The sequence below is a fragment of the Methylobacterium aerolatum genome (assembly GCF_022179085.1).
Classification (GTDB): Bacteria; Pseudomonadota; Alphaproteobacteria; order Rhizobiales; family Beijerinckiaceae; genus Methylobacterium; species Methylobacterium aerolatum.
Genome location: NZ_BPQE01000021.1, coordinates 1 through 57,671, shown reverse-complemented (window position 1 = coordinate 57,671; position 57,671 = coordinate 1). Strand labels below are relative to the sequence as shown.

Here is a 57,671-nt window from a genome sequence, read left to right as displayed (position 1 = left end):
ACCTCTTCGTCATCGACGTGGCGGGCGAGGGCGTGAAGGGCAAGGGCGAGGACGCGAAGCTGCGCCCCGAGGTCTCCGCCAGCAAGGGTAAGGTCACCAACCTGTCGGCGATCCCGAACCCCGAGACGGGCGGCTGGCGCATCAGCTTCCACCTGATCCACGGCAACGAGAAGCTCGTCGAGCTGCGCGCCATCCTCCTCGGCGAGGCGGGGCCGGTCTCGGAGACGTGGCTCTACCGCTGGACCGCGTGATGGAAGCCACCCAGGCCAAGGCTCACGCCGACGCGCCCGCCGGTGCGCCTGTCCCGGCCTCCGCCCTCGCCCCGGCCCTTCCGCCGCCCTCGCCGCTGGCGATGCCGGTCCAGTCCCTGCGGGAGGGGCCGCCGCGGGTGGAGGGCGCCCCCGTGGCGCCCCGCTCCCTCGTGTTGACGCGGATCCTCGTCATCGGCGGCGCCGCGCTGATGACGGCCATCGGCGGGCGGCAGATGTTCCTCGTCCTGAACGGGTCGGGGGAGAGCACGCTGGGCTGGATCGTCCTCGTGCTGTTCGTGGTCCTGTTCGCCTGGATCGCACTGGCCTTCACCAGCGCGCTGGCCGGCCTCGTCGACATGCTCGGCCGGCGTCGGCGCCAGCCCGCCGGCACGGGCCCGCTGCCGACGCTGACCGGCCGCACCGCGCTGCTCATGCCCTGCTACAACGAGCATCCGGCCCGGGTCACAGCGGGGCTCCAGGCCATCTCCGAATCCCTCGCCGCCACGGGGCGGCTCGACCATTTCGACATCTTCCTCCTCAGCGACACCACCGACCCCGACGTGTGGCTCGCGGAGGAGGCGGCCTTCCTCGCCCTCAGGGAGCGGACCGGCGGGCACGGGCGGATCTTCTACCGGCGGCGCGCGAAGAACACCGAGCGCAAGGCGGGCAACATCGCCGACTGGGTGCGCCGCTTCGGCGGCGCCTACCCGCTGATGCTCATCCTCGACGCGGACAGCGTGATGGAGGGCGACACCATCGTGCGCCTGTCCGCGATGATGGAGGCGGAGCCCGGCACCGGGCTGATCCAGACCCTGCCGGTCATCGTCAACGGCACCACGCTCTTCGCGCGGATGCAGCAATTCGCCGGGCGGGTCTACGGCCCGCTCATCGCCCACGGCATCGCCCTCTGGCACGGCACGGAGGGCAATTACTGGGGCCACAACGCCATCATCCGCACCCGCGCCTTCGCCGAGCAGGCGGGGCTGCCCCTCCTGCCCGGCCGAACCCCCTTCGGCGGCCACGTCCTGAGCCACGATTTCGTGGAGGCGGCGCTGATCCGCCGGGGCGGCTGGGCCGTGCGGATGGTGCCGGACCTCGGGGGCAGCTTCGAGGAGGGGCCGCCCTCCCTGACCGACGTCGCCGTCCGGGACCGGCGCTGGTGCCAGGGCAACCTCCAGCACGCCGCCATCCTGCCGACCAAGGGGCTGCACTGGGTCAGCCGCCTTCACCTCATGATGGGGATCGGCAGCTACGTCACCTCGCCCCTCTGGCTGGTCTTCCTGCTGGCGGGCGTGCTGATCTCGCTCCAGGCGCGCTTCGTCCGGCCGGAATATTTCGGCGACGAGCGGTCCCTGTTCCCGAACTGGCCGAAGGTCGATCCGGTGCTGGCCGGCCAACTCTTCGGGGCGACCATGGCGGTGCTGCTGGCGCCGAAGCTGATGGCCTACATCGCCCTGCTGTTCGATCCGGCGGCCCGGCGGGCGAGCGGCGGCGGCCTGCGTGCCTTCCTCGGGATGCTGATCGAGACGCTCGTCGGCGGCCTGATCGCCCCCATCGCCATGCTGATCCAGACCTCGGCGGTGGCGGGCGTGCTGCTCGGCCGGGATTCCGGCTGGAACGCCCAGCGCCGGGACGACGGCCGGGTTCCCCTGCGCACCGTCGTGGCGGGCTACTGGCAATACACGGTGTTCGGGCTGCTCCTGGCCGGGGCGGCCTACGCGGTCTCGACGCCGCTGTTCCTCTGGATGACCCCGGTGCTGATCGGCCTCGGCCTGGCCGTTCCGCTGGTCCTGCTCACGTCGAGCCGCAGCGCGGGCCGGGCTTTGCGGCGTCTCGGCCTGCTGCGCACCGTGGAGGAGGCCGCGCCGCCCCCCTCCCTCGTCCGGGCCGGGGAGCTCTACCGGGATCTCGTCCGCCAGCCTGAGGAGGAGGCCCTGTCCCGCCTCCTGCGGGATGACGCACTGCGGGCGCACCATCTCGATGCCCTGCCGCCGCCGCGCCAGCGGGGCGAGGGACCGCTCGACACCGCCCTCGTGGTCGGCCTCGCCAAACTCGCCGACGCCGACACCCTGGAGCCCGCCTGGGCCTCCCTGACGCGGGCGGAGAAGGCGGCGGTGCTGGGCTCGCGGGAGGGCGTGGAGCGGGCGGTGGCGATGGCGGCCTGACACCCTCATCGTCATTGCGAGCGGCAGCGAAGCAATCCAGGGACGCGCCAAGATCGGGCAGCGGCCCTCCGCCCCCTGGATTGCTTCGCTGCGCTCGCAATGACGGCAGGGGCGCGGTGAGGGCCGCGACCCTACCGATAGTCCGTCGGCGTCAGCCCGTACCGGGCGATCTTGTCGTAGAGCGTCTTGCGCGGCGTCCCGAGGGCCTCCGCCGCCAGCCGCACGTCGCCGCCGGCGATGATCAGCTCCTCCCGGATGAGATCCCGCTCGAACCGCTCCACGTGCTCGGCGAGGGTCCGGGCGGGGCCGCCGTCGGTCGCCTTGTCCTCGGGGGCGAAGCCCAGGGCGCAGCGTTCGGCGAAATGGCCGAGTTCGCGGACGTTGCCCGGCCAGTCGTGGCGCTGGAGATGGTCCCGCACGGCCCGCGTCATGGCGGGCGGCTCGCGGCCGAACTTCGCGGCGGCGCGGGCGAGGAAGTGCTGGAACAGCAGCATCACGTCCTCCCGCCGGTCCCGCAGGGGCGGGATCGCGATCGTGATCACGTTGAGGCGGTGGTAGAGGTCGTCGCGGAAGGTGCCCTGGGCCGCCGCCTGGCCCAGATCGACCTTGGTGGCCGCCACCACGCGCATGTCCACGGGGCGGACCTCGTTGGTCCCGAGCGGCTCCACCGCCCGCTCCTGCAGCACCCGCAGCAGCTTCACCTGGAGCGGCAGGGGCATGCTCTCGATCTCGTCGAGGAACAGGGTGCCCCCTTGCGCGTGCTCGATCCGCCCGATCCGCCGCTTCAGGGCGCCGGTGAAGGCCCCGGCCTCATGGCCGAAGAGTTCGCTCTCCACCACGCTGTCGGGCAGGGCGCCGCAATTCATGGCGACGAAGTGGCGCTCGGCCCGGCGGCTCCAGCGGTGCAGGGCGCTCGCCACCACCTCCTTGCCCGAGCCGGTCTCGCCCAGCACCATCACGTCGACGTCCGCCGCCGCCACGTCGCGGACGAGGCGCCGGAGCTTCACGATCTCCGGCGAGAGCCCGAGGAAGGCGGGGTCCTCGTCGAGGGCGGCATCGAGGCGGGCCCGGAGGCGCCGGTTCTCCACCACGAGGCGCCGCCGCTCCAGCGCCCGGCGCACCGAGGCGACGAGGGCATCGGCCGGATAGGGCTTGGCCAGGAAGTCGACGGCGCCGCCGCGCAGTGCCGCCACCGCCATGGAGATGTCCCCGTGGCCGGTGATGAGGATCACCGGCAGGTCGGGATCGGCCCGGTGCAGGCGCTCCAGCAGGGTCCGCCCGTCGGCCCCCGGCAGGCGCACGTCGCTCACGACCACACCCGGCGCCTCCGCCAGGATGGCGGCCAGGGCCGACTCGGCGTCGCCGAAGGTCTCGACCCTGAGGCCCTCGAGCTCCAGGCTCTGCCGGTTGGCCCGGCGCACATCCTCCTCGTCGTCGATGAAGACGACGCGCTCGGCCGCGTCCCCGCTCATGCGCCTGCCTCCTCCCCTGGGTGGGCCTCTTCGAGCGCCGCGCGCACCAAGTCCACGCGGAACACCGTGCCGCCCCCCTCCGCGTCTCGCACGCCGAGCGTGCCGCCGCACTCCTCGATGATGCCACGGCTGATGGCGAGGCCGAGGCCGAGGCCGTCCGCCTTCGTGGTGAAGAACGGCTCGAAGATCTGCCCGCGCGCCGCCTCGGGAATGCCCGGCCCGTTGTCGCGGACCTCGATCACGACTCGCGCCGCCTCGGCCGTCACGGCCACGCCGACCCGGCGGGTCTGCCGTCCGGCCACGGCGTCGAGGGCGTTCTGCACGAGGTTGACGAGCACCTGCTCCAGGCGCGGCCCGTCGCCGATCACCGCGAGGCCGGGGGCCGCCTCGACGGCGAGGGGCGTGCCCTCCGCCTCGGCCCGCGACGCGGCGACCTCCAGGGCCCCGCGCAGGAGCGCCTCCACCGGCACCGGCTCCCGGCGCCCCGAGGCCCGGCGGGCGAAGCCCTTGAGCTGGCGGGTGAGGGCGCCGATCCGGTCGGTCAGGCGCCCGATGGCGGCGGCGTTCTCCGCCGCGTCCTGCGTCCGGCCCCGGTCGATCAGCTTGGCCGTGTTGTCGGCGTAGGTGCGGATCGCGGCCAGCGGCTGGTTGATCTCGTGGGCAATGCTGGCGGCGAACTGGCCCAACGCCGCGAGCCGCCCGGCCTGGGCCAGCTCCCGCCCCAGACGTTCCCGCTCGGCCTCCGAGCGGCCGCGCTCGGCGATCTCCTCGTGCAGCCGGTCGTTGGCCGCGCTCAGCTCTTGGGTGCGCTCCGCCACCCGCGCCTCCAGCTCCGCGCGTCGGGCCGTCGCCTCGGCCAGCCTCTGCCGGGTGCGGGCCCGGCGGCTCACCCAGACGGCGAGGCCGGATCCGGCGAGCCCCATGGCCAGCACCGCGATCAGCCGCGCCTGGTCGCGCTCCCGTGCCACGGCGCCGGTGATCGGCGTGAGGCTGTAGATCCGCCAGTCCGCCTCGCCGACGGGGGCGTCGCGCAGCATCGCCGGCCGCGCCGGCTCGGCGCCCCGGCCGACCCGCACCAGCCCGTCCGCGGCGGGGAACAGCGGCATCCCGGACAGGGGCGCGTCGCCGAAATCGAGGGAGGCCCGGGCCTGCGCCTGGGTCGCGGCGTCGAGGGGCGTGAGGGTGCGGAAGCGCCACGCCGGATCGCTCGCCACCAGCACGATCCCCCGGGCGTCGGTGACGAAGACGGATTCGTGGGCCGTCCGCCACGCCGCCTCCACACCGTCGAACTCGATCTTCACGACGACGACCCCGGCCCCGTCGCCGATCCGGCGGGAGAGGTAGAAGCCGGGGCGGCCGCTCACCGTGCCGAGGGCGAATTGCGCGCCGGAGCCCGTCGCCGTGGCGTCCCGGAAATACGGGCGGAAGCCGTAGTTGCGCCCGACGAAGCTGCCCTCGCCGCCGGCATTGCTCGCCGCCACGGTCACGCCGTCCCGGCCGATGACGTAGATCACCGCCGCGCCCGTCGCCTCCGCGATCTCGGCCAGCCGGGCGCTGACCCGGTCGGCGAGGCCCGGCTCGGCGCCGGGCCGCACCACGGCGGCGATCTCGGGATCGGAGGCCAGCGCCAGGGGCAGGGCGCTCTGGCGCTGCATCTCGGCCCGGAGCGCGCCGGACTGGATGAGCAGCGTCGCGCGGGCCTGCCGGTCAAGGTCGGCGAGGGCCGAGCGTTCGGCCGCCCGCCCGGCGAGCCACGCCGCGAGGAGGGTCAGCGCCAGGGCCGCGACGACGACGGCGGGGCGGCCGGGGCGCCAGCGTCCGGGACCGCGCAGGGATGCGCTCACGGCCCGCGCCCCGATGCGGTTCCCCGGACAGCTTCGCGGGCGGCGTTGCGGATTTCCGGAACGGCGTCGTCGGGCGCCTCGGGCCGGAGTGGAAAAAGATGTTCTCTCACAATGGTTTAAAAAATCCCATGCCGGTGTTCCGGGCTGGCACACCGGTTGCCATTCCCAAAGCGTATCGCAGTCCTGCCGGTAACGCATGACTGCCATCGGGAACAACAACAGCGGTGGAAGGCCCGGCCGTTCGGCCGGCGGCAACCGTCGCACCACGATCCCTGCCTTGGAGGAACCGCCACGATGGCCGCCGTACCGTCCCCCCTCACCGCGCCGCATCCGCCGGCCAAGCCGAAGCCGTTCTACCGCACCTTGTACTTCCAAGTGCTGGTCGCCGTGGCGATCGGCATCCTGCTCGGCCATCTCTACCCGCAGCTCGGCGCCGAGATGAAGCCGCTGGGCGACGCCTTCATCAAGCTCGTCAAGATGATCATCGCCCCGGTGATCTTCCTGACGGTGGTCTCCGGCATCGCCGGCATGACGAACCTGGAGAAGGTCGGCCGGGTCGGCGGCAAGGCGCTCCTGTACTTCCTCACCTTCTCGACGCTGGCCCTGATCGTCGGCCTCATCGTCGCGAACGTGCTCCAGCCGGGCAACGGCCTGCACATCGACCCGAAGTCCCTCGACCCGAAGGCGATCGCCACCTACGCCGGCAAGGCGAAGGAACAGAGCATCGTCGAGTTCCTGATGAACATCATTCCCTCGACGGCGGTCGGCGCCTTCGCGGGCGGCGAGATCCTTCAGGTGCTGTTCTTCTCGGTGCTGTTCGGCTTCGGGCTGGCCTTCCTCGGCGAGCGCGGCAAGCCGGTCCTCGACATCATCAAGGTGCTGTCGGAAGCCATCTTCGGCGTCGTCAACATCATCATGAAGGTCGCCCCCATCGGCGCCTTCGGCGCCATGGCCTTCACCATCGGCAAGTACGGCATCTCCTCGCTCGCCAACCTCGCCTACCTCGTCGGCGCCTTCTACCTGACCTCCGCGATCTTCGTCTTCGTCGTGCTCGGCGCGGTCGCCCGGTACAACGGCTTCTCGATCGTCAAGCTGATCCGCTACATCAAGGAGGAGCTGCTCCTCGTTCTGGGCACCTCGTCCTCCGAGTCGGCGCTGCCCTCCCTGCTGTCGAAGATGGAGCGGGCGGGCTGCTCGAAGCCCGTCGTCGGCCTCGTGGTCCCCACCGGGTACTCGTTCAACCTCGACGGCACCAACATCTACATGACGATGGCGGCGCTGTTCATCGCCCAGGCGACGGACACCCCGCTCAGCCTCGGCGAGCAGGCCCTGCTGCTCCTCGTGGCGATGCTGTCCTCGAAGGGGGCGGCGGGCGTCACCGGCTCGGGCTTCATCACCCTCGCCGCGACCCTCGCGGTGGTCCCCTCCGTGCCGGTGGTCGGCATGGCGCTCATCCTCGGCATCGACCGGTTCATGTCGGAGTGCCGCGCGCTGACGAACTTCATCGGCAACGCGGTGGCCTGCATCGTGGTCGCCCGCTGGGAGGGCGAGGTCGACGAGGCCGCGCTGGCCGCCACGGTCGGCACCAGGGCGGCGCCTCCCGCGCCGGCCCTCCAGCCCGCCGAATGATCCGCCGGCCGCCCCCTTCGCGGGGGCGGCGGGGCCCGGAACCCAAAGGACCCGCTCCGGGCATTCCGGGGCGGGTCCTCTCGCGTGGAAAAGCCTCCCTCACGGCTCGCCCAGGGGGCCGGCATGGTCGCCCAGCACCCGGCTGCGCAGGGTGCGTCGGCCGAGCGTCAGGGCGAAGATGTCGAACACCCCCGCCCGGTCGTTCGCCATGAGGAACTGGAAGTGCATTCGAAAGGGGCGCAGGCGGATCTGCCGGTAGGTCGCGGCGTCGATGATCTCCTTGAACTTCGCGGAGCGGACGAAGGGGTTGAGAACCTCGTCCTCGCTCAGGCCGAGGGGCAGGTCGCGCGCCGGGCGGAAGCCGGGGAAGTTCATCCAATCCTGCGGCGCCTGGTAATCGACCCAGACGAGGCGGGGGCAGGTCACGAGGCGGGCGATCTCCGCGCGGGTCTCGTCGGCCCGGGGCTGGAGCGCGACGATCGGCAGGCTGGAGCCGAGCGTCAGGAGGGAGAGGACCGGCCCCTCGCGGCCGAGGCGGGGATCACCCGCCAGCATCCGGTCGGCCAGCTCGACGGCGGCGAGGCCGCCGGTCGAGTGGCCGACGAGCAGGATCTCGTCGAACTCGACCTCCCGGAGGCGCGCCAGCGCATGGCCGGCGAAGGCGTCCAGCCGCGCCCGGTAGTCCGGCCGGCGGCCACGGGCGTGCTGCCAGTGGAACACCCAATCGTGCATCAGCTGCCAGAGGAAGGTGCCGTCGAGCCGCGGCGCCAGGAACCGCAGCCCGACGAGGCCGCCCAGGCCCCCGATCAGCAGCGGGAGCCAAACCGGCAGGGCGAGCCCCACACCCAGGTGATCGTAGCCCAGCAGGCCGTGCCCCAGGGCGCCGGAGAGGAGTACCCCCACCAGCAGGACGAGGGACATGACGAAGGGATAGACAATGACGTTCCCGCACTTCCAGTTGGCGCGGTAGAGGCGGAGCAGGGTGCCGTTCACGGCCCCGTGCAGGATCGCGAGGGTGTTGAGGCCCGCGCCGATCCAGTGGGACCGGGCCATGTCCCGGCGGACGAGGTCGCTCCAGAGCAGGACGTCGTACTCGGTACGCGTCCGGGTTCCCCCGTCCTCGGCCTCGACGGTCCAGCTCTGGCTCAGCCCGTCCGCGCTCGCGACGGGGCGGGAAACCCGCGGAAGCGGCACGCCGAAGATCCGGGCGTAACGGCGGATCTCGCGCAGGAACAGGGTGCGGTAGCGGCGCTCGCCGTCCGGGTCGTAGCCGGGGAGATAGAACAGGATGCGGCGCGCCACCGGCGGGTCGGGATCCGGCAACGCCCGCTGCGGGGTGAAGGCGATCTGCATCGGCGGCGGGGCGGGGGCCGCCTGCGACGTCCGGGCCCACGGACGCCGGATCCCCGCCGCCCAGAGCCACGCCCCCGGGCCGGTCGGCCGGCCTGTTCGGGGCGGCCCTGTACTTCCCGCTTCCTGACGCATGAAATAGGGGTGAAACCTTGAAGCCCGATGCGGGAACGATGCCGGCGACACGAATGCCCCCCGCGACGACTTCCCCACTGCCGTGACGCCAGGTCAAGAGCACGGATCCAACACGGAGCCTTAAAAGTTCTCCCGCGAGGACGGGGGGCGCCGACCCGCCGAGGCCCGCCGGGCGGGCCTCAGCGATAGCCCTCCGCCTGCAACGCGAACAGCTCGGCGTAGCGGCCGCCTGCGGCGAGCAGCGCCACGTGGGTGCCGGTCTCCCGCACCCGCCCGCCTTCGATCACCACGATCCGGTCCGCCATGCGCACCGTCGAGAAGCGGTGGGAGATGAGCAGCGCCGTGCGGCCCTGCGCGAGATCGCGGAAGCGGCGGAAGACCTCGTATTCGGAGCGGGCGTCGAGCGCGGCCGTCGGCTCGTCGAGGATCAGTACCTCCGCGTCGCGCATGTAGGCGCGGGCGATGGCGATCTTCTGCCACTCGCCGCCGGAGAGATCGACGCCGTCCTCGAACCGGCGGCCGAGGCGCTGGTCGTAGCCGCCGGGCAGCCGCGCGATCACGGCATCCGCGAGGCTCTTGCCCGCCGCCGCCGCGATGCGGGGCGCGTCGTCCGCCGCCTCGATCCGGCCCGCCGCGATGTTCTCCCCCGCCGAGAGGTCGAGGCGCAGGAAGTCCTGGAAGATCACGCCGATCCGCGCGCGCAGGTCCTCGGGGGCGTAGGCGCGCAGGTCCGTCCCGTCGAGGAGGATGCGTCCCTCCGTCGGGTCGTAGAGGCGGGTGAGGAGCTTCACCAGGGTGGTCTTGCCGGCTCCGTTCTCGCCGACCAGCGCCACCACCTCGCCCGCGCGCAGCGTCAGGTCGAGGTGGCGCAGCGCCCAGCCGGGGCGGTCCGGGTAGCGGAAGCCGACATCCTCGAACACGAAACCCGAGGCCAGCGGGCGCGGCACCGGCACCGGCCGCGCGGGGACGGGCATGGCCGGGGCGATGGTGAAGAAGCCGAACAGGTCGTCGAGATACTGCGCCTGCCCCGAGATCTGCGACACGCCCAGCAGCAGCCCCTCCACGAGGCCGCGCAGGCGCAGGAATGCCCCGGAGAGGAAGGTGAGGTCGCCGATCGAGAGGGCGCCGGTCATCGTCCGCCACAGGATCAGGACGTAGGCGAGATAGTAGGCGCAGGTCCCGAGCGCCGCGAACAGGCCGCCCCACAGGCCGCGCCGGGCCGCGAGGGCGGCGTTCTCCGCGACGATCCGCTCGGAGAGGAGCCGGAAGCGGTCGGTGAGGTGCCCGGACAGGCGGAACAGCTTCACCTCCTTCGCGCTCTCCACGCCCGCGCCGAGGTAGCGCAGGTAATCGGCCTCCCGCCTCTCGGCGGTGCGGGTGAAGGCGAGGCGGTAGCCGTGGCGGTTGAAGTGCAGCTCGTTGAGGAAGGCCGGCACCAGGGCGGCCACGAGCAGCACCACGAGGCTCGGCGCGAAGGCGACCACCCCCGCCGCGAGGGAGAGCACCGTCACGAGGTCCTGGGCGCGGCCGAGCATCTGGGCGACGAGGTTCGCCCGCCACGTGACCTGGCGGCGTGCCCGCTCCAGCCGGTCCTGCACCGCGCTGTCCTCGAACTGCGCGAGGTCGAGGGCCGCCGCATGGTCCATCAGGCGCAAGGTGACGGCGTTGCCCGTGCGGTCGGCGAGCACCGTGTCCGCGTAGGTCGTCGCCCGGGTGAGCCCGTCGGAGAGGATGGCGAGGCCGAACTCGGCGGCGACCAGCAGGCCGATGCGCAGGACGTGGGGGTCCGCGAGCCAGTCCGCCGAGGCGGGCGGGGCGGCCCGCAGGGCCACCACGGCGTCGAGGATGAGCTTGGCGAGGTAGAGGCTCGCCACGGGGATCAGCGCCCGCGCCAGCCGCAGGCCGACGCTCGCCACGGTCAGGGGCCGGCTCGCCCGCCAGGAGAGCCGCGCCAGCGCCGGCAGGTGGCGGAAGGCCCTGGCCGAGGGGGCGAGCGTCTCGCGCAGCGCTCGGCCGAGGGAGGCGGATCTGGGGGCGGGATCGGAGGCGGCGCTCATGCTGCGGGGGGAGATCGGCCCGCGGGACCGATCGGCAACACCCCGGCGACCTAAGCGCGGCGGAATGGCTCCACCGCCCCCGGACTTGCCTTCGATGGATGGCGTCCGGCTACGCCGCCCGCGCCAGATCGCCCTCGAGCGAGGACAGCGCCCGTTCGAGGGCCGCGAAGCAATTCGGATCGAACGCGGTATCGAGGTCCGCGCGCAGGATGCCCAGCGCCTTCTCGACGGGCATGGCCTTCCGGTATGGCCGGTCGGCCGTGAGGGCGTCGAACACGTCGGCCACCGAGACGATCCGCGTCTCGACGGCGATCGCCTCCGCGCTCAAGCCGCGGGGATAGCCCCTGCCGTCGAGACGTTCGTGGTGGCTGCCCCCCACCCGCGCCATCTCGTGGAAGACGGGGACCTGCGCCAGGATCGTCTCCGACAGGATCGCGTGGCGGCGCATATCCGCCCACTCGGCATCGTCGAGCTTGCCGTTCTTGTCGAGGATCGTGTTCGAGACGCCGAGCTTGCCGATGTCGTGCAGGAGCGCGGCGCGCCGCAGCCAGCGGCGGCGCGCGGGGTCCCATCCGAGTTCCGCCGCGATCATGTCGGCGTAGACCGCGACCCGCTCGGAGTGGCCCGAGGTGAAGGGGCTCTTGGCGTCGATCACCTGGGCGAAGGCCCGGGCGATGTCGTCGAGGTAGTCGTCATCGACGGCGATGTGGCGCTGGTCCGGTTCGAGGGCCGACACGGCGGCGGCGACCCCGTCCGAGCCCAGCGTCTCCCAGAAGCCCGGTTCGGCGATGGCCTGCTCGAAGGCGGCCACGACCTGCGGATCGAACCACGTCCCCGACCGGCTCCTCACCTCGGCGATGGCCGCCGCGGGCCCGGCGGCGGTGTGGAACACGTCCGTGACCTGGGCGAGGAGGGCGATGCGCGCGTAGAGGGGGATGGCGGCGCCCGCGAGCCGGTCCGGCCGCCCCTTGCCGTTCCAGTGCTCGTCCAGTCCGTGGATCGCCGCGCAGACGGCGGGGGGAAAGCGCAGGCGCTTCGCAATCTCCGCGCCGCGCTGGCAGCGGGTCTGGATCAGGTCGTCGACGATCTCGCCCCCGTTCTGCAGGATGTTGAGCACCGCCCGGAATCGCTCGGCGAGGCCCGCCTTCAGGCCGGTGTGGGAGAACACGAAGCCCAGAACCTTGGGCAGGCTGTCGCTCACGGTCTTGAAGTCGCGCTTGAAGCCGAGATCGTCCGACAAGTAGAGGGCGCAGATCCGCGCGGCGTTGCTGGAGCAGCCGAGGTCCTTCAGCATGATCGTGTAATAGAGTTCCCACAGATCCCGCGGCCCGAGCCCGAGGACGCGGCCGACCTTCATCCCGACGAAGGTCGCCCGGACGCAATGGCCTTCGGGCTGGCCTTCGGTCAGGTCGAGGGCGTGGCTGAGCGCTGCCAGGATGTCCGACAACCGCACATTGTCGCGCCGCTCGGCGGCCAGGAAAGCGATGCTGGCGTCCATGTCGGGGGTCCCTGTTGCTGTGTGCAAGACTAATACGAGACCGTTAAGATGATCTGTCATGTAGATTTTGCGCCTATAGCGCGAAAATATCATAGACTACGCAACCAGCAGTTGTGAAAGGGCGCGGTGCCATCCGGAGATGCCAGCAAGATCTCGGGACGATGTGAGCGCGCCCGGGGGGCATCGCAGGCGCCGTCGACCCGCTTGCGGAGCGCCGTCCACCGCCCGCACAAGGGTCCCGTCCGTACGAGACCGGGATCGTGTCGCCCGGGCCTGCGGACGGGGGCGGGAGACGGCGGCACCATGCAGGTCAACCTGAGGACGCTCGGCGTCTTCCTCGCGGTGGCCGAGACGGGCTCCTTCCGCAAGGCCGCGGACGTGGTGCATCGCTCGCAATCGGCGGTCAGCATGCAGATCAAGCAGTTGGAGGAGCAACTCGGCCTGCCCCTGTTCCACCGCACCACCCGGCGCGTGCTGCTGACCCGGGAGGGCGAACTCCTGCTAGGCTCGGCCCGGCGGGCCATGGCCGCCCTGGAGGACGGGCTCGGCCAGCTGCGCGACGCCGCCGCGATGCAGACGGGCCACCTCGCCCTGGGCTGCGTGCCGAGCGTGGCGGCCACCGCGCTGCCTGGCGTGCTGGCGGCCTTCCAGCGGGATTTTCCCGGCATCCGCGTCACCCTGCTGGAACTGCCCTCGGAGGATCTGCTCCAGGCCATCGCCCGGCAGGATGTGGAGTTCGGCATCGGCCCCGGCGTGGCCTTCGCGGGGGATTTCGCCTTCCGGCCCTTCGCCCGCGACCCGATCCTCGCGCTCGTGCCGGCCGCCCTCGACACTCCCTCGCGGGAGGCGATCACGCTCGCCGACCTCACCCGCCTGCCGATCCTGATGTATGCGCGCTCCGCCGCGCTCCGCGGCAACCTGGAGCGGGAGCTCGCGGCCCGGGGCCTCGCCTTCGACATCCGCTACGAGATGCTCCACGCCCCCACGCTCGTCGCCTTCGCCAAGGCCGGGCTCGGCGTCGCGATCCTGCCCAAGGTCACCATCCCCGCGCGGCTCGGAACCCGGCTGCGGGCGGTGCCGATCATCGAGCCGCGCCTGGAGCGCAGCCTCGATGTGATTACCCGGCGTGGCCACGCCCTCTCGCCCGCCGCCCGCCAGCTCGCGGACCTCCTCGCCGCCCGGTTCGGACGGGGCGAGGCGTCCATTGATCTCGAAAGCTGATCAATCGTTGAGATAATCGCGTTTGCCGATCACGGCGTCGCGGGCCTAGACCGGAGGCCGACGTCCCCACCGTCTTTGCTCCCGCTCGCAATGACGGCGCGCAGCGCCCGAACACGAGACGCCCATGTCCCGCCAGATGAAGCTCATCGCCTTCCTCCAGGCGCAGAACTGCTCGAACTACCCGGCCTCCTGGCGCCACCCCGCCTCGATGACCGATTGGAACACGGCGGAGTACTACCAGCGGATCGGGCGCATCCTGGAGCACGGCAAGTTCCACCTCGCCTTCTTCGACGACCGCCTCGCCATCCCCGACCGCTACGCCGACGACGTGGCGCTGACGATCGAGCACGGCATCCGCGCCGCCAAGCTCGATCCGATGATGACCGCCCTCACCATGGGGCTCGCCACCCGGCATCTCGGGATCGGCTGCACCTATTCCACCACCTATTACGAGCCGTTCCACGTGGCGCGGATCTTCGCGACCATGGACAACCTGCTCGGCGGCCGGGCGGCCTGGAACGTCGTGACCTCGGTGAACGATTCGGAGGCCGCCAATTTCGGCCGGGACGAGCACCTCGCCCACGACCTGCGCTACGACCGCGCCGACGAGTTCATGGAGGTGGTCCTCGGCCACTGGGACACCTGGGAGGACGACGCCATCCTCCACGACCGGGCGAGCGGCCGCTTCGCGGACCCCGCCAAGATCCACCGGCTGGCGCACGAGGGGCGGTTCTTCAAGTCCCGCGGCCCCTTCACCGTGCCGCGCTCGGCGCAGGGGCACCCGGTGGTCATCCAGGCCGGGCAGAGCGGGCGCGGCAAGGAATTCGCCTCGCGCTGGGGCGAGCTGGTCTTCGTGATCTATCCCAACCTCGCGGTGGGGCAGGCCTCCTACAAGGAGATGCGCGAGACGCTGGCGGCGGCGGGGCGCGAGACGACCGCCGTGGCGCCCGCCGTCTACCCGGTGGTGGGCGAGACGCAGACCATGGCCGAGGACAAGCTCGCGATGATCGAGAACCTCGCGCAGCCCGCCGACGCCCTGGCCCTCCTCTCCGAGGTGCTGAACTACGATCTCTCGTCCAAGCGGCCGAACGAGCCCTTCACGGTCGAGGAACTCGAATCCTTGAGCGGGATGCGCAACATCCGCGACCGGGCGGTGAAGATGTCGGGCAAGCCGAACCCGACCATGGCCGAACTGGTGAAGGCCAGCGGCCGGGGCACGATCCGCGAATTGCCGGTCTTCTGCGGCACGCCCGCCCGGGTGGCGGACCAGATGCAGGACTGGTTCGAGACCGCCTGCGACGGCTTCGTCGTCTCCGCGACCCACTCGCCCGGCGCCTACGAGGATTTCGTGCGCCTCGTCGTGCCGGAACTGCAGCGGCGCGGCCTGTTCCAGACGGAGTATGCCGGGCGGACGCTGCGCGAAAACCTCGGCCTCGCCCGCCCCGCCCGGAACGCGTGGCGCACGCAGGGGGACGGCCGATGAACGCGATTCCCACCCCCATCCGGGCGGAAGCCCTCGATCCGGGCCTGTTCAAGCGGGGGATGCGGCGGCTCGCGGCCGGCGTCAGCCTCGTGACCACCCTCGATGCCGAGGGCCCGCACGGCTTCGTGGCGACGGCGGTCACCTCCGTCTCGGCGGAGCCGCGCCCGCGCCTCCTCGTCTGCGCCAACCGCGCCTCGTCCACGCATCCGCGCATCGGGGCCACGGGGCGCTTCTGCGTGAATTTGCTCGCCGAGGAGGACGAGGCCATCGCCCGTCGGTTCGGCGCCGCCGACCGGAGCGCGCGTTTCGCCGCCCTCGATTGGGTGCCCCTCGCCACCGGCGCCCCGGCCCTGCCGCAGGCGCTCGCGAGCTTCGATTGCCTCGTCGAGACGCGGATGGAGGCGGGCTCCCACACGGTGTTCGTCGGCGAGGTCCAGGACGTGCGCCTGTGGCGCGAGGAAGGAGCGCCGCTGCTCTACCTCGACGGCGCTTTCGCCCGGGTGGCGAGGGAGGCGTGACGGGCGCCTCACGCCCGCTTCGGGCGCACCAGCAGCACCGCGCCAAGGGCGAAGACCGAGAGGACGAGGTAGGCCGCCGGGAAGCCGGCTTGGTGGGCCAGCGCGCCGAAGAGCGGCGGCCCGACGACGATGCCCGCATAGGTGAAGAGCAGGCCGCCCGCCGTGGCGGCCCCGACCTCCGCTTGGTCCACCTCCCGCATGATCTCCGCGAGGAAGACGCCGTTCCAGCCCGTGGCGCTGGCCCCGAACAGGATCGCCACCGGGAGGGAGAGCCATGTCGGCCCGACTTCGAACAGGCCCGCGGCCAGCAGGCACGACAGCGCCATGCCGAGCCCGAGGACGACCAGCACCCAACGGGGCGCCCCCGTCCGGTCCGCCACATGGCCCCAGAGCGGGCGGCCGAGGATGCCCGCGACCTGGCTCGCGCTGAGGCAGAGGCCCGCGGTGACGAGGTCGTGGCCGACGGCCGAGACGAGGTAGACCACGAGGAACGTGCTGAGCACGAGCTGCATCGCCCCGAAGACCGAGGACATGCCCGCGAGCCGGAGCAGGCGGGGATTGCGCAGGATCAGGGAGAGCGGATCGAGCAGGCGGCGGCGGTACAGGCCGCGTCCGGCGACCCGCTCCCGGCGAACCAGCGGCGAGGCGGTGCTGAAGGCCCCCGCGACGAGGATGCTCCCGAGGGCGAGGACGAGACAGGCCTCGCTCCAGCCGTTGCGGCCCCCGTGCCAGCCGATCAGGGGCGGCACGAGCAGCCCCGCCAGCACGCCGCCCAGCGGCACGCTGGTCTGGCGGATCGAGACGATGAGGGTGAAGGCGGGCGAGCCGATCTGATGGGCCATGGCCTGGGAGCTCGCGGGCGTCAGCGGCCCGTAGAACAGGCCGATCAGCATGGTGCCGATCAGCAGGCCCGGGATTCCGCCGGTGGCGAAGATCGCGAGGCCGACGGCCGCCCCCACCACGCAGGCGAAGCTCAGGCGCAGGGGGCCGAACCGCTGGATCAGCCCCACCGCCACGAGGTTGCCGATCAGCACGAAGACGTAGACGAGGCCGGAATAGGCGCCCGCCGTCTCGGGCGGGATGCCGTAGGTCCGGGCCACCGCCTCCGCCATCACCGGCGGCGACAGGCTCATCATCGAGACGGCCGCCTGCGGGAACATGGTCGCGAACAGCAGGCCGGTCATGCCGCCGCCGGGATTGCCGCCGCCGGGATTGCCTCCACCGGACTTGCCTCCACCGGGCTCGGGAGCGGAGGGGCCGGACGGCGCGGCGGGGTTCGAAGACGGCATGGGCTCACCGTGACCGCGTTGACAGCCCCATTCAAGCTCGCGATCCCTCATCCAGGCCGCCGGAAGAGCGGTGAACGCCAACGCGGAGCCCGGAAGCGGCTCCCCCGGGAGGAAAGCTCATCATGTTGACGCGACGGACCGCCCTCGCAGGGCTCGCCGCACCCGCCGTCCTCGGCCTCGCCGCCAAGGCCCGCGCCGCCACGCGCACCTTCCGGATCTCGCACCACTATCCCGGCTCCACCGGGGACGAGGGCGATTTCCGCGATCGGATGTGCCGCCGCTTCGCCGCCTCCGTCGAGAAGCGCACGGAGGGCGCCATGCGCTTCGAGGTCTATCCCGGCTCGTCGCTGATGAAGACCTTCGCGCAGTTCGACGCCCTGCGGAAGGGCGCGCTGGATTTCGGACTCGTGCCCACGACCTATGCCGGCGGCCAGATCCCGGAGATGAACCTCACCTTCATGCCGGCCATCGTGACGAACTACGATCAGGCCTACCGCTGGAAGACCGCGCCGATCGGACAGGAGATCACCCGCCTCCTGGAGAGCAAGGGCGTCAAGATCATCACCTGGATGTGGGAATCCGGCGGCATCGCGGCCCGGGACAAGCGCATCCTGAAACCCTCGGACGTCTCCGGCCTGAAGGTCCGGGGCGGCTCGCGGGAGATGGACATCATGTTCAAGGCCGCCGGCGCCGGGGCGATCAGCATGCCCTCGAACGAGATCTACCTCGCCCTCCAGACCGGGGCGGTGACCGCCTGCGCCACCAGCTCAACGAGCCTGATGTCGTTCCGGCTCAACGAGCTGAGCAAGTATCTCCTGGCGCCGGGCTCCAGCAGCTTCTTCTTCATCCTGGAACCGATCCTGATGTCGAAGGACATCTTCGACGGGTTGCCCAAGGAACAGCAGGATGCGGTCCTGGCGGCGGGCGAGGAACTCGAGACCTTCGGGCGCAAGACCTCCGAGGAGGACGACAAGCTCCTCGTGGAGACCTTCCGGAAGAGCGGGCTGACCGTCGACACCATGGATGAGGCGATGATCCAGCCCTGGCACGACGTCGCCCGCGACAGCGCCTGGAAGGACTTCGCCGCCCGCTCCTCCGAGACGGCGCGCTTCCTGAAGCTCGCGGAGCAGGCGTAGGGCATTTTCGGTTTGACTTGCATCGTCGTGCCTGAATGGGGAACGCGGGCTCCCTCCCCCTTGCGGGGAGGGGAAGGGGTGGGGGTGGTGCAGGAGGCACCGCCGCGCTTCGTTCGGCACCACCCCCACGTCCCGCTCCTCCCCGCAAGGGGGAGGAGAGCGCGTCGTGCAAAGCCGATTCAGGTTCGAATGGAACCGCTTATGTAGATCCTCACCCCCTCGCCCAGGGCGCCGCGACGAGCCCCCGGGCGAGGTGGTCGATCAGGGCGGTGACCCGCGCCGGGCGGGGCTCGCCGGGGGGCGTGACGAGGTGCAGGGCGATGGGCGGCGCCTCCCACCCGGTCAGCACGCGCTCCAGGCGTCCCACCGCCAGGTCCGCGTGGATCATGAAATCGGGCTGGAGGGCGAGGCCGAGCCCGGCGCGCAGCGCGGGCATCAGCGCCTCGGCGTTGTTCGCGCGCAGGCACGCCCCCGGCACCACCACCGCCGCCCGCCCGTCGGGATGGGTGAAGCGCCAGCGGTCGGCGCTCGGCAGGTAGGCGTAGCCGAGGCAGGCGTGGTCGCGCAGGTCTTCCGGGTGCGCGGGCCGGCCCCGCCGGGCGAGGTAGTCCGGCGCGCCGACCACCGAGCGGCGGATGGCGCACAGGCGCCGGGCCTTCAGGGAGGAATCCGGCAGCGCGGCGATGCGCAGGCCGATGTCGAAGCCCTCGCCCACGAGATCGACCGTCGCGTCCGACAGGTGCAGGTCTACCGCCACGGACGGGTGGCGCGCCAGGAAGTCCGGCAGCAGGGGCGCCACGTGCATCACCCCGAAGGTCATGGGCGCAGCCAGCCGCACGAGGCCCCGCGGCTCGGCGGCGTCGGCGCTCGCCAGGGCCTCGGCGGCCTCGCCCTCCGCCAGGATCCGGGCCGCCCCCGCGCGGGCGGAGAGCCCGGCCTCCGTGAGCGACAGGCGGCGGGAGGTGCGGTGGAACAGGCGGGCTCCGATCCGCGCCTCCAGGCGGCCCACCGCCTTGGAGACCGTGGCCTTCGACAGGCCGAGCTCCCCGGCCGCCGCGCTGAAGGAGCCCGTCTCCGCGACCTTCGCGAAGACGGCCCAGGCCTCGAAATCCGGCAACCGCATGGGTCATTTCCCGAAACGATGATTTTCCATCGTTTCTATTTTGGTGTGCTCCCGCAAGGGCCAGATTGGTCCCATCGCAGCGGCGCCGAGGGGCACCGCGACCACTCAGGGATCACTCCCATGATCGAGACCGGCCTCCACCATGTCACCGCCTTCTCCGGGGCGGCCGAGCGCAACGCGGCGTTCTACACCGACGTCCTCGGCCTGCGGCTCGTCAAGAAGACGGTCAATTTCGACGATCCGGGCACCTACCATCTGTATTACGGCGACGAGACCGGGCGCCCCGGCACCATCCTGACCTTCTTCCCCATCGCCCACGCCGCGCCCGGCCGGGTCGGCGTCGGGGAGACGCAGGAGACGGCCTTCCGGGTGCCCCGCGCCTCCCTCGGCTGGTGGACCCACCGGCTGATCGAGAAGGGCGTCACCCACGAGGCCCTGGTCCAGGTCTTCGGTGAGCCGACCTTGCGCCTGCGCGACCCCGACGGGACGATGCTGGCGCTCGTCGGCGTCGAGGGGGCGGGCTCCGAGGCCGCCTGGACCGGCGGGACCGTCCCGGCGGAGCACGGAATCCGCGGGATGCACGGCGTCACGCTGCTCCTCGACACGGCGGAGGCCACCGGCGCGATCCTCACGGGCGTGCTCGGCTTCACCGAGACGGGCCGGGAGGGCAGCGCCATCCGCTACGCCGGCACGGCGGCGGAGGGCACCTTCGTGACCCTGCGGGCGGTGGGCGGCTTCCTGCGGGGGCGGACCGGGGCCGGCTCGGTCCACCACATCGCCTTCCGGGCCGCCGACGACGCGGCCCAGGCGGCGATGGTGGAGCGGCTGACGACGGAATTCGGCCTCGCCGTCACCGAGCAGCGGGACCGCCAGTACTTCCGCTCCGTCTACTTCCGCGAGCCGGGCGGGGTGCTGTTCGAGATCGCCACCGACGCCCCCGGCTTCACCGTGGACGAGCCCGTCGAGGGCCTCGGCCGCGCCCTGAAGCTCCCGGCCTTCCTCGAACCGCACCGCAGCCACATCGAGCAGGTTCTCCCCGCCGTCGCCTGACGCCGGGGCGGAGCCGACGACAAGGAGACGGCATCATGACATCGCAAGAACTCTCCTTCGCGCACCGCTTCCTGCCCGCCACCGGGCCGGGGCGGGCGCCCCTGCTCCTCCTCCACGGGACCGGCGGGGACGAGTCCGACCTCCTGCCGCTGGGTCAAGCGGTGGCGCCGGGCGCCGCGCTGCTGTCGCCGCGCGGGCAGGTGCTGGAGCACGGCCAGCCCCGCTTCTTCCGCCGCCTCGCGGAGGGCGTGTTCGACGAGGCGGACCTGCGGCGCAGGGTCGAGGATCTCGCGGGCTTCATCGGGCAAGCGCGGGACGCCTACGGCCTGCCCGCGCCGGTGGCGCTCGGCTTCTCGAACGGGGCCAACATCGCGGCGGCGATGCTGCTCCTGCGGCCGGAGGTGCTGGCCGGGGCGGCCCTCGTCCGCGCGATGACGCCGCTGGCCGAGCCACCCCGGGCGGACCGTGCGCAGGCCGACCTCGGCGGGCGCCCGGTGCTGATCCTCTCCGGTGCGATGGACCCGATCGTGCCCGCCGCGAACGCCGCCACCCTCGCCCGGCAGCTCGGCGAGGCGGGGGCGAAGGTCACGCACCGTACCCTGCCCGCCGGCCACGGCCTCGGCCAGGGCGACCTCGCCGCCCTCTCCGCATGGTTCGGCGGGCTCGGCCGATGACGGATGGCGCAATCCGTCCCGTGCGGGCCGGGCGTGCGCAGAGTCGCCATCTCGCAACGGCGAAGGCGATGCTGTAACGCACCGGCCACGATCCCGCCCGGAACGCCCGGGCGGGTCACGGTGTCTGCGTGATGCAACGAGAGGATGAGTATGCCTGAGGGATCTTCGAGGCCGGTCGTGCTCGTGATCCTCGACGGATGGGGCAGCCGGAGGGACGCCGCCGACAACGCGGTGCTCCAGGCCAAGACCCCCGTCTTCGACCGGCTCTGGTCGTCCTCGCCGCACGCCTCGCTGAAGACCTGCGGCCTCGATGTCGGCCTGCCCAAGGGGCAGATGGGCAACTCCGAGGTCGGCCACCTCAATATCGGCGCCGGCCGGGTGGTGATGCAGAACCTCCCCCGGATCGACGAATCCATCGCCGACGGATCCATCGCCCGCAACGAGGCCCTGACCGGGCTGATCGAGACCCTGCGCAAGAGCGGCGGCACCTGCCACCTCCTCGGTCTGCTCTCGCCGGGCGGCGTCCACGCGCACCAGAAGCACGCTATCGCGCTGGCCAGGATCGTCAGCGAGGCCGGCGTCCCGGTGAAGCTCCACGCCTTCCTCGACGGGCGTGACATGCCCCCGCGCTCGGCCGCCGCCTGCATCGCCCAGGCGGAGGAGAGCCTGCCGGAGGGCGTGCGCATCGCCACCGTCTGCGGGCGCTACTACGCCATGGACCGCGACCGGCGCTGGGAGCGGGTCGGGAAGGCCTATCGCCTGCTCGTCTCCGGGGAGGGCAAGCCCTTCGCCACCGCTCAGGAGGCGCTCGCCGCCTCCTATGCCGACAACCTCTCCGACGAGTTCGCCCTGCCCGCCGTGATCGGCGGCTACGAGGGCATGAAGGACGGAGACGGCCTGCTCTGCGTGAACTTCCGCGCGGACCGCACCCGGCAGATCCTCACGGCCCTCCTCGATCCCGACTTCGCGGATTTCGACCGCGGCACCCCGGTCCGCTTCGCGGGCGCCGTGGGCATCGTGCAGTTCAGCGTCGAGCTCGACCGCTTCCTCGCCACGATGTTCCCGCCGCTCTCCCTCAAGAACGGCTTCGGCGAGACCGTCTCCGCCGCCGGCCTCAAGCAACTGCGCATGGCGGAAACCGAGAAGTACCCGCACGTCACGTATTTCTTCAACGGTGGCATCGAGAAGCCCTGGCCGGGCCAGGACTCGGTCCTGATCCCCTCGCCGAAGGTGGCGACCTACGACTTGCAGCCGGAGATGTCGGCGCCCGAACTCACCGAGCGCGCGGTGGAGCGGATCGGCTCCGGGCTGTTCGACGTGGTGATCATCAACTTCGCCAACCCCGACATGGTGGGGCATACCGGCGACCTTGCGGCGGCGGTGAAGGCGGTCGAGACCGTGGATACGGGCCTCGGGGCCATTGCCGAGGCCATCGCGGCGCAGGGCGGCACGCTCCTCGTGACCGCCGACCACGGCAATTGCGAGCTGATGCGCGATCCCACGACCGGCGAGCCCCACACCGCCCACACCCTCAACGAGGTGCCCGTCATCCTCGTCGGACGCGAGGGCATGGGCCTGCGCGACGGCCGCCTCGCCGACGTGGCGCCGACCCTGCTGGCTCTGTGCGGCCTGCCGCAGCCCGAGGAGATGACCGGCCAGTCGCTCCTCACGCGGCCGTAGGCGCCGGCCGAGGCGCGGCGGGGAGGGCCGTCAGACGACCTTGACGGTCACCGCCATGTTGCCCCGCGTCGCCCGCGAATAGGGGCAGACCTCCTCGTGGGCGATGCGCGCCAGCTCCTCGATCTCGGCGCGGTCCCGCCCGGGGGCCGAGACTTCGAGCGTCGCCTCCAGACGGAAGTAGCCGTCATCCTCGCGGCCGATGCCGACATGGGCGGTGACGGAGGATTGCGTGAGCGGCGTCTTGCGCTCCCGTGCCACCCGCAGGAGCGCGTTCTCGAAACAGGCCGCGTAGCCGGCGGCGAAGAGCTGTTCCGGGTTCGTGGCGTGGCCCCCCGGTCCGCCGAGTTCCTTCGGATGCGCCAGGACATGATCGAGCACCCCGTCCGGGGACGAGATGCGCCCCTGGCGGCCGCCGACGGCGGTGGCTGTGGCGGTGTACAGGGTCTTCATGCGGAACGGTCCCTGGTGCATCGATCCGGACGGAGGCGTCATCCGAGCCTGGAAGAATTGACGCAAAGACGATCAGTTCGGGTCGATCCGGGTCGCCTGCTCCACCGTCTTCGCTGACGCTCGCAAAGACGAAGGCGGCGTACGATCCAGGTTTCCCCGAAAACGCTCTCGCGCAGGGACGCATGACTGGAGTGGGTGCGTCACGGCGCGGCGCCGGAGCGTCGGACCAACCCGACGCTCCGGCGACGTATGCGGGGCGCGTCTCAGCCCTTCAGGCGCTTGTTGCACTCGCTGTAGTAGCCGCCGCCCTTCTGGATCCACTTCAGGGAGCCGAGCGTCCCGGCGGCCTTGGCGGCGTTGTAGCTGTCGAGGCAGGTGTGCATCCGCTGCTTGCCGGCGGGCTCGCTCGCGTATTTCGGATCGACCCGCGCCGGGAAGCCGGCGCTGCCGGCGGTCGCCGCCGTGGCCGAAGGAGCCGGCGAAGGGGCGGGCGCAGGGGCGGCGGTGGGCGACGGCTTGGCCGCGCCCGGCGCCACGGGGTTCGGCACGGTGGTGGTGGCGGCGGCCGGTTGGGCATCGGCCCCGCACTCGGCCTTGCGGAAGTCGTTCCAGGTCTTCCCGCCGAGCGTGTTGGCCTGCTTGGCGGCCTGATACTTGACCGAACATTCCTTCGTCGTCAGCGCAGAGGCCGGCAGGACGGACAATCCCAGGGCCAGGCCGATCAGCCCGGCCGGGGCGAGCACGCGGATCATGATGAGACGTCTCCCAGTCGCGGCTCTGGCCGCGGGCAGACGCTATCCTTGAGTTGTGAAAACGAAAAGTCACACAACCGGTAGATCAAGAGACTCCCACCGGTCTCTTCGGCTGAAAGGGGCTCGCCTCGTCTCGCGTCGACAGTCGAGCGCCGCTTATCCGTCGATCCGCTCGATCACCGCCGGGCGCCCTTGGGGCGGGTCGCCCATCCGGATGGCCGCCCGCAGGGCCGCCTCGGCGCGGTCGGCGGCGGCCTCGTCGGCGGCGTGGACGATGCCCAGCAGCCCGCTCGCCTCGCCCGGCCGGGGGAGGTCGGTGAAGCCCACCGCCGGGTCGATGCCGTCCTGCGGCCGGGTCCGTCCGCCGCCGAGGCCGATGACGGCGAGGCCGATGTCGCGGGTCGCCACGGCCGCCACCGTCCCGGCGGCCTCGATGCGGCGGCGGACGGGCGCGGCCGGCAGATAAGCCGAGGGCCGCTCCACGAGGTCGGCCGGGCCGCCGAGCGCCGCGACCATCCGGCCGAACCGCTCTGCCGCCCGGCCGGAGGCGAGGGCGTCCTCCAGCGCGGCGGTGGCCTCTTCCCGCGTGGCGGCGAGGCGCCCCAGCACCAGCATCTCCGCGCCGAGCGCCAGGGTGACGGCGTGGAAGGCGGGCTCCCGGCGGGCGCCGGTGAGGTAGTCGATGGCGTAGGCGACCTCGAGGGCGTTGCCGGCGCTGGAGGCCAGCGGCGCGTCCATGTCGGTGATGAGCGCGGTGGTGGGCAGGCCCGCGCCGACGGCGACGGAGACGATGCTCCCGGCCAGCGCCCTCGCCTCGGGCAGGCTCGCCATGAAGGCGCCGGAGCCCTGCTTCACGTCCATCACGAGGCCGCCGAGCCCCGCCGCCAGCTTCTTGGAGAGGATCGAGGCGGTGATCAGGTCCAGCGATTCCACCGTGCCGGTCACGTCGCGGATCGCGTAGAGGCGCTTGTCGGCCGGCGCCATCCGGGCGGTCTGGCCGATGACGGCGCAGCCGATTTCCGCCACCACCCGCCGGAAGAGGTCCGGCTCCGGCGCCACGTCGTAGCCGGGGATGCTCGCAAGCTTGTCGAGGGTGCCGCCGGTATGGCCGAGGCCCCGCCCGGAGATCATCGGCACGTAGCCGCCGCAGGCGGCCACCATCGGCGCCAGGGCCAGACTCACCGTATCGCCCACGCCGCCGGTGGAATGCTTGTCGAGGACGGGGCCCGGCAGGTCCCAGGTGAGGACCTCTCCCGAATGCGTCATCGCCCGCGTCAGGGCGACCCGCTCGGGGACGGAGAGGCCCCGGAAGAACACGGCCATGGCGAAGGCCGCCGCCTGCCCCTCGGTCACCGACCCGTCGGTGAGACCGGCGACGAAGGCGGCGATGGCCCCGTCGTCGAGGGTGCCCCCGTCGCGCTTGGCGCGAATCGTCTCCTGCGGCAGCCGCATGGTCAGGCGTCCCGGGCGTCGATCAGCGCGCCGTAGAGGCTGCTGGCGCCCAGCCGGAAGGTGGCGGGCCGCGCCCATTCGGGGCCCATGGCCCGGTCGGCGAGGGCGAGATAGGTGGCGGCATCGGCCACCGTGCGCAGGCCGCCGGAGATCTTCACCCCCGCCGGGCGGCCCGAGGCGCGGACGGCGTCGAGGAGGATGCGCGCGGCCTCCGGCGTCGCGGAGACCGGGCTCTTGCCGGTGGAGGTCTTCAGGAAGTCCGCCCCCTCCGCCAGGGCGAGGTCGGCGGCGGCGCGGATCGTCTCGGGGTCGCGCAGCTCGCCGGTCTCCAGGATCACCTTGAGCAGGGTGTCGGGGCAGGTCTCGCGAACGGAGGCGACCACCTCGCGGGCCACCCGCTCTTCGCCCCGCAGCAGGGCGCGGTAGGGCAGGACGAGGTCGATCTCCCCGGCACCGTCGCGGCAGGCTTCCGCCGCGTCGTCGGCGGCGCGGGCGGCGTCCTCCTCGCCCTCGGGGAAGTTGATCACCGTGGCGATGCGGATGCCGGTCCCGGTGAGGACCTGCATCGCCTGCGGCACGAAGTGCGGCCAGACGCAGACCGCCGCCACGCCCCCGGCGCGGGCATCCCGGCAGAGGGCGTCGAGGCGCGGCGCGGTGCAGGTGTCGCTCAGGTCCGTGAGGTCGAGGAGCGGGATCGCGCGGGCGGCGACCGTCTTGGGATCGGAGGCGGTCATGCGGTCTCCTCGGGAAGGGGCAGGCGGGCGGCGAAGGCGCGCACGAGCCGGGCGAGGTCGCCCGCCGCCGCCGCGGCCACCGCCTTCGTCTCGGCATGGTGGGGGGCGCCGCCCGCAATGCCGGCGGCGAGGTTCGTCACCGCCGAGACGGCGGCGACGGGCAGACCGAGGAAGCGGCCGAGGATGGTCTCGGGCACCGTCGACATGCCGACGAGGTCCGCCCCCAGGATCCCGGCCATGCGCACTTCGGCGGGCGTCTCGAAGCTCGGGCCGGAGAACCACGCGTAGATCCCCTCGACCAGGGCGATGCCCTCGTCCCGCGCCGCCTCCGCCAGGAGGGCGCGGAGCGCGGGATCGTAGGCGTCGGTCATGGGCACAAAGCGCGCGTCGCTCCCCTCGCCGATCAGCGGGTTCAGGCCGGAGAGGTTGATGTGGTCGGCGAGCATCGCGAGGCGGCCCGGCCCGACCTCCTGCCGCAGGGAGCCGGCGGCGTTGGTGAGCAGCAGGCGGCGGGCGCCAAGGTCGCGGGCGCAGGTCAGCGGCAGGCGCATCGCCGCCGCGTCGCCCACCTCGTAGGCATGGGCGCGGCCCTCGAAGACCAGCACCGGCCGCCCGGCGATCCGCCCCCGGTGCAGGCGGCCGCGATGGCCGCTGACCCCCGCGCCGGGGAAGCCGGGAATCGCCGCATAGTCGAGACTCCGCGCCCCGTCGAGCGTCGCGGCGACGGCGCCGAGACCGGTGCCCGTCACCACGGCGCAGGCATAGGGACCGTCGAACCCGGCCTCGCGGAGGACGGCGAGGGCGCCGCCGGTCACGGCGGGCTCCGGGGGGGGCCGGACCCGAGGGTCTCGGGTCCGAAGGAGAAGGGCAGCAATTCCCCGAGCGTCGCGCGCATCACCGGGCCGCCGGGCCCGGCGGCGTGGACGGGCACGTCCGGACCCGCGAATTCCCGGATACGCTGGCGGCAGGCGCCGCACGGCGTCACCGGCCCGGCGCCCTCGGCGCAGACGAGGATCGCCGTGATCCGACGCCCGCCGGCAGCCACCATCGCCGCGATGGCGCCCGCCTCGGCGCAGGTGCCGACGGGGTAGGCGGCGTTCTCGACATTGCATCCGGCATGGATCGCGCCGTGCTCGTCGCGCAGCGCCGCCCCGACGGCGAACCGGGAATAGGGCGCGTAGGCGCGCTCACGAACGGCCAGCGCCGCCGTGAACAGGGCCGCGAGCCCGTCGTCGTCCAATGCCGTGGCGCTCCCCTGCATGGAGCCTGTTTCGCACCAAGCGCGCCGGGCGTCGAGATGCGACGCGGCGCCGGGACGCCTCAGCCCCCGAGCAATCCCGCCGCGCGCTGGAGCACGGCATCGCCCTTCGGGCCGCTCACCGCGTAGGCGTTGCCGTCCGCGGACCACGCCAGCACCCGGCCCTCGGCGGTGTCGCCGAGCATGGCCGGCCCGGAGCGCCCGTCGGCCCGGGTGGCGAAGAGGGAAACCTCGCCGAGCAGGTCGGCGTCGAAGGTCACCTCGATGCCGGTGCCGTGCCGGGAGGGGAAGACCTGCAGGTCGCGCACGTTCCAGCCCTCGGGCAGCGGCGGCAGCTCGACGCCGGTCACGCGGCGCAGGCGCTCCCGGTCGTAGGTGATCCCATCCCCCGCCGTCGCGGCGCGAAGCCGGGCGACGGTGCGGGCCTGCCGGGCGTCGTCCAGAAGGCTGGCGTCGATGGTCGAGGCCATGGTGCCCGGCACGCCGAAGCTGCCGATCTCGTCATGGGCGAGCCAGCCCGCCCCGACCATCACCGCGATGGCCGCCGCCCGCTTCAGGCGCGAGGCCACGAGGTTCCAGCGCAGGGAGCGGTCGAGCCGCCGGGCGAGGTGGACGTTGCGCTCCGGGCCGGGGCCGATCCGCTCGCGAAAGGTCGCGCGCAGGGCGTCCCGGTCGTGCAGGTCGGCCATCACCCGGGCGGCGGCCTGCGGGTGGGCGGCGAGGTGCGCCTCGACCTCGATCCGACGCATCGGATCGATCTGGCCGTCGACGAAAGCGATGAGATCGCTGTCTGTGATCGGATCGATCATCGGGGGAATCCTTGGATAGTCCGGTTGTCCGCCCCCCGGCAGACCGGGGGGAGGGAGTGTGCGCGGGGGCCGTGCCTCCGCGTCACGAATCTCCGGCGGCCCGGCGCAGGGGGCCGTCGCTGGACACGAGGCGCAGGGCGGGGCGCGGCGCACTCGGGGGACTCTCGGATTCGCGGCCGCCCCGGTGCCCTTCCTCGAAGGCCCGCAGCGCGGCGCGCCCGCGGCCGAGACGGGACATCAGCGTCCCGATCGGGATGCCGAGCACCGCCGCCGCGTCGGCATAAGCCATGCCCTCGATGGTCACGAGGTGGAGGGCGGCGCGCTGCTCCTCGGGCAGGGTGGCGAAAGCTTCGCGGATCTGGGCGAGGCGAACCTGCCCCTCCTGGGCCGGGGGGCTCATGTCCTCGTGCATGCGCACGAGGGTGTCTGCGTGGCGCACCTCCACCTGACGGCGGCGCTGCTCGTCGATGAAGACGTTGTGCAGCACCGTCATCATCCACGTGCGCAGGTTGGTGTTCGGGCGGAGGTTGCCCTTCGCCTCCAGCGCCCGCACTAGCGTGTCGTGCACGAGGTCGTCGGCCTTCAGGGCGTCGCGCGTCAGCGCCCGGGCGTAGCGCCGCAGCGGGACGAGCAGATCGACGATATCCGGGAACGCGTTTTTCTCGGCCATGTGGGGTGAACGCCGGGGCGGGTGGTTTTAATCCCGCCAACCCTCGTTGTTCCCCTCCCCCTTGTGGGGAGGGGTTAGGGGTTGGGGGTGGGACAGGAGCCACCGCCGAGATTTATCCGGCACCACTCCCACCTCCCACTCATCCCCGCAAGGGGGAGGAGGGCGCGTGGTGATTCGCTACTGATACGCCTGCTGCAGGTTGATCGTGCAGGTCTCGCCGACCTGGGCATAGTGCTGGTCGAGCCACGCCTTGGCGGCGGCGCGGCCCTTGTCGCGCAGGCGCAGGAAGACCTTCCAGCGGGCGTCGAGCTTGGAGGCGGCGTTGTAGTCCTCCAGGGCGTCCGTGCCGTCGATCCGGTGGATCAGCACGCGCTCGTAACCGTTGCGCGAGAGGGTGCCCTCCTCGATCAGGCCGTCGATGAAGTCGATCGCCCGCAATTCGCGCATCAGGTTGGCGTTGAAGGTGATCTCGTTCAGCCGGTCGCGGATCTCCGCCTCCGTCCGGGGCGTCTCCCGGCGCTCGACGGGATTGATCTGCACGAGCAGGATGTCGCGGGTCCGGGCGCCCCGGTAGAGGGGGTAGAGCGGCGGGTTGCCGAGGTAGCCGCCGTCCCAGTAGGGCACGCCGTCGATCTCCACCGCCTGGAACACCGTCGGCAGGCAGGCCGAGGCCATCAGGTGATCGACGGTGAGCCTGTCGCGCTCGAACACGGCGAGCTTGCCCGTCCAGACATTGGTGGCCGAGACGTAGAGGCCGGCGGTGGGCGTGTCGCGCAGCCGGTCGAAATCCACTTGGTTCGCCAGGGCCTTGCGCAGGGGATTGATGTTCAGCGGGTTCGAGATGTAGGGGCTCGGCGTCAGCGCCTTGAGCCAGAACTCCGCCACCGGGTTGCCCTTCCACAGGTTGAGCAGGCCCGAGACGACGTTGCGCTGGGTGGGCCCGAGGTCGCCGTCGAGGCTCACCTCCCGCCAGAACTGCTCCAGGCCCTCGCGCGCCCCGTCCGGCCCGCCCTTCAGCCAGCCGTCGAGCATGACCACGGCGTTCATCGCCCCGGCGCTGGCACCGGTCAGGGCCTCGAAGGCGAGGCGCCCGTCCTCGATGAGCGCGTCGAGCACGCCCCAGGTGAAGGAGCCGTGGGCGCCCCCGCCCTGCAGGGCCAGCGCGACGGCCTTCTCGGCCCGGGGGCCGGCGAGGAGATGGCCCGCGGCCGGGGCCGTCTCGGGGGAGACCGCGTCCGGCGAGGCGGCGGGGACAGCGGTCGCGGGGTTGTGCGGCTCGGGGCCGTGGGGATGCTCGCTCATGTCGGCCTCCTGGTCCGGGGTTGAGATGGGCGACGGGCGTGGAACCCGGCGCGCGACGGGAGATCGCGCAGCCGGGGCGAGACTCGAAGATGGGCGAAGGATCGGCTCCAGCAATACCGGCTTTTGCAATGCAGCAATTCGAGACCGCGCCCCGCGAACGTCACGCACCGGGATGCTTACCCGGTTTCCCGCTGCGCCCCGGCCGCCTATGGATGCTGCCACAAGCCCGGAGACCGGGCGGAGATCCCGCCCGAAGGCGGGGGATGTGCGGAGGAATACATGGTCGCGTCGATCGCCCTGCCCCGTCTGATGCGTGTCGGCGCGGGCGCGTCCCGCCTGTTGCCGGAGGTGCTGGGCCAGCTCGGCCTCTCCCGTCCCTTCGTCGTCACCGATCCGTTCCTCGCGGGCAGCGGCGCCGTGCGGACCCTCACCGAGCGGCTGGTGGCCGGCGGCGTGACGCCGCAGGTCTTCTCCGAGACGGTGCCCGATCCGACGGTGGCCTCCGTCGATGCGGCGCTGGCGGCCCTGGAGGCGGGTGATTACGACTGCGTCGTCGGCTTCGGCGGCGGCAGCCCGATGGACACGGCCAAGGCCGTGGCGGTGCTCGCCCGCCACGGCGGCCCGATGCGGCGCTACAAGGCGCCCCACCTCCAGGACGAGGCGGGCCTGCCCGTCATCGCCATCCCGACCACCGCCGGCACCGGCTCGGAGGCGACGCGCTTCACCATCGTCACCGACGAGGCCAACGACGAGAAGATGCTCTGCATCGGCCTCGCCTACCTGCCGGTGGCCGCGCTGGTCGATTACGAGCTGACGCTGACGAAGCCCAAGCGCCTCACGGCGGATACGGGCATCGATGCCCTGACCCACGCCATCGAGGCCTACGTCTCCCGGCGCTCCAACCTGTTCTCCGACGGCCTCGCCCTCCAGGCGATGGGGCTCATCGCCCCGAACCTGCGCCGGGTCTGGACCGATCCGGGCGACCGCGCCGCCCGCGAGGCGATGATGCTGGGCGCGACCCAGGCCGGCATCGCCTTCTCCAACAGCTCCGTCGCCCTGGTCCACGGGATGAGCCGCCCGATCGGCGCGCACTTCCATGTGGCCCACGGCCTGTCGAACGCCATGCTCCTGCCGGCGGTGACGGCCTTTTCCGCGCCGAGCGCCAGCGACCGCTATGCCGCCTGTGCCCGGGCGATGGGCCTCAAGGTCGGATCCGGCGACGAGTCCGCCGCCCGCGCCCTGGTCGATGAGTTGCGCGCCCTCAACGACGACCTCGACGTGCCGAGCCCGCGGGAATACGGCCTGGACGCGGGGAAGTGGGAGGCGCTCATCCCCACCATGGCCGAGCAGGCCCTCGCCTCGGGCTCGCCGGGCAACAACCCGAAGGTGCCGACGGCGGAGGAGATCGCCGCCCTGTACCGGGAGGTCTGGGCCGGGTAGCGGCGTTCCGCCCCGGACGGGGTCGCCCGTCCGGGTGCAGCCGGTGCGGGCCTCCGGCTAGTGCATCGATCCAGTCGGAGGCGTCAGCCGAGACTGGAAAAATTGATGCAAGAACAATGAGCGAGTGCAGACACGCATGAACGAAGTGAGTGCGTCACTGCACTAGCGCCCTACACGAGGCAGGGAAACCCCTCGGCGATTTCGCGGCTGATCGAGTGCCTCATCCTCTGCAGGAACCGGCCGAAGGCGAGGCGCAGGGCGTTCGCCTTGCCGGAATCGGGCGCCGGATCGGCCTCGATGTAGCCGACGAAGAAGGCGAGTTCGAAGAAGGCGGCGAGGAGGTCCTCGTGGTAGCCGCTCGTGCCGAGGAGGCCCTGCGCCTCTTGCAGGGTGATCCAGGCCCGCAATCCTTCGAAGATGGCGCGATGGTCGGCCGCCGCGATCGCGGTGGTGTCCACGGAGGCGTCGAGGGCGCGCCGCACGTCGTCGAGGGTGAGGATGTGCGCGATCTCCGGATGCTTGTCCGTGAAGACCTTCGCCATCCGTCCGGCGCTGAGCTGGCGCTGCGTAAAGCTCGCCATGGTGTGCGGGTGGATGTGGCTGCCGACCGAGAGCGGATCGTAGTAGATGGAAAAATCCGCGACCTTCCTGCTGGTGCGATAGGCGAATTCAGTGTCTTCGAAACCGTAGAGATTGAAATCTTTGCTGAAACCGTCCGTGTCCCAATCGTCCACCAGGGCCTTCTTGATCGAGACGATCGACGTGAAGAAGTGACGGAAGTCGTAACGGGTGTACGGGATCAAGTTCGAGAAGGGGAATTGCTGGCCGTACCGCCCCTGAATATGCGCCATCACGACGGTGACGGGGAGCACCTGGGAACTCGGCCATACGACCTTGCCGATCATCGTCTCGCCCCGGCCGGGGCGCCGCTCATGGAAGCGGCTGTGGGCGCGGAAGAAGTCGTCGGTCTCCGGGCGGATGTCGTCGCCCATGATGAGCAGCACGTCGTGCGAGGCGACCCGCGCTCCCGCATTCCGCGCCGCGGCGCTTCCGCCGTGCGGGACCCGAAGCGGCACGATGGCGGACTCGGGGAAGGAGAGGCTCGTGAGATACGCGAAGGTGCCGTCGCTCGAACCGTCATCCACCACGACGTACTCGAGGGGGACGCCGCCCCGGTGCCGCTCGCAGGCCGCGAGAGTGTCCCGGAGCACGGCGAGGCGGTTGTAGGTCGGGATGATGACCGAGAGGGGGCGCCACGCCTCGCCCACGGGCGTCGGCAGGACCGCCGCGTCGGACCCGTCGGGCACCGCGGGCAGCGGGGGCGTGGGCACGGGGGGCGTCGGCAGGAGCCCCGCGGGACGGTGGCGCGACGGCAGGATAGGCCGCCCCTCCGCGCGGCCGTAGCGCACGTAATGGACGAGGGGATTGAGGCCCGATGACCGGACGTCCGGGTTCAGGCTGAGATAGCCCGCCGTGCTGAAGCCCTCGCTGGGGTCGAGGGTCCGCGGAACCCCGGCGGCGAGGTAATGGAGCACCGGAATGCCGATCCCGGAGGCCGTCTCGGGAGTGAGCTGGCTGACGTAGAACCCGCTGTCGAAATCCGGGTGCGGATCGCGGAGCCGGGCGCCGCCCTCCGTCACGAAGTGCTCCAGCGGGTTGATGCAGGCCGCCTCGAGCTCCGGGTTCCGCTCCAGGTAGAAGCGTGTGGAGAACAGGGGATGGGGGTCCCAGCCCCGCAGGACACCCTCGGCCATGTAGGCGGCGAAGGGCTCGCGAATGTGGGCCCGCAGGTCGGCGGGCAGGCCCGCGAGGAAGAAGTCGATGTCGAAGAGGGGGATGTCCGGCCGAGCCAGCTCCCGCCAGCCGGCGAGATAGGCCAGCAGCGGATGCCCGGCCTCCCGAAGGCCCATCGACCGTGCCATCCTCGGGGCGAGGAAGAAGGGGCTGGTCGAGCGCCCCTCCGCGAGGCCGTTTTCCAGGAAGTGGCTCAGCGGGCAGAGGCCCGCCGCCCGGACGTCCGGATAGGTGTCGAGATACCAGCCCGTCGAGAAGTAGGGGCTCGGATCGTGTCCGTCGCGCCACCCCGTCGCGACGTAGTGCGCCGCCGCCTCCTCCGGGGCGAGTCCCCCGATCCGCCGGGCATACCCGATGCGATCGAAGAGCGGACTGCCCGCGACGATCGTGACCGAGCTGTCTTCCCGCACCGGGCGGGAGCGTCGCAGCTTGGCGAGGAAGGACATCGACGGCAGCTCTCGCGGAGGGGCGATGTCGCGCGGAACATCCTGCGACGATCTCCAGGAACTATGCCGTCCCGCTCCCTCTGCTCAAGCAACGCTCGGATGTATTTGCGAATAGCTTAAAAACCTTCGGGCGAATTCTCGGTCCTCCCGACGCGCCATCGCGCGCCGGAAGGGCCTCGTCGGTGCTACTTCGCCGCCACCAGCGGGCAGCCGCTCTCGGCCTCGCTGGCATAGGCTTCCTGGCCGGGGATGGTGGAGACCAGCTTGTACAGGTCCCACTCGCCCTTCGAGTCGGCGGGCTTCTTGATCTCGAACAGGTACATGTCGTGGACCATCAGGCCGGTCTTCTGGACCCGGCCGTTATGGGTGAACACGTCGTCCACCGGCAGTTCCTTCAGCTTGGCGTTGACCGCGTCGGTCTCGTCCGTGCCCGCCGCCTTCACGGCCTTCAGGTAGGAGAGCACCGCCGAGTAGGTGCCGGTCTGGATCATGTTCGGCATCCGGCCGGTGCGCTTCATGAAGCGTTGGCCGAAGGCGCGGGTCTCGTCGTTGAGGTCCCAGTACCAGCCCTCGGTCAGCGTCAGCCCCTGCGCCGCCTTGATGCCGAGCCCGTGGACCTCGGACAGGGTGAAGAGCAGGGCCGCGAGCTTCTGGCCGCCGTCGGTGATGCCGTATTCGGCGGCCTGCTTGATCGAGTTCGAGGTGTCGAGGCCGGCGTTGGCGAGCCCGATCACCTGCGCCTTCGAGCCCTGCGCCTGGAGCAGGAATGAGGAGAAGTCCTGGTTCGAGAGCGGGTGGCGGACGGAGCCGACCACCGTGCCGCCATTGGCCTTCACCACGGCGCCGGTGTCGTTCTCCAGCGCGGTGCCGAAGGCGTAGTCGGCGGTGAGAAAGAACCACGTCTTGCCGCCCGACCGGGTCAGCGCGCCGCCGGTGCCGACGGCCAGCGCGTGCGTGTCGTAGGCCCAGTGGTAGCCGTAGGGGGTGCAGGCCTTGCCGGTAAGGTCGCTGGAGGCGGCCCCCGTCGTGATGGTGATCTTTTTCTTCTCCTTCGAGAGGCCCTGGACCGCCAGCGCCACCGAGGAGGTGGTGAGTTCCATGATGGCATCGACGCCGTCGCGGTCGTACCACTGACGGGCGATGGCCGAGGCGATGTCCGGCTTGTTCTGGTGGTCGGCCGAGAGGATCTCGACCGGCACGCCGCCGACCTTGCCGCCGATGTCCTCCACCGCCATCCGCGCCGCCTCGACGGAGCCCGCGCCGCCGAACTGGGCGTAGAGTCCGGACTGGTCGTTGAGGATGCCGATCCGCACGACCCCGCCCGAATAGGCGCCCTGCGCGGAGTCCTGAGCCTGTGACGCGGTGACGCCCGAGCCGAGCGCCGTCCCCGCGAGGGCGACCGCGAAAGCCGCGCCGCCGATTCCCTTCACCATGATGCGTCCCATCCCGTTTCGTTGGCTCTCCGGGCACTCCACTGCGCCGGGGCTGCGGGACGCTAGGCCAAGCCACGCGGCGGCGCCACGGCGGGAACCGCGCAAGGGGTGACGCATCCCGCCGGTCTTCGCTTCCTTCCGCGGCCGCAGGCCGGGCGGAGGTGAGGGACCCTTAACCATGCTTACACCAATCGGTGCGCAACTTACGGTCACATTCGCCGATCTGGCACACCACGAACTCCAGGTCCGACCGGAAGCCCGATGAAGCCCGCCCGCCTCGCCGTCCTCGGCATCGCCCTCCTCGCGGGCAGCGGAGCCGCCTACCTGATGGGGGGCAGCTCGCCGCCGCCGCCTCCGCCGCCGGAGAAGATCGTCCAGGCGCCGCCCCCGCCCACGACCGAGGTCCTCGTCGCGGCCGCCGACGAGCCGATGGGCCAAGTGCTCCAGGCCGCCGACCTGCGCTGGCAGATCTGGCCGGAAAGCGCCGTCTCGCCGGGCTTCGTCACCCGCAAGGAGAACCCGCAGGCGCTGGAGACCACCATCGGCGCCACGGTGCGCTCGCCCTTCCTGGCCGGCGAGCCGATCCGCGCGCAGAAGCTGGTTCGGCCCGAGAGCGGGTTCATGGCGGCGATCCTCCCCTCGGGGATGCGGGCGGTGGCCATCGTCACCGACAGCCGGGGCACCAACTCCGCCGGCGGCTTCATCCTGCCGAACGACCGGGTGGACGTGATCCGCACCTACCACGACGACGCCGCCTCCAAGTCGGCGGGGACCGACGTGCAGGTCTCCCAGACGATCCTGCGCGACATCCGCGTCCTGGCGGTGGGCCAGCTCATCTCGGAGAAGAACGGCACCAACGTCGTCACCGGCGAAACCGCGACCCTGGCCCTCTCCCCCGCCCAGGCCGAGACCGTGACGCTGGCCCAGAAGGTCGGCTCCCTGTCGCTCGCCCTGCGCAGCCTCGCCGATGCCGGCCGCAGCGCCGACGCCGACGCCCCGGCTCCGGAGGAGAGCACGGACAAGGGATTGACGATCGTGCGCTTCGGCGTCCCCCGGCAGCAGACGCCGTGAGCGCCATGAGAGAGACCGCCATGTCCCATCGCGTTCCCGCCCGCGCGGCCTCGCGGCGCCTCGGCGCCCTGGCGCTGGCCGCCCTCGCCGCCCTGCCGCCGGGTTCGGCCTCCGCCCAGCTGCGCGGCTCGCAGGACCGGCCGGTGCCGGACCGGACCGCCACCATCGGCCCGGCTCCCGTCGTCACGATCGGCGCCACCGAAGCCAATACCAGCCGCCGGGTGGAACTCACCGCCGGCCGCTCCGTCATCGTGGACCTGCCCCGGGACGCCAAGGAGGTGTTCGTGGCCAACCCCGCCGTGGCCAACGCGGTGGTGCGCTCGACCCGAAAGGTCTTCGTCATCGGCATGGCCGACGGCGCCACGACGATCTTCCTCATGGACGCGGAGGGCCGCCAGATCGCGGCGCTCGACGTCACGGTCGCCCGCGACCTGAACCTCAGCACCCTGCGCGACCTGCTCACGCAGAGCATCCCCTCCGGCCGCTTCGACGTGCGCTCCTCGGGCGCCTCGGTGCTGCTGTCGGGCTCGGTGAACTCCTCGTCGGACGCGCAGCAGGCGATCGACATCTCGAACGCCTTCGTCGGTCTCGGCGGCGGCGGGGCCGGCGGCGGCGGTGCCTCCGGGGGCGTGATCGCCGGCGCCCGCGGCGCGGTGATCAACAACCTCACGATCCGCAACAAGGATCAGGTGATGCTGCGCGTCACCGTGATGGAGATCTCGCGCAACGTCATCAAGCAGCTCGGCGTGAACCTGAACGGCAACTGGTCGGCGATCAACCCGCTGAACGCGCTGGTCGATCCGAATTCCGGCAACGTCTTGAACTCGCCGGCGCTGCAGAACTCGCTGCCCTTCCCGATCACCGGCGGCACCACGCCGGCGGGCAACCAGCTCGCCGCCTCCGTGCGGGGCGCGGGCTTCTCGCTCCAGGCGACCCTGAAGGCCTTCGAGCAGGCCGGCGTCTCGCGGATCCTGGCGGAGCCGACCCTCACGGCGATCTCCGGCGAGGCGGCCAAGTTCCTCGCGGGCGGCGAGTTCGCCGTGCCCTCCTCGGCCTCGTGCACCATCGGCGCCTGTACGCCGGGCATCACGTACAAGCCGTACGGCGTATCCCTGTCCTTCACCCCGGTGGTCCTCGCCGACAACCGGATCTCCATCCGCGTCGCCACCGACGTGACGGAGATCGATCCGCAGCAGAGCTTCAACTACACGATCGGCAACGCGACCGTCGCCATCCCCGGCACCCGCGTCCGCCGCTCCGAGACGACGGTGGAGCTGCCCTCCGGCGGCGTGATGATGACCGCCGGCCTGATGCAGCAGGTCAACAAGCAGGCCCTCAGCGGCCTGCCCGGCCTGATCAACCTGCCGATCCTCGGCGCCCTGTTCCGCTCCCGCGACTACCAGCGCCAGGAGACGGAGCTGATGATCATGGTCACCCCCTTCATCGCCAAGCCGATGGAGCCGAAGCAGGTGACCCGCCCCGACGACAACTTCGTCGACGCCACCGACTCCCAGACGGTGCTGCTCGGCCAGTTCAACCGCCTCTACGGCAAGACCGGCGCCGCGCCGATCGCCCCGTCCTACCGCGGCCGCGTCGGCTTCATCGTCGAATAGACCCCGCGACCCCGCGCCCCCTTCCGAGGACCGAGATGACCGGACGCCTGCCGCCCGCCCCCTCGCAGCCAGCCAAGCCGGTGTCCCGCCGGGCCGGGCGCAGCCTGCTCTGCGTCTGCGCCGTGGCGGCGCTCGCGGGCGCCTGCAAGGGCGATCCGCCCCTCACTGGGTCGATCGCCACCGCCGACTACCGGGCGCGCCACCCGATCGTCCTCGCGGATGCGAGCCGCAGCCTCGACATCTTCCCCACCGGGCCCGGCCATCTCGACCCGCGCCAAGCGCAGGACGTCGATGCCTTCATCCTCGAATACCGGCGCTACGGCCGGGGCGGGATCCTGATGGAGGTGCCGCAGGGCCTCCCGCCGGCGCTCGCCGCCGCCACCGGGCGGACGGCCTCCGCCCTCCTCGCCCGGGCCGGGCAGGACGGCGTCGGCCGCGGCGCCATCGTCTCCAGCCCCTACGGCGTGGCTGCCCCCGGGCTTGCCGCGCCGATCCGCCTGAGCTTCAGCCGGATGCAGGCCAAGGTCGCCGACGCCTGCGGGACCTGGCCCCAGGACATCGGCGCCAGCGACTTCGCGGTCGACAACAGCAACCGCTCCTACTGGAACTTCGGCTGCTCCACGCAGGCCACCTTCGCCGCCCAGGTGGCCGATCCCCTCGACCTCGTCAGGGGCCGCCAGGAGGGCCGGATCGACACGGTGCGCCGCGTCCGCGACGTCGGCGCGATCCGCGACGGCAAGGATCCGTCAACCCAGTGGCGCCAGGATGGTCAGAACTCCGTCAAGGCCCAGGTCGGCAATTAAATGCCGGCATCCCGCGACGCCACGTCAGACATGCCCCGCCACCGAGCCGCAGCGATCTGCTCCAAACCGAGAGTGTTCTGATGACGGAGCACGGTGATACTCCCGAGCGCGTGATCGCTCCGGTCCCCCGGATCACGGTCCAGGCCTTCTGCGAATCCGCCGAGACGGCCGCGATGATCGAGGCGGCCGCCGAGGACCGGCGGATGCAGCGGGCGCGCGTCAAGGTCCGCATGGGCGGCGGCGCGGCGGCGATCGAGGCGTTCCGGCACGCCCCGACCCCGAACGTCATCATCATCGAGGTGCAGGGCGTGCGCTCCAAGCCGCTGGAGTGCCTCGATGCCCTGGCCGAGGTCTGCGACGAGGGCACCCGCGTCCTCGTCATCGGCCATCTGAACGACGTCACGCTCTACCGCCAGCTCCTGCACCGGGGCGTCTCCGATTACCTGATGGCCCCGGTGGAGCCCCTGACCCTCATCGCCGCCATCTCCGAGATGTTCGCGGCGGCGGGGACGAAGCCGATCGGCCGGACCATCGCGGTCTACGGCGTGCGCGGCGGCATCGGCGCCTCCACGGTGGCGCACAATCTCGCGTGGTCCGTGGCGAAGAGCCAGGGCGTTCCGACGGTGATCGCCGACCTCGACATCGCCTTCGGTACCGCCTCCCTCAACTTCAACCAGGATCCGCCCCAGGGCATCGCCGAGGCGGTGTTCGCGCCCGAGCGCCTCGACGCCAACCTCGTGGAGCGGTTGCTGTCGAAGTGCAGCGACAACCTCAGCCTGCTCTCGGCGCCCGCGAGCCTCGACCGGACCATCGACCTCGCGGAGCCCGCCTTCGACGTGCTGATCGAGCACCTGCGTTCCAGCGTGCCCTGCCTCGTCCTCGACGTGCCCCACCAGTGGAACGCCTGGACGAAGCACGTGCTGGCTGCCTCGGACGAGATCCTGATCGTGTCCGGTCCCGATCTCGCCTCCCTGCGCAACGCGAAGAACCTGCTCGGCGCCCTCAAGCACGGCCGCCCCAACGACGCGCCGCCCCGGGTGCTCCTCAACGGGACCGGCATGGCCAAGCGCCCGGAGATCGCGGCGGCGGAGTTCGCCAAGGCCCTCGACGCCCCGCTGGCGGCGGCGATCCCCTTCGAGCCGGCCCTGTTCGGCACGGCCGCCAACAACGGCCAGATGATCGCCGAGGTCCAGCCGGGCTCGAAGGTCGCCGAGCTGTTCAACGACCTCGCGGCCACCGCCATCGGCCGGGTGGAGACGCGGCGCAAGGGCGGCGCGGGCAGCCTGCTCGAACCGCTGCTCGCCAAGCTCGCCGCCCGCCGCAAGGCCTCGTGATGCGCGCCCGGAACGACCATGTTCGGTAGACGCCAGACCGGATCGGCGCCCGCGCCGACGCCCGTTCCCCAGCAGCCCCGCGCCGCGCAGGCCCCGCAGGCCGCCCCCGCGCGCGAGGCCCCCGCGCCCGCCCGGCCCGCGCCGGTCGTGGTCGAGGCCGTGCGCTCGGACGACTACTACCGCACCAAGAGCCTGATCTTCGGCGCCCTGATCGAGGCCATCGACCTCACGCAGCTCGCCCATCTCGACGCGGAGACCGCCCGCGAGGAAATCCGCGACATCGTCACGGAGATCATCGGGCTCAAGAACATCGTCCTGTCGATCTCGGAGCAGGAAGAGCTCCTCGACGACATCTGCAACGACGTCCTCGGCTACGGCCCCCTGGAGCCGCTGCTGGCCCGCGACGACATCGCCGACATCATGGTCAACGGCGCCGGGCGGACCTTCATCGAGGTCGCGGGCAAGATCCAGCTCACCAGCGTGCGGTTCCGCGACAACCAGCAACTGATGAACATCTGCCAACGCATCGTGAGCCAGGTGGGCCGCCGGGTCGACGACGCCTCGCCGATCTGCGACGCGCGCCTGCCCGACGGCTCCCGCGTCAACGTCATTGCCCCGCCGCTGGCCATCGACGGCCCGGCGCTCACGATCCGTAAGTTCAAGAAGGACAAGCTCACCCTCGACCAGCTCGTCCGCTTCGGCGCCATCTCGCCCGAGGGCGCGGAAGTCCTGAAGATCATCGGCCAGTCCCGCTGCAACGTGGTCATCTCCGGCGGTACCGGCTCGGGCAAGACGACGCTGCTCAACTGCCTCACCGCCTTCATCGAGCACGACGAGCGCGTGATCACCTGCGAGGACGCGGCGGAACTCCAGCTCCAGCAGCCGCACGTGGTCCGCCTCGAAACCCGGCCCCCCAACATGGAAGGGCAGGGGCAGGTGACGATGCGCGACCTCGTGAAGAACTGCCTGCGCATGCGACCCGAGCGGATCATCGTCGGCGAGGTGCGCGGCCCGGAGGCGTTCGACCTCCTCCAGGCCATGAACACCGGCCACGACGGCTCGATGGGCACGCTCCACGCCAACAGCCCGCGCGAATGCCTCTCGCGTATCGAATCGATGATCTCCATGGGCGGGTTCACCCTGCCCTCGCGGACGCTGCGCGAGATGATCTGCGGCTCGATCGACGTGATCGTCCAGGCGACCCGCCTGCGCGACGGCTCGCGCCGCATCACCCACATCACCGAGGTGCTGGGGATGGAGGGCGAGGTCATCACCACCCAGGACATCTTCCTCTACGACATCGTCGGAGAGGACGCGGCGGGCAAGATCATCGGCCACCACCGCTCCACCGGCGTCGGCCGCCCCCGCTTCTGGGAGCGCGCGCGCTATTACGGCCTGGAGGCGCGCCTCGGCGCGGCCCTCGACGCCGCCGAAGTCGTCGAGGCGAGCTAGGCCGATGCCGGACCTCTCCGCCCTCATGCCGGGCCTGCCCGTCGCGACCGGCCTCGCCGGCATCGCCATCGCCCTCGTCACCTACGCCGGCGTGCTCGCCCTGCTGCCGGGGGAGCGCCGGGCGACCAAGCGCCTGAAGACCATCAGCGTCACCCCCGCCGCCTCCCTGGCGCGCGGCGGTGCGAGCGGCGCCAACCGCCGCGATCAGGTCGCCAAGACCCTCGGGGAAATCGAGGCCAAGGCCAAGGGCGCGGCCAAGGTGACCCTGGAGCTGAAGATCGCCCGGGCGGGCCTCGACTGGTCGAAGCGCACCTACTGGACCTTCGCGGGTGTCGCAAGCTTCGTCATCGGCCTCTTCCTGTTCATCCTCACGGACAGCCCCTTCGCCGCCCTGGCCGGGGTCTTCGCCGGGGCCTTCGGCCTGCCGCCCCTGCTACTGCGGCGGATGCGCCTGCGCCGGGTGGCGAAGTTCAACAAGGAGCTGCCCAACGCCGTCGACGTGGTGGTGCGCGGCATCAAGACCGGCATCCCGGTGGGAGACTGCTTCCGCATGGTCTCCCGCGAGGCCGAGGAGCCCCTGCGCGGCGAGTTCCGCACCATCGTCGAGACCCAGGCCCTCGGCCTGTCGCTCGGCGAGGCGGTGGCGCGCCTGCACGAGCGCGTGCCGACCGCCGAGGTGAACTTCTTCTCGATCGTCATCAACATCCAGCAGCAGTCGGGCGGCAACCTCTCCGAGGCGCTGAGCAACCTGTCCCGCGTGCTCCGCGACCGGGCCAAGATGCGCGGCAAGATCCAGGCGATGAGCATGGAGGCCAAGGCGTCGGCCTCCATCATCGCCGCCCTGCCGTTCGGCGTGGCCGGCATCACCTCGCTCACGAGCCCGGACTACATCTCGATGCTCTGGACGACCGATGCCGGAAAGATCGCCCTCGTCGGCTCGGCGATCTGGATGACCATCGGCGTGCTGGTCATCAAGAAGATGATCGCGTTCGAGATCTGAGGTCGCCGCCATGATCGACGTGATCGCCCAGAAGCTGTTCGATCCGAGCTTCATCGGCACCGCGCTGGCGGCCGTCGCGGCGGCGGCCACGGCCTTCGTCGTGGTGCAGCCCTTCCTGGAGCCCGACAGGCTCGGCAAGCGGATGAAGCTCGTGAGCGACGAGCGCGAGATCATCCGCCGCCGGGAGCGCGAGAAGATCGCCAACAAGGGCAGCCTTCGCACCGAGCCGAAGGCGTACATGAAGGACGTGGTGGAGCGCTACAACCTGCGCCGCTGGCTCGGCACCGACACGGCCAAGCGCAAGCTCCTCATGGCGGGCTACCGCGGGCAGGGGGCCGAGACGGCCTTCCTGTTCTTCCGCCTCGTGACGCCGGTGGGCGCCGTCATCGCCTCGCTGTTCTATCTCTTCATCCTCGAAGCGATCGACGTGTCCGTCCTGATGCGCATCGCCATCACGATCGGCGCGGCGTTCTTCGGCATCAAGGCGCCCGAGCTCTTCCTCGTGAACGCGGCGAAGAAGCGGCAGACGGAGATCCGCAAGGCGTGGCCCGACGCCCTCGACCTGACGCTGATCTGCGTCGAATCGGGCATGGCGATCGAGAACGCCTTCCGCCGCGTCAGCACCGAGATCGCCGTCTCCTCCGTGGTGCTCGCGGAGGAGCTGGCGGTGATGGTCGCCGAGATGTCGTTCCTGCCGGACCGGCGCCAAGCCTACGAGAACCTCGTCATGCGCACCGGGCTGGAGCCGGTGAAGGCGGTCGCGACCGCCCTCAGCCAGGCCGAGCGCTACGGCACGCCCTTGGGGCAGGCGCTGCGGGTCCTCGCGCAGGAAAGCCGCGACGCCCGCATGATCGAGGCGGAGAAGAAGGCCGCCGCCCTGCCGCCGAAACTGACCGTTCCGATGATCCTGTTCTTCCTGCCGGTGCTGTTCGTGGTGATCATCACCCCGGCGGTGATCCAGATCATGCGCACGCAATGACCCGCGCCCATCCGCGGGCGGCGCCGCCGGTTGCGGCGTCCGGCCGCGACCAAGCCCGCCGCGAATGCTGATTTATGACACGGTTGATAGTGGATTGATCAGATTTATCGTGTCTATTGGCTGGGCGAGAACAGTGAAATTCGATTCGCTGTAAGATTAGCGCGGACAACTGTATCAAAAAGCATGGAGCGCGTGGACGCCGGTCCACGAGTGCGGATCCGGTCGTGGTCCGCCCCCTGCGCCTGGAGAGATGAGCCCCTTGTTCGGTGCGGTATACGCCTCGTCCCTGGTGACCTTTCCGAGCGACGAAGCCGGGACGATTCTCGATCCGGCCTGTTCGGTCGCCTGCGCCCTCCTCGGCGCGCCGGCCGCCTTCGCGGTGCTGGACCGGGACGGGGGGGCCTTCGTGGCCGGCCGGAGCGGGATCGAGGCCGACCGCGCCGAGGCCATCGCGGCGCACGGGGCCTTTCGTAAGGGCATGGAGCGCGCGGACGGGACCGTGCGGCTCACCGACCTACCCGCCGGGGTGGCGTTCTGCGTCTGCGCGTCCCTCCACGGCGTCGACGGCGACAGGATCGGCACGCTCTGCGTCGTCGATGACGCGGAGCGGTCCGATCCCGACGACCTCGTCTGGCGGCGCCTCGCGGACGCGGCCCGGCTGGCGACGGGAGCGCTCCGCGCGGTCGATGCGGAGTATCGCCTGCGCATCAGCGAGGCGCGCCATGTCTCCGCCCAGGCCGCCCGCCGGATCGCGGAGGCCACCGCCTCCTTCGGCCATTGGCGCCTCGACGTCGCCACGCGGACGCTGGCGTGGTCGGCGGGCATCTCCACCATCTTCGGCCGCAACGCCCTCCTGGAGGCCCTGCCGCTGGAGACGCATTTCGGCTATTACCATCCCGAGGATCGCGCCGAGGTGATGCGCCGGGTCGAGGCCGCCCTCAACGGGCGGGGCAAGCTCGCCCGGGGGGGCTACGAGCACCGCTCCCGGGTCGTCAGACCCGACGGCGAGATCCGCCACGTCTGCGTGCGCGGCATCGACGAGCGCGACCCCGCCGGCAAGCTTATCGCCCTCCAGGGCATCTGCCTCGACGTCACCGCCCTGGTGCGCGCCGAGGCGACGCGGGCGGAGGCCGCCGAACTCCTGCGCGTCACCGGCGAGACCATCGAGCAGGGCTTCGTCGTCACGGACGGGCAGGACCGGATCCGGTTCCGCAACGGCCGGATCGCGCCGATGCTCGGGGTACCCGAGGCGCTGCTCGCCGAAGGGGCCTCCTTCGCCGCCGTCCGGGCGCACCGGGAGGACCAGGGTGCCGCCGCGCTCAACGAGGCGGGGGGCGAGCATGTCGGCCCGGACGGGACGGTCCTCCGGGTCCGCAGCGAGCCGCTCTCCCAGGGCGGCCGCGTGTGGAGCTTCAGCGACGTCACGGTGAAGCGGCGGGCGCAGGGCGCCCTGCGCGAGAGCGAGCGCCGCTACCGGCTCATCGCCGAACACGCGAGCGACATCATCGTGTTCAGCGATCCCGACACGACCCGCCGCTACGTCTCCCCCGCCGTCACGCCGATCCTGGGCTACGACCCCGAGGATCTGATCGGGACGAAGCCCATCGACTTCGTGCATCCCGAGGACGAGCCCGCCTTCTCCCGCTCCCTCGCCCTGTTGCTGGCCGGGGAGGACCGGCAGCCGCTGCCCCTGCGCTACCGGCATCGGGACGGGCATTGGGTCTGGCTCGAACTCGCCTTCGCCCTGGCCCGCGATCCGGTGACGGGGGAGCCGGACGGCTTCGTCTCGACGCTGCGCGACGTGAGCGCCCGCGTCGCCGCCGAGGAGGCGGCCCGGCGGGGCGAGGCGCAGAGCTGGGCGGAGGCGCAGGAACGCCTCCGGCAGATGCAGGCCCAGACGGATTTCGACGCCGCCGCCAGCGCCGCCATCCTCGCCCAGCTCGACGAGGGGGTGATCGTCACGGACGCTACCGGCCGGATCACCCTGGTCAACGCCGCCGCCGCCGCGATCCACGGGGTCTCCCGCCTCGACGTGGAGCCCGACGACTACAGCGCGACCTACTCCCTCTTCACCGAGGACGGGCAGCCCTATCCGCCCCTCGACTTGCCGCTCAGCCGGGCCGTGGGCGGCGAGACCCTCCGGGAGGTCCGCTGGCGCATCCGCCGCCCGGACGGGGCGGAGGTGCTGGCGATCGGCAACGCCCAACCCCTGCGCGACGCCGACGGCCTCCAGATCGGCGCCGTCCTCACGGTCCGCGACGACACGGCCCGCGACGCCGCCGAGAACGCCCTGCGGACGCTGAACGCCACCCTCGCCCAGCGCGTCGCGGAGCGCACCGGCGAGGCCGAGGCCGCGCGGGAACTCGCGGAGGCGGCGAGCCGCGCCAAGTCCGAGTTCCTGGCCTCCATGAGCCACGAGATCCGCACACCGCTCAACGGCATCATCGGCTATGCCGACCTGCTCCTCGCCGAGAGCGGGATCGGCGGCCGCCTGAGGCAGTACGGCACGCGCATCCGCTCCGCCGGGGCCGCCCTGCTCACGGTGGTGAACGACATCCTCGACGTGTCGAAGATCGAGGCGGGGCAGTTCGAGATCGCCTGCAGGCCCTTCTCCCCGGCCTCCCTCATCGACAACACCCTCTCCATCGTGCGCGGGCTCGCCGAGGCGAAGGGCCTGTCGCTCGCCGTCTCCCTCGACCCCGCGCTGCCGCCCTGGCTCGCGGGCGACGAGGACCGGTTGCGGCAGGTGCTGCTGAACCTCCTCAACAACGCCATCAAGTTCACCACCACCGGCGGGGTCGATCTCTCCGTCGCGGTGGAGCGCTGCGAGGGCGAGATGGTGCGGCTCGCCTTCCGGGTCACGGATACCGGCATCGGCATCCCCTCCGACAAGCAGGACCGCCTGTTCCGGCGCTTCAGCCAAGTGGACGGCTCCTACCGGCGTGCCCATGACGGGGCCGGTCTCGGCCTGTCCATCTGCAAGAGCCTCGTGGAGCTGATGGGCGGGACGGTCTCGGTGGAGAGCACCGAGGGCGCCGGCTCGGTCTTCTCCTTCTTCGTCGCCCTGCGCCTCGCCGCCCCGGTGCGCCCCTCCGCCCGCGACGAGGGCGATGGCCGGGCGCGCAAGCCGCGCCGCATCCTCCTCGCGGAGGACGTGCCCCTGAACCAGGACCTCGCCTGCGCGATCTTGGAGGGGGTGGGGCACACCGTCGACGTCGTGGCCGACGGCGCGGCGGCCCTGCGGGCGGTCGAGACGAACCGCTACGACGTCGTGCTCATGGACGTGCAGATGCCGGTGATGGACGGCGTCAGCGCCACCCGGCACATCCGCGCCCTGGCCGCGCCCCTCGGCCGGGTGCCGATCATCGCCCTGACCGCCAACGTCCTGCCGCAGCAGATCGCGGAGTTCCGCGAGGCGGGCATGGACGGGCATGTGGGCAAGCCCTTCATCCGGGGCGACCTCCTCGATGCAATCGACCGGCTGGCGCAGGCCCGTGCCGGCGATCCGGGGCGGGGCCGCCCCGTTCCCGAGGCTGCCGCCCTCGATGCCATCGCCGACGTGGTCGGCCGCGAGCGCGTGCTCGGGCTGCTCAAGTCGCTTGCCGACGAACTGAACGCCCGCTTCGGCGAGGCGTCCCTCCGCCCCGTGCGGGAGGACGTGGCCCAGGACGCCCACGCGATGATCGCCGCCGCCGCCATGCTCGGCTTCGTCGATCTGGCGCGCCTGTGCCGGGACGTCGAGGCCGCCTGCCGCTCCGGCCTCGACTACGATCATGTGTTGGCCGACCTGAGGGCGCACAGCGCCGCCGTCGTCGAGGAGATCAACCTGATGCAGGCAGCCTGACCGGCCGCGGCTGGCGCGTTTCGCTTTGTCCCACAAGCGGATGGGCGGACCCGCCCATTCCATCCTTGCGTGCGTGCAGCCCGGGTTCTACGCCTTGGACGCGGCGTGCAGCAGGGCGCGCCGGGAGGAGGGGCGACGGTGCGGGGCTGCGGCGCAGGCGAGGAAGTCCGACTGCCGCTGGCCACGGTCGGCGAACGCATTCATGGCTCGGTCGCGCGCACCCTCGGGGCGGCGATCCTCGCCGGACGGCACCGGCCCGGGGACGTCCTGCCGGGCGAGATCGAGTTCTCCGAGCAACTGGGCGTGTCGCGGACGGCCTACCGGGAGGCCATCCGCATCCTGAGCGCCAAGGGTCTGGTGGAGAGCCGCCCCAAGACCGGGACACGGGTCAGCGCCCGCAGCCGCTGGAACCTCCTCGATCCCGACATCCTGGCCTGGGCCTTCGAGGGCGAGCCGAGCGAGACCCTCATCCGCGACCTGTTCGAATTGCGCATGATCGTCGAGCCGGCCGCCGCCGCCCTCGCCGCCGCCCGGCGCACCGAGCCCCTCATCGCCCGGATGGACCGGGCCCTCGACGACATGGCCCGCCTCGGCCTCGCGAGCGAGGAGGGCCGCGCCGCAGACCAAGCCTTCCACAACGCCATCCTGGAGGCGGCCGGCAACGGGCCGCTCCTGGCCCTGTCGAGCTCCATCGCCGCCGCCGTCACCTGGACGACGATCTACAAGCATCGCCGCCGGGGCATCCCCCGCGACCCCATCGCCGACCACCGGGCCCTGTTCGACACCATCGTCGCGGGCGACGCCGAGGCCGCCCGCGCGGCGATGACCGAACTCGTGCGCTTGGCACTGGCGGATACCGAACTGTCGATGAGGGCGTGAGGGGGACTTCCCCTGCGCGCGTGCGGCATCGGGTGGACACTCGGGGCAACGCACCCTCGGCCATGACCTCGTCCTGATTGTCCGGCCGGAAAGGTCGTCGCCCCCTCCGTCATGGCGAGCGTGAGCGAAGCAATCCAGGGATGCGCCATGCCTGGACACGGCCCGTTGCCCCGGATTGCGTCGCTTCGCTCTCAAAGACGGTCAAGCAAGCGACCCGGATCGACCCGAAGACGCCCTGGACGGGGAGAGGCGATGTCACCGTCTCAGTGGTTGTCCCGCGGCAGGCCCTTCGTCTGGGCGATGCGCTGGAACGATTCGGCTCCCTCCAGGATCGCCCCCGTGTGCATCTGGCCGACGGCGGCGCGCTGGATCGCCTGCCAGGGCGTCTGCGAGGCCGGATAGGCGTAGCCGCCTGCCGCCTCCAGGGCCCTGCGGCGCTCGGCGATCTCCGTGTCGGGAATCAGCATGTCGGCCGTGCCCCGGCGCAGGTCGATCCGCACCCGGTCCCCCGTGCGCAAGAGGGCGAGGCCGCCGCCCGCCGCCGCCTCGGGGGAGGCGTTGAGAATCGAGGGCGAGGCCGAGGTGCCCGATTGGCGCCCGTCGCCCAGGCAGGGGAGGGCGAAGACGCCCGCCTTGATGAGGTGGGCGGGGGGCCGCATGTTCACCACCTCGGCGGCGCCGGGATAGCCCACGGGTCCGGCGCCCCGCATCACGAGGAGCGTGTCCTCGGTGATGTCGAGGGACGGATCGTCGATCCGGTGGTGGTAGTCCTCCGGCCCGTCGAACACCACGACGCGGCCCTCGAAGGCCTCCGGGTCGTCCGGGTTCGAGAGGTAGCGGTTGCGGAATTCCTCGCCGATCACGCTGGTCTTCATGATCGCCGCGTCGAACAGGTTGCCCTTGAGCACGAGGAAGCCGGCCGCCTCCTTCAGGGGCCGGTCGAAGGGGCGGATCACGTCCTCGTCGCCGATCTCGGTGCCCCGGCAATTGTCGCCGATGGTCCGGCCGTTCACGGTCAGGGCGTCCTCGCGGATCAGCCCCTTGTCCATCAGCTGGGCGACGACGGCGGGCAGGCTGCCGGCGCGGTAATAGTCCTCGGCGAGGTAGGTGCCGGCCGGCTGCAGGTTCACGAGGAGCGGCACGTCGAGGCCGTGGGTTTGCCAGTCGGTCACGTCGAGTTCGGTGCCGACATGGCGGGCGATGGCCGCGAGGTGGATCGGCGCGTTGGTCGAGCCGCCGATGGCCGAGTTCACCACGATGGCGTTGAGGAAGGCGTCGCGGGTGAGGATGTCGGACGGCTTCAGATCCTCGGCCACCATCGCCACGATGCGCTTGCCGGTGAGGTAGGCGGCCTCCTGCCGGTCCCGGTAGGGGGCGGGGATGGCGGCGGTGCCGGGCAGCATCATGCCGAGCGCCTCGGCCAGCGTGTTCATGGTGGTCGCCGTGCCCATCGTGTTGCAGAAGCCCGTGGAGGGGGCCGACGAGGTCACGAGCTTGATGAAGCCGTCATGGTCGATCTCGCCCGCCGCCAGCATCTCGCGGGCGCGCCAGACGATGGTGCCCGAGCCCGTGCGCTGGCCCTTGTACCAGCCGTTGAGCATCGGCCCGACGGACAGGGCGATGGCCGGGATGTTCACCGTCGCCGCCGCCATCAGGCAGGCCGGGGTGGTCTTGTCGCAGCCGGTGGTGAGCACCACGCCGTCGAGGGGATAGCCGTAGAGCAGCTCGACCAGGCCGAGATAGGCGAGGTTGCGGTCGAGGCCGGCAGTGGGGCGCTTGCCGGTTTCCTGGATCGGATGGACCGGGAACTCCATCACGATCCCGCCCGCCTCGCGGATGCCCTCGCGGATTCGCTCGGCCAGGACGAGGTGGTGGCGGTTGCAGGGCGAGAGGTCGGAGCCGGTCTGAGCGATGCCGATGACCGGCTTGCCGGAGCGCAGCTCGTCGAGGGTCAGCCCGTAGTTGAGGTAGCGCTCCAGGTAGAGCGCCGTCATGTCGATGTTGTCCGGGTTGTCGAACCACGCGCGGGAGCGGAGCTTGGGGCGGGAGGCGGTCATCGGCGGGCCGGTCCGGATGCGAGAACGGGGGTCGCGGCGGCGCCGGGGTCGGCGCGTCGCGGCGGACGCGAGACCGGTTCTATACTCGGACAAATACGCTGACAATCGCGGCGGCGACGGCCGACGCGGCCCGCGGGGCGGAAGGCGGACACGAAAAAGGGCGCGGGGAGAACCCCACGCCCTTCGAGGTGGCCGGTCCCGACGGGGTCGGGACCGGCGCTATGAATTCGGATCCTAGTAGGTGCCGAACTTGTAGTTCACGCCGGCGCGGATGACGGCGAACTCGGTGTCGCGGCGCAGGTTGGCCGGGCCCGAGACGAGGGTCACGCCGGGGGAGTTGATCGAGTAGGTGGTGCCGTTGGCGGTGGTGGCGAAGGCGCCGGCCACGCGACGGTCCTGCTGCAGGTTCACGTACAGACCTTCGACCTTGATCGTCACGGCCGAGGAGCGGAAGAAGTTCAGGAAGGAGTCGGTCGGGAGAGCGTACTCGATACCGCCGCCGACAGCGTAGCCGGTCTGGAAGTCGTTCGAGGAGACGCCGGTGCCGAACTGACGGCCGCCGCCCGAGCCGTAGGCGAAGCCGCCCGTGGCGTAGACGAGGGTGCGGTCGAAGGCGTAGCCGAGGCGGCCGCGCACGGTGCCGAAGTAGTCGAGGCCCGACAGGCCGTTCGGGTTGTAGACGAGGGTGCCGGGGACGATGGTCGAGCCGGCCGGGGCGGCGAACGCGAAGCGGTTCCGCTGGCGACCGAAGTCGACGTACTGGGCGTCGGCCTCGAGGCCGACCACCACGCCCGAACCCGGGGTGAACTGGTAGTTGTAGCCGATCTGACCACCGCCAACGAAGCCTTCGTTGTTGCGGTTGTTGCCGAAGGCGACGACGCCGGTGGTCGGGCCAACGCCGTCAGCGAAGACGCTGCCGGGGACGGTGGCGCCGGCGGGAACGCCGATCACGGTCGGGGCGCGGTTGCCGGAGGAGGCGTCGAAGCCGTAACCGGCGTTGAAACCGGCGTAGAAGCCCGTCCAGGTGAAGACCGGAACCGGGGTGAAGACCGGCGGCGGGGCGGCGCGACGCGGAAGGTCGGCGGCCGAGGCGGCGGCGGTGAGGGCCGTGAAGGCGGCCAACGTGGTAACGAGTGTCTTCATAACTAAACGATCCCCAGAACTCTGTCCCGATCGATGCCGACCATAACGGAAAGCGGGGCCGCAGACTGTGTCGGCGAGGGCACACCGGCGTCCGATCTAAGGCCGGATCGTGACGCGCGCGGCGCGATTTCTGTTTTTCTCCGCCGGCTCGACTGATCCAAAACCCAACGCCGTGAGGACCATAGGCCGTGTCGCGTCGGGCCGGGCGCGGCCGTGCGAAAGGGCCGATCACCCTCACAGGCCGACCGTCTCCTGATCCGGACCATCCCCTTGCGTCTTCCGCGAGAGAAAATGCCGGATCTGACAGCCCCTCGGATAGGTCCATCGGGCCGGTGCCGGTACAAGCTCCACAAGAACGCGCTGCCGAAGCCCGTCACATCGCGGGGCGGGCCGGGACACGCCCACCGGAGGAACGCCATGTCGATGTTCGCCAAGCTCAAGCGCCGGGCGGCGGAAGGGAACCCCGTCCGCGTCGGCCTGATCGGCGCCGGCAAGTTCGGCTCGATGTTCCTGTCCCAGGCGTGGCGCACGCCGGGCATCCATCTCGTCGGGGTCGCCGACCTCTCCCCCGCCAACGCGCGGGCGTCGATGCGCCGGGTCGGCTGGGCCGACGAGCGATTCGCCGCCGCCTCGCTGGAGGATGCCGCCCGCTCCGAGCGGACCTTCGTCACCGACGATTCGGCGGCGATGATCGCGAGCCCGTTCATCGACATCGTGATCGACGCCACGGGCAGCCCCGCCGCCGGCATCCGGCACGTCCTCGCCGCCTGCGCGCACCGCAAGCACGTGGTGATGGTCAACGTCGAGGCGGATGCGCTGGCCGGCCCGCTGCTGGCCCGCCGGGCCGCGGAGGCAGGCATCGTCTACTCCATGGCCTCGGGCGACCAGCCCGCCCTCATCGCCGAACTGGTGGATTGGGCGCGGACCACCGGGTTCGAGGTGGTCTGCGCCGGGAAGGGCACGAAGTACCTGCCGGTCTACCACGCATCGACCCCCGACACGGTCTGGGGCCATTACGGCTTCAGCGAAAGCCAAGTGGCGGGGGGGGACTTCAACCCGCAGATGTTCAACTCCTTCCTCGACGGCACCAAGTCCGCCCTGGAGATGGCGGCGGTGGCCAACGGCTGCGACCTCAGTCCGCCCGACGACGGCCTCGCCTTCCCGGCCTGCGGCGTGGATGACCTGCCGACGGTGCTGCGGCCGGTCTCGGAGGGCGGCATCCTCCCCCGGAAGGGCACGGTCGAGGTGGTCTCTTCCATCGAGCGCGACGGTCGTCCGGTGTTCCGCGACCTGCGCTGGGGCGTCTACGCCGTGTTCGAGGCGCCGACGCGGTACGTGGAGGATTGCTTCCGGCAATACGGGCTCAAGACCGATGAATCGGGCCGCTACGCCGCGATGTACAAGCCCTACCACCTGATCGGCCTCGAACTCGGCACCTCGGTGGCCAGCATCGCGACGCGGGGCGAGCCCACCGGATCGACCCTCGACTGGCGCGGCGACGTCATCGCCGTCTCGAAGCGGGCGTTGAAGGAGGGGGAGACCCTGGACGGCGAAGGCGGCTACACCGTCTACGGCAAGGTCGTGCCCGCCGAGACCTCGCTCCGGCTCGGCGCCGTGCCGATCGGGCTCGCCCACGGCCTGACCCTGCGCCAGGCCGTGGCCGCCGGACAGCCCGTCCGCTGGACGGATGTGCGCCTGAAGGACGGGACGGCGGGCGCCAACGAGGCCATCGCCTTCCGGCAGGAGATGGAAGCCGTGTTCCGCCGGGAGAAGGGCCTCGGCGAGGCCGCCTGACCGCGCCCGACGGCGGCCGGGATCACGCCCGGCCGAGCAGCTCCCGGCTCAGCGCCACATGGCGTGCGACGTAGCTCTGCGCGCCGAGGTGGTCGCGGCGCATCCGCTCCTGAGCGCGCCTCGCCCGGGCGGCGGCACCCGAGGGATCGCGGGCGATCTCCGCCAGGGCCTCCCGCAGCGCCCCGGCGTCGCCCGCCTCCACGAACCTGATCTCGTCCGGGCCGAAATATGCGTCGAGCCCGCCGGTGCGGGTCGCGACCACGGGCACGCCGGCCAGGACGGCCTCCTGGATCACCGTGATGCCGCTCGCGTGCCTGTTCGGCTTCAAGGGCACGCACACCACGCTCGCGCCGGCCAGATGGCCGTTCAACTCCTCGTTCGATTCGGCCACCTTGATCCTCACCCCGGCCCGTCCCCGCGCGAGGCGTTTAGGGGCCGTCATGGACAGGATGGTCACGCGCGCGTCCGGCAGCGCGGAGGCCGCCTCCACGAGGATCGCCCAGTCGCGGTGCCGGTCGTTGCCGGGGGCGACGACCGTGAGCCGGGCCCGGCGGCGGGGGCCGACCTCAAGCATTCGTTCGGAGGGGATGCCGAAGGGCACGAAGCGGCACGCCTTCTCCGGGAAGGCGGCCTGCGCCACCGCCATGTTGACGGGCGAGAGGAAGGTCAGGACGTCGAGGCGGCGGATGAGCCGGGTGTAGAGCCACCGGTGCAGGGGGTGCAGGCCCTCCCAGCGGTCGAACAGCCACACGCTCTGCGCGATCACCTTCGGGCCGCCGCGCCTCGGCAGCACCGCCGCCACGGCCAGGAACTGCGATTCGGTGTGGGTCCAGACCACGTCGGCGGCGCGGAGGGCGCGGCGCTGGCGGAAGGCATGGACGGGATCGAACCCGGTGAGGGCCCGCAGGCCCAGCCGCAGCAGGGTCTCCAGGGGATTTTCGCGCCGGGAGGTGGAGAACCGCACGCGGCATCCCATCGCCTCCGCGCGGCCGTAGCCGTAGGGGGTGGGATCGTTCACGCCGACGAGATCCCCGGCCCGCCAGCGGCGGTGCCACGCATCGGCGTCCTTGTCGCGCGCCATGTGGACGAACACGTCGATCACCCTCTGGCCGGCCTGCCGGGGGTGGACGGTGGGGTCGAGGTATCCGACAGGCGCGCCGGCGGAAGCAGAATCGTCTCGCACCGCGTGGACCTCGTACGCAGACGCAACAGCACGGATTCAAGCCGATGCACGCCGTCCCGGCGCCGCCTGTCAGCTCGAGCGGCGGGCCGTCCAGCGGCCTGAGCAGGAGCCGAGCCCGGTCAGGGTCCAGCGGCCGGTGCCGGCGGATCCGCGCAGGCGGCCGGAGACGGCGACGTTGGCCAGTCCCTTGCGGATCGTTCCGGTGATCCGCCCGTCGGACGCCGTGCGGCCGGAGGCATCGACATCGCTGCCCCCGGCATCGTCGACGATCCCGTCCCGGATCACGATGGCGTAGCGGTAGGGACCGGCGCAATCGCCGGTCTCGCCCGTCGCCGTGACAGACCAGCCGCCGTCGAAGCGGTTCGCGGCCGGCGCGGCGCCCGCGGGCGCCGCGAGGCCGAGGAGCGCCAGCGAGGCGAGGGCGGGAGCCGTGGGGAAGGGTCGCTTCATCGTCGTCTCGTCAGAGTGATCGTACGGGGCTTGCGCCCATCATGGGCGCAAGCGGTAAAGAATGAGGCCGCAGCCGTTGTGACTTCAGGCCCGGATGTCCGGCCCGCTCGGGTCGCCGGGCGGATCGTCCGGGCCGATGCCCGGACGCGGCCCTTTCGGCTGGTCGTCCAGGGGGGCGGAGGGCTCGTCGGGTCCGAGCGGCCTGGGACGGTCCGGCGCGTCGCCGGGCTCCGGGTCGGCCGGTGCGGGCGGGGGAGGGCCTGGATTGGCCATCGGAACTCCTCGAAGGGGGCAGGGGCTGAAGGGGGCAGGGGCTCCAGCGCGTCGCGCCTGGAGGATCGAGTCCGCAACGGGCCGGGCGCGCGCCCGGAGCAGCGCAACGCCCGGCCTCGCGGCCGTGCCGGGCGCCGGTCGGACAACGCGGCGGCACAACCTCGTGGAACTCTGCGCGGGGCCATCGGGCAATGCTTCGCGGCCTCGCTACAGTGGATATGGGGGAGATCTGCTCGCGCGCCCTGAGACAGGTCTACCGGTACGCGAGAAATTCTTCGGATCACCTGAGGAAAGGCCGCATGGCGGGCCGAATGTCTCGATCGCTCCGAAGGGCGTCCGCTCGCCCGGTGGGCGATGCGGCGAGGCGTCCCGCCCAGTCGGGGCCTACGTCGAGGCCCGGCCGGCCAGGAAAGGCCCCGGCCGCCAGGTGCCGGACCCGGCAGGGTCCGAGCGGTCGTAACTTCCTCACGATGCGCCTGTTTTCGCGCCAGGGCCAATCTGGAGTTAATCCGAAAATTTCGCTCCTGTGATACATGCGTACCAAAGAATTCGCTGCAAAACCGGAACCCGCTTGCACGCAACCCGTTTGTGCCCCTCGACGGTCGAACCGGCGTCGATCGAAGGAGTGGGAGGCAGGCTCAGGGTGACGGCGGGTGTGGACAGGCATGAACTCCGGCAGATCATCGCCGGGCTGAGCGAGGGCGTGATCCTGGTCGAACCCGACCAGACCATCGCCTATGCCAACGAGGCGGCGCTGGCCATGCACGGCGCCGGCAGCCTCGACGAGCTCGGGCCCACCGTGGACGACTACCGCGAGCGCTTCTGCCTGCGCTACCGCAACAAGATCGAGCCGCACCAGTATCCGATCGAGCGGGTGGTGGCGGGCGAAGAGTTCCACGACGTCGTGGTGGAGGTCCGCCGGGCCGACAAGCCCGACACGGATTTCGTGCACTCCCTGCGCAGCCTCGTGGCCACCGACCGGGAGGGCAAGCCGAGCTGCCTCGCCCTCATCCTGAAGGACGTCACCGACCAGTTCGAGGCCGAGGCCCGCTTCGAGGCAGCCTTCAATGCCAATCCCGCCCCGGCGGTGATCACCCGCCTGTCGGACCTGCGCCATGTAAAGGTCAACCTCGGGTTCCTCGAGATGACCGGGCTCACCCGCGACGCCGTGATCGGCCAGAGCGTCTACGAGGTCGATGTCCTGGCCGGCGCCCGTAACCGTGACCTCGCGGTCAGCCGCCTGAAGGAGGGCGGGACCGTTCCGCAGATGGAGGCGTGCCTCGACCTGCCCGACGGCGGCAGCCGCTTCGTCATCGTGGCGGGCCAACCGATCGAGATGGGCGACGAGCCCTGCATGCTCTTCACCTTCGCCGACCTCGAACTGCGCCGGAAGGCCGAGACCGCGCTCCGCCAGAGTGAGGAGCGCTTCGCCAAGGCGTTCCGCATGACGCCGGTCCCCACGGCGCTGACGCGGGCCGAGGACTTCAAGGTGACGGGGGTAAACGAGGCCTTCACGCGCGTCTTCGGGATGAGCGAGGAGGGCCTCATCGGGCGCAGCCTCGACGAGGCCGGGCTGTGGGTGAACCCGAAGCAGCGGATGCACGTCGAGGCGATTCTCGGCGCGGACGGCTGCGCCCTCGGCCAGGAAGTGTGCCTGCGGCACGGCAGCGGCATCAACCTCGACTGCCTCGTCTCTGTGGAGCGGGTCGAGATGAACGGCGCGCCCTTCGCCCTGTTCGTCCTGCAGGACATCACCGACCGGAAGCACACGGAGCGGGAGCTGTTCGAGGCCATCGAGACGGTGATGGCCGACACGTCGTGGTTCAGCCGCGGCCTGATCGACAAGCTCGCCAACCTGCGCCGCCCGAGCCGGAGCGACCACGACCCGTCGCTCCCCACCCTGACGGTTCGGGAACGGCAGATCCTGAACCTGATCTGCTCGGGGCTGAACGACGACGCGATCGCGCGCAAGCTCAACCTGTCCCGGAACACCGTGCGCAATCACGGCGCCGCGCTCTACCGCAAGCTCGGCATCCACAAGCGTAGTGAGGCAATCGTTTGGGGGCGGGAGAACGGATTCCCCCTTCATGCACTTGGAGAATGAAGATTAGCCTACCAGTACGCCGTTACTATTGATTGCCGCCACGCAGCGCACATCTGGACGACGACACGGTACCATCTTTCGAAGGGCGGTCGGTCGGCGATCACAGACACGACTTCATCTCCACACCATCGGCCCAGAAGCCTCGGCTCGCGGCGCGGTGCGGAACCGGTAAGGCCGAACGCCCGGCAAGGTCCGGGTCGAGGCCGAGGGACGTGCGGAGCACCGGCAGCTCCGCCGAGACGGGATGCGGGGGCTCGTCGCCTCCGCCCACGAAACCAGCGAACACGAGGGAACACGGCATGGTCGATACGGATCGGATCACGGGAGCCGCCAGGGAATTCGGCGGCAAGGTGCAGGGCGCGGTCGGCGACCTCACCGGATCCCGGCGGGACTCCGTCGAGGGGCGGGCGCGCGAGGCGGCCGGCCGGGCGGAGAACGCCTACGGACAGGCCAAGGACACCGTCCGGCATGTGGCCGACGAGGCTTACGACCTTGCCGAGGACGCCTACGAGCGCGGCGGCCATACCCTGCGCGAGGGCGCCCGCGAGGTCGGACACCAAGTCGCCGAATACCCCAT

The 57,671-nt window shown here is 71.5% G+C and carries 46 protein-coding genes (1 of these 46 running past the window's edge); 23 read left to right on the top strand and 23 right to left on the bottom strand.

Features of this window, described 5'->3' with window-relative positions; all coding sequences use genetic code 11:
- A protein-coding gene (locus MFF06_RS14885; protein WP_238205213.1) for an OpgD/OpgG family glucan biosynthesis protein crosses the window boundary here: on the top strand, window positions 1-251 show its end. 1,294 nt of this gene lie to the left of the window's left edge; 251 of the gene's 1,545 nt are visible here — the last part of the coding sequence; its start codon lies beyond the left edge, outside the window; its stop codon occupies window positions 249-251.
- A complete protein-coding gene (gene mdoH / locus MFF06_RS14880) occupies window positions 251-2,416 on the top strand; it encodes a glucans biosynthesis glucosyltransferase MdoH (RefSeq protein WP_238205211.1) in 2,166 nt (721 codons plus the stop codon). The genes MFF06_RS14885 and mdoH overlap by 1 nt, the downstream gene beginning before the upstream one ends.
- A 131-nt stretch (window positions 2,417-2,547) precedes the next feature.
- On the opposite strand, the gene MFF06_RS14875 is transcribed toward mdoH, so the two are convergent.
- The gene (locus tag MFF06_RS14875) at window positions 2,548-3,888 is read right to left on the bottom strand and encodes a sigma-54-dependent transcriptional regulator (RefSeq protein ID WP_238205209.1); all 1,341 of its coding nucleotides are present in this window, start codon (window positions 3,886-3,888) and stop codon (window positions 2,548-2,550) included.
- Window positions 3,885-5,732 carry a sensor histidine kinase gene (locus tag MFF06_RS14870; RefSeq protein ID WP_238205207.1) on the bottom strand — a complete coding sequence of 616 codons (1,848 nt, stop codon included), beginning with the start codon at window positions 5,730-5,732 and terminating at the stop codon, window positions 3,885-3,887. The genes MFF06_RS14875 and MFF06_RS14870 overlap by 4 nt, the downstream gene beginning before the upstream one ends.
- Before the next feature lie 294 nt (window positions 5,733-6,026).
- Here MFF06_RS14870 and MFF06_RS14865 point away from each other — a divergent pair, with 294 nt between their 5' ends.
- Window positions 6,027-7,361 carry a dicarboxylate/amino acid:cation symporter gene (locus MFF06_RS14865; RefSeq protein ID WP_238205205.1) on the top strand — a complete coding sequence of 445 codons (1,335 nt, stop codon included), beginning with the start codon at window positions 6,027-6,029 and terminating at the stop codon, window positions 7,359-7,361.
- Window positions 7,362-7,460: 99 nt separating this feature from the next.
- Here MFF06_RS14865 and MFF06_RS14860 read toward each other — a convergent pair whose 3' ends face one another.
- The 3 genes from MFF06_RS14860 to MFF06_RS14850 form a co-directional block, all read right to left on the bottom strand.
- Entirely contained in the window at window positions 7,461-8,714 is a 1,254-nt protein-coding gene (locus MFF06_RS14860) for an alpha/beta hydrolase (RefSeq protein ID WP_238205203.1), read from the bottom strand.
- A 311-nt stretch (window positions 8,715-9,025) separates the two neighbouring features.
- A complete protein-coding gene (locus MFF06_RS14855) occupies window positions 9,026-10,903 on the bottom strand; it encodes an ABC transporter ATP-binding protein (RefSeq protein ID WP_238205201.1) in 1,878 nt (625 codons plus the stop codon).
- A gap of 109 nt (window positions 10,904-11,012) precedes the next feature.
- Window positions 11,013-12,401, bottom strand: a complete 1,389-nt coding sequence (locus MFF06_RS14850) for an HD-GYP domain-containing protein (protein ID WP_238205199.1) — start codon at window positions 12,399-12,401, stop codon at window positions 11,013-11,015.
- Window positions 12,402-12,704: 303 nt separating this feature from the next.
- On the opposite strand from MFF06_RS14850, the gene MFF06_RS14845 reads away from it, so the two are divergent.
- From MFF06_RS14845 to MFF06_RS14835, 3 genes are all read left to right on the top strand, one after another.
- Complete coding sequence (locus MFF06_RS14845; protein WP_238205198.1) at window positions 12,705-13,622, top strand: LysR family transcriptional regulator; 918 nt, start codon at window positions 12,705-12,707, stop codon at window positions 13,620-13,622.
- A 124-nt stretch (window positions 13,623-13,746) separates the two neighbouring features.
- Window positions 13,747-15,105 carry an LLM class flavin-dependent oxidoreductase gene (locus MFF06_RS14840; protein WP_238205197.1) on the top strand — a complete coding sequence of 453 codons (1,359 nt, stop codon included), beginning with the start codon at window positions 13,747-13,749 and terminating at the stop codon, window positions 15,103-15,105.
- Complete coding sequence (locus MFF06_RS14835) at window positions 15,102-15,623, top strand: flavin reductase family protein (RefSeq protein WP_238205195.1); 522 nt, start codon at window positions 15,102-15,104, stop codon at window positions 15,621-15,623. Before MFF06_RS14840 ends, MFF06_RS14835 begins: the two co-directional genes overlap by 4 nt.
- An 8-nt stretch (window positions 15,624-15,631) precedes the next feature.
- Here the strand turns inward: MFF06_RS14835 and MFF06_RS14830 are convergent, their stop codons facing one another.
- A complete protein-coding gene (locus tag MFF06_RS14830; RefSeq protein ID WP_238205193.1) occupies window positions 15,632-16,912 on the bottom strand; it encodes an MFS transporter in 1,281 nt (426 codons plus the stop codon).
- Window positions 16,913-17,031: 119 nt separating this feature from the next.
- On the opposite strand from MFF06_RS14830, the gene dctP reads away from it, so the two are divergent.
- Window positions 17,032-18,048 carry a TRAP transporter substrate-binding protein DctP gene (gene dctP / locus MFF06_RS14825; RefSeq protein ID WP_238205372.1) on the top strand — a complete coding sequence of 339 codons (1,017 nt, stop codon included), beginning with the start codon at window positions 17,032-17,034 and terminating at the stop codon, window positions 18,046-18,048.
- A gap of 211 nt (window positions 18,049-18,259) precedes the next feature.
- Here the strand turns inward: dctP and MFF06_RS14820 are convergent, their stop codons facing one another.
- Window positions 18,260-19,171, bottom strand: coding sequence for a LysR family transcriptional regulator (locus MFF06_RS14820; RefSeq protein WP_238205191.1), 912 nt, complete (start codon window positions 19,169-19,171; stop codon window positions 18,260-18,262).
- 120 nt (window positions 19,172-19,291) lie between these two features.
- On the opposite strand from MFF06_RS14820, the gene MFF06_RS14815 reads away from it, so the two are divergent.
- From MFF06_RS14815 to gpmI, 3 genes are all read left to right on the top strand, one after another.
- The gene (locus tag MFF06_RS14815; protein WP_238205189.1) at window positions 19,292-20,221 is read left to right on the top strand and encodes a ring-cleaving dioxygenase; all 930 of its coding nucleotides are present in this window, start codon (window positions 19,292-19,294) and stop codon (window positions 20,219-20,221) included.
- A 35-nt stretch (window positions 20,222-20,256) separates the two neighbouring features.
- On the top strand, window positions 20,257-20,895 hold the full coding sequence (locus MFF06_RS14810; RefSeq protein WP_238205187.1) for an alpha/beta hydrolase: 639 nt from the start codon (window positions 20,257-20,259) through the stop codon (window positions 20,893-20,895).
- A 150-nt stretch (window positions 20,896-21,045) separates the two neighbouring features.
- Window positions 21,046-22,575 (top strand): 2,3-bisphosphoglycerate-independent phosphoglycerate mutase, encoded by a 1,530-nt coding sequence (gpmI, locus tag MFF06_RS14805; protein WP_238205369.1) that lies wholly within the window; start codon window positions 21,046-21,048, stop codon window positions 22,573-22,575.
- A gap of 30 nt (window positions 22,576-22,605) precedes the next feature.
- Here gpmI and MFF06_RS14800 read toward each other — a convergent pair whose 3' ends face one another.
- The 9 genes from MFF06_RS14800 to MFF06_RS14760 all read right to left on the bottom strand — a co-directional run bounded on the left by MFF06_RS14800 (window position 22,606) and on the right by MFF06_RS14760 (window position 30,002).
- Complete coding sequence (locus MFF06_RS14800; RefSeq protein WP_238205186.1) at window positions 22,606-23,025, bottom strand: organic hydroperoxide resistance protein; 420 nt, start codon at window positions 23,023-23,025, stop codon at window positions 22,606-22,608.
- A 263-nt stretch (window positions 23,026-23,288) separates the two neighbouring features.
- Entirely contained in the window at window positions 23,289-23,777 is a 489-nt protein-coding gene (locus MFF06_RS14795) for a hypothetical protein (RefSeq protein ID WP_238205185.1), read from the bottom strand.
- 156 nt (window positions 23,778-23,933) lie between these two features.
- Entirely contained in the window at window positions 23,934-25,229 is a 1,296-nt protein-coding gene (gene deoA, locus MFF06_RS14790; protein WP_238205183.1) for a thymidine phosphorylase, read from the bottom strand.
- Between the two features lie 2 nt (window positions 25,230-25,231).
- A complete protein-coding gene (gene deoC / locus MFF06_RS14785; protein ID WP_238205181.1) occupies window positions 25,232-25,963 on the bottom strand; it encodes a deoxyribose-phosphate aldolase in 732 nt (243 codons plus the stop codon).
- Window positions 25,960-26,778, bottom strand: a complete 819-nt coding sequence (locus MFF06_RS14780) for a purine-nucleoside phosphorylase (protein WP_238205179.1) — start codon at window positions 26,776-26,778, stop codon at window positions 25,960-25,962. The genes deoC and MFF06_RS14780 overlap by 4 nt, the downstream gene beginning before the upstream one ends.
- Window positions 26,775-27,224 (bottom strand): cytidine deaminase, encoded by a 450-nt coding sequence (locus MFF06_RS14775; protein WP_238205177.1) that lies wholly within the window; start codon window positions 27,222-27,224, stop codon window positions 26,775-26,777. The genes MFF06_RS14780 and MFF06_RS14775 overlap by 4 nt, the downstream gene beginning before the upstream one ends.
- Before the next feature lie 59 nt (window positions 27,225-27,283).
- A complete protein-coding gene (locus MFF06_RS14770; RefSeq protein ID WP_238205175.1) occupies window positions 27,284-28,030 on the bottom strand; it encodes an anti-sigma factor family protein in 747 nt (248 codons plus the stop codon).
- 82 nt (window positions 28,031-28,112) lie between these two features.
- Window positions 28,113-28,700: a sigma-70 family RNA polymerase sigma factor gene (locus tag MFF06_RS14765; RefSeq protein ID WP_238205173.1), complete on the bottom strand. Its 588-nt coding sequence runs from the start codon at window positions 28,698-28,700 to the stop codon at window positions 28,113-28,115.
- Between the two features lie 177 nt (window positions 28,701-28,877).
- Window positions 28,878-30,002 (bottom strand): patatin-like phospholipase family protein, encoded by a 1,125-nt coding sequence (locus MFF06_RS14760; protein WP_238205171.1) that lies wholly within the window; start codon window positions 30,000-30,002, stop codon window positions 28,878-28,880.
- A 279-nt stretch (window positions 30,003-30,281) separates the two neighbouring features.
- Between MFF06_RS14760 and MFF06_RS14755 the strand changes: the two genes are divergently transcribed.
- A complete protein-coding gene (locus tag MFF06_RS14755) occupies window positions 30,282-31,442 on the top strand; it encodes an iron-containing alcohol dehydrogenase (RefSeq protein ID WP_238205170.1) in 1,161 nt (386 codons plus the stop codon).
- A gap of 170 nt (window positions 31,443-31,612) precedes the next feature.
- Here MFF06_RS14755 and MFF06_RS14750 read toward each other — a convergent pair whose 3' ends face one another.
- On the bottom strand, window positions 31,613-33,682 hold the full coding sequence (locus tag MFF06_RS14750) for a glycosyltransferase family 2 protein (RefSeq protein ID WP_238205168.1): 2,070 nt from the start codon (window positions 33,680-33,682) through the stop codon (window positions 31,613-31,615).
- A gap of 185 nt (window positions 33,683-33,867) precedes the next feature.
- Window positions 33,868-35,115, bottom strand: coding sequence for an ABC transporter substrate-binding protein (locus MFF06_RS14745; RefSeq protein ID WP_238205368.1), 1,248 nt, complete (start codon window positions 35,113-35,115; stop codon window positions 33,868-33,870).
- A 261-nt stretch (window positions 35,116-35,376) separates the two neighbouring features.
- On the opposite strand from MFF06_RS14745, the gene cpaB reads away from it, so the two are divergent.
- The 9 genes from cpaB (at window position 35,377) to MFF06_RS14700 (ending at window position 48,090) form a co-directional block, all read left to right on the top strand.
- A complete protein-coding gene (gene cpaB / locus MFF06_RS14740) occupies window positions 35,377-36,186 on the top strand; it encodes a Flp pilus assembly protein CpaB (protein WP_238205166.1) in 810 nt (269 codons plus the stop codon).
- 20 nt (window positions 36,187-36,206) lie between these two features.
- On the top strand, window positions 36,207-37,799 hold the full coding sequence (locus tag MFF06_RS14735) for a type II and III secretion system protein family protein (RefSeq protein WP_238205164.1): 1,593 nt from the start codon (window positions 36,207-36,209) through the stop codon (window positions 37,797-37,799).
- Between the two features lie 35 nt (window positions 37,800-37,834).
- Window positions 37,835-38,602, top strand: a complete 768-nt coding sequence (locus tag MFF06_RS14730) for a CpaD family pilus assembly protein (RefSeq protein ID WP_238205162.1) — start codon at window positions 37,835-37,837, stop codon at window positions 38,600-38,602.
- Between the two features lie 80 nt (window positions 38,603-38,682).
- Window positions 38,683-39,936, top strand: a complete 1,254-nt coding sequence (locus tag MFF06_RS14725; RefSeq protein WP_238205160.1) for a CpaE/TadZ family protein — start codon at window positions 38,683-38,685, stop codon at window positions 39,934-39,936.
- Between the two features lie 18 nt (window positions 39,937-39,954).
- On the top strand, window positions 39,955-41,388 hold the full coding sequence (locus MFF06_RS14720; RefSeq protein WP_238205157.1) for a TadA family conjugal transfer-associated ATPase: 1,434 nt from the start codon (window positions 39,955-39,957) through the stop codon (window positions 41,386-41,388).
- A gap of 4 nt (window positions 41,389-41,392) precedes the next feature.
- Complete coding sequence (locus MFF06_RS14715) at window positions 41,393-42,388, top strand: type II secretion system F family protein (protein WP_238205155.1); 996 nt, start codon at window positions 41,393-41,395, stop codon at window positions 42,386-42,388.
- Between the two features lie 10 nt (window positions 42,389-42,398).
- Window positions 42,399-43,367 carry a type II secretion system F family protein gene (locus MFF06_RS14710; protein ID WP_238205153.1) on the top strand — a complete coding sequence of 323 codons (969 nt, stop codon included), beginning with the start codon at window positions 42,399-42,401 and terminating at the stop codon, window positions 43,365-43,367.
- Window positions 43,368-43,626: 259 nt separating this feature from the next.
- Entirely contained in the window at window positions 43,627-47,211 is a 3,585-nt protein-coding gene (locus MFF06_RS14705) for a PAS domain S-box protein (RefSeq protein ID WP_238205151.1), read from the top strand.
- A gap of 105 nt (window positions 47,212-47,316) precedes the next feature.
- The gene (locus tag MFF06_RS14700; protein ID WP_238205149.1) at window positions 47,317-48,090 is read left to right on the top strand and encodes a FadR/GntR family transcriptional regulator; all 774 of its coding nucleotides are present in this window, start codon (window positions 47,317-47,319) and stop codon (window positions 48,088-48,090) included.
- A 263-nt stretch (window positions 48,091-48,353) separates the two neighbouring features.
- Here the strand turns inward: MFF06_RS14700 and MFF06_RS14695 are convergent, their stop codons facing one another.
- Together MFF06_RS14695 and MFF06_RS14690 are read right to left on the bottom strand one after the other, a co-directional pair.
- A complete protein-coding gene (locus tag MFF06_RS14695; RefSeq protein ID WP_238205147.1) occupies window positions 48,354-50,147 on the bottom strand; it encodes an IlvD/Edd family dehydratase in 1,794 nt (597 codons plus the stop codon).
- A 234-nt stretch (window positions 50,148-50,381) separates the two neighbouring features.
- Complete coding sequence (locus tag MFF06_RS14690) at window positions 50,382-51,290, bottom strand: outer membrane protein (RefSeq protein ID WP_238205145.1); 909 nt, start codon at window positions 51,288-51,290, stop codon at window positions 50,382-50,384.
- Window positions 51,291-51,707: 417 nt separating this feature from the next.
- On the opposite strand from MFF06_RS14690, the gene MFF06_RS14685 reads away from it, so the two are divergent.
- Complete coding sequence (locus tag MFF06_RS14685) at window positions 51,708-53,084, top strand: NAD(P)H-dependent oxidoreductase (protein ID WP_238205143.1); 1,377 nt, start codon at window positions 51,708-51,710, stop codon at window positions 53,082-53,084.
- A gap of 22 nt (window positions 53,085-53,106) precedes the next feature.
- On the opposite strand, the gene MFF06_RS14680 is transcribed toward MFF06_RS14685, so the two are convergent.
- The 3 genes from MFF06_RS14680 to MFF06_RS14670 form a co-directional block, all read right to left on the bottom strand.
- Window positions 53,107-54,267, bottom strand: coding sequence for a glycosyltransferase (locus MFF06_RS14680; RefSeq protein WP_238205141.1), 1,161 nt, complete (start codon window positions 54,265-54,267; stop codon window positions 53,107-53,109).
- Window positions 54,268-54,336: 69 nt separating this feature from the next.
- Entirely contained in the window at window positions 54,337-54,717 is a 381-nt protein-coding gene (locus MFF06_RS14675) for a hypothetical protein (RefSeq protein WP_238205139.1), read from the bottom strand.
- 84 nt (window positions 54,718-54,801) lie between these two features.
- On the bottom strand, window positions 54,802-54,990 hold the full coding sequence (locus MFF06_RS14670; RefSeq protein WP_238205137.1) for a hypothetical protein: 189 nt from the start codon (window positions 54,988-54,990) through the stop codon (window positions 54,802-54,804).
- Between the two features lie 643 nt (window positions 54,991-55,633).
- Between MFF06_RS14670 and MFF06_RS14665 the strand changes: the two genes are divergently transcribed.
- Both MFF06_RS14665 and MFF06_RS14660 read left to right on the top strand, forming a co-directional pair.
- Window positions 55,634-57,094: a helix-turn-helix transcriptional regulator gene (locus MFF06_RS14665; RefSeq protein WP_238205135.1), complete on the top strand. Its 1,461-nt coding sequence runs from the start codon at window positions 55,634-55,636 to the stop codon at window positions 57,092-57,094.
- A 299-nt stretch (window positions 57,095-57,393) separates the two neighbouring features.
- Window positions 57,394-57,671: CsbD family protein (locus MFF06_RS14660; protein ID WP_238205133.1), on the top strand; the 278-nt coding region annotated here is incomplete at its 3' end.

Bases quoted from the DNA above. Each gene is read 5' to 3' on its own strand.
- MFF06_RS14820 (WP_238205191.1), bottom strand. From the start codon at position 19,171: ATGCGGTTGCCGGATTTCGAGGCCTGGGCCGTCTTCGCGAAGGTCGCG.
- MFF06_RS14710 (WP_238205153.1), top strand. From the start codon at position 42,399: ATGATCGACGTGATCGCCCAGAAGCTGTTCGATCCGAGCTTCATCGGC.
- MFF06_RS14735 (WP_238205164.1), top strand. From the start codon at position 36,207: ATGTCCCATCGCGTTCCCGCCCGCGCGGCCTCGCGGCGCCTCGGCGCC.
- MFF06_RS14675 (WP_238205139.1), bottom strand. From the start codon at position 54,717: ATGAAGCGACCCTTCCCCACGGCTCCCGCCCTCGCCTCGCTGGCGCTC.
- MFF06_RS14860 (WP_238205203.1), bottom strand. From the start codon at position 8,714: ATGCAGATCGCCTTCACCCCGCAGCGGGCGTTGCCGGATCCCGACCCG.
- MFF06_RS14765 (WP_238205173.1), bottom strand. From the start codon at position 28,700: ATGGCCGAGAAAAACGCGTTCCCGGATATCGTCGATCTGCTCGTCCCG.
- MFF06_RS14840 (WP_238205197.1), top strand. From the start codon at position 13,747: ATGTCCCGCCAGATGAAGCTCATCGCCTTCCTCCAGGCGCAGAACTGC.
- MFF06_RS14795 (WP_238205185.1), bottom strand. From the start codon at position 23,777: ATGATCCGCGTGCTCGCCCCGGCCGGGCTGATCGGCCTGGCCCTGGGA.
- MFF06_RS14730 (WP_238205162.1), top strand. From the start codon at position 37,835: ATGACCGGACGCCTGCCGCCCGCCCCCTCGCAGCCAGCCAAGCCGGTG.
- MFF06_RS14760 (WP_238205171.1), bottom strand. From the start codon at position 30,002: ATGAGCGAGCATCCCCACGGCCCCGAGCCGCACAACCCCGCGACCGCT.
- MFF06_RS14875 (WP_238205209.1), bottom strand. From the start codon at position 3,888: ATGAGCGGGGACGCGGCCGAGCGCGTCGTCTTCATCGACGACGAGGAG.
- MFF06_RS14750 (WP_238205168.1), bottom strand. From the start codon at position 33,682: ATGTCCTTCCTCGCCAAGCTGCGACGCTCCCGCCCGGTGCGGGAAGAC.
- MFF06_RS14810 (WP_238205187.1), top strand. From the start codon at position 20,257: ATGACATCGCAAGAACTCTCCTTCGCGCACCGCTTCCTGCCCGCCACC.
- MFF06_RS14835 (WP_238205195.1), top strand. From the start codon at position 15,102: ATGAACGCGATTCCCACCCCCATCCGGGCGGAAGCCCTCGATCCGGGC.
- MFF06_RS14845 (WP_238205198.1), top strand. From the start codon at position 12,705: ATGCAGGTCAACCTGAGGACGCTCGGCGTCTTCCTCGCGGTGGCCGAG.
- MFF06_RS14755 (WP_238205170.1), top strand. From the start codon at position 30,282: ATGGTCGCGTCGATCGCCCTGCCCCGTCTGATGCGTGTCGGCGCGGGC.
- MFF06_RS14715 (WP_238205155.1), top strand. From the start codon at position 41,393: ATGCCGGACCTCTCCGCCCTCATGCCGGGCCTGCCCGTCGCGACCGGC.
- MFF06_RS14865 (WP_238205205.1), top strand. From the start codon at position 6,027: ATGGCCGCCGTACCGTCCCCCCTCACCGCGCCGCATCCGCCGGCCAAG.
- gpmI (WP_238205369.1), top strand. From the start codon at position 21,046: ATGCCTGAGGGATCTTCGAGGCCGGTCGTGCTCGTGATCCTCGACGGA.
- MFF06_RS14830 (WP_238205193.1), bottom strand. From the start codon at position 16,912: ATGCCGTCTTCGAACCCCGCCGCGCCGTCCGGCCCCTCCGCTCCCGAG.
- deoA (WP_238205183.1), bottom strand. From the start codon at position 25,229: ATGCGGCTGCCGCAGGAGACGATTCGCGCCAAGCGCGACGGGGGCACC.
- MFF06_RS14770 (WP_238205175.1), bottom strand. From the start codon at position 28,030: ATGATCGATCCGATCACAGACAGCGATCTCATCGCTTTCGTCGACGGC.
- MFF06_RS14775 (WP_238205177.1), bottom strand. From the start codon at position 27,224: ATGCAGGGGAGCGCCACGGCATTGGACGACGACGGGCTCGCGGCCCTG.
- MFF06_RS14800 (WP_238205186.1), bottom strand. From the start codon at position 23,025: ATGAAGACCCTGTACACCGCCACAGCCACCGCCGTCGGCGGCCGCCAG.
- MFF06_RS14720 (WP_238205157.1), top strand. From the start codon at position 39,955: ATGTTCGGTAGACGCCAGACCGGATCGGCGCCCGCGCCGACGCCCGTT.
- MFF06_RS14745 (WP_238205368.1), bottom strand. From the start codon at position 35,115: ATGGTGAAGGGAATCGGCGGCGCGGCTTTCGCGGTCGCCCTCGCGGGG.
- cpaB (WP_238205166.1), top strand. From the start codon at position 35,377: ATGAAGCCCGCCCGCCTCGCCGTCCTCGGCATCGCCCTCCTCGCGGGC.
- MFF06_RS14695 (WP_238205147.1), bottom strand. From the start codon at position 50,147: ATGACCGCCTCCCGCCCCAAGCTCCGCTCCCGCGCGTGGTTCGACAAC.
- MFF06_RS14850 (WP_238205199.1), bottom strand. From the start codon at position 12,401: ATGGACGCCAGCATCGCTTTCCTGGCCGCCGAGCGGCGCGACAATGTG.
- MFF06_RS14855 (WP_238205201.1), bottom strand. From the start codon at position 10,903: ATGAGCGCCGCCTCCGATCCCGCCCCCAGATCCGCCTCCCTCGGCCGA.
- MFF06_RS14815 (WP_238205189.1), top strand. From the start codon at position 19,292: ATGATCGAGACCGGCCTCCACCATGTCACCGCCTTCTCCGGGGCGGCC.
- MFF06_RS14690 (WP_238205145.1), bottom strand. From the start codon at position 51,290: ATGAAGACACTCGTTACCACGTTGGCCGCCTTCACGGCCCTCACCGCC.
- MFF06_RS14670 (WP_238205137.1), bottom strand. From the start codon at position 54,990: ATGGCCAATCCAGGCCCTCCCCCGCCCGCACCGGCCGACCCGGAGCCC.
- mdoH (WP_238205211.1), top strand. From the start codon at position 251: ATGGAAGCCACCCAGGCCAAGGCTCACGCCGACGCGCCCGCCGGTGCG.
- deoC (WP_238205181.1), bottom strand. From the start codon at position 25,963: ATGACCGCCTCCGATCCCAAGACGGTCGCCGCCCGCGCGATCCCGCTC.
- MFF06_RS14725 (WP_238205160.1), top strand. From the start codon at position 38,683: ATGACGGAGCACGGTGATACTCCCGAGCGCGTGATCGCTCCGGTCCCC.
- MFF06_RS14685 (WP_238205143.1), top strand. From the start codon at position 51,708: ATGTCGATGTTCGCCAAGCTCAAGCGCCGGGCGGCGGAAGGGAACCCC.